The sequence below is a fragment of the Aeromonas genomosp. paramedia genome, from assembly GCF_023093515.1.
In the GTDB taxonomy this organism is placed as follows: domain Bacteria; phylum Pseudomonadota; class Gammaproteobacteria; order Enterobacterales; family Aeromonadaceae; genus Aeromonas.
This window is the reverse complement of record NZ_JAAROG010000020.1, coordinates 196,820-253,615: the sequence shown is the minus strand read 5'-3', so window position 1 is coordinate 253,615 and position 56,796 is coordinate 196,820. Positions and strand designations below refer to the sequence as shown.

Here is a 56,796-nt window from a genome sequence, read left to right as displayed (position 1 = left end):
CCACGTATCCAGGGATTGTCGATGATTTCCAGCAGCACGCAGCCCTGGCCCTGCTGGCGCAGATCCACCCCGAACAGGCCGTTGCCGAGCTGGTGCACGGCGCGGCGGGCGGTCTGCAACACCCGCTCCGGCACCTCGGTGAGCGGCAGCGCCTCGATCCGGCTCATGTCGAGGGGGTGCTTGCGGCGGCGGATGCGGTTGCCGGGCTCCGGCCGGTAGCGGCGGCAGGCGAACAGCGGCGAGCCGTCGAGAAAGCCGATGCGCCAGTCGAACTCGGCGGGGATCCGGCTCTGCACCAGCAGCAGGGCGGAGCGGCCCAGCCCCTCGTCCAGCAGGCGGGCGAGCTGGGTCTCGTCGCTCGCCATAGCGAGATCCCGCCCCTGGGCACCGTCGGGCACCTTCACCATCAGCGGCAGGCCGAGGCGCTGCACCAGCTCGTCCACCTGGTGGCGGCCGCGGCGGGTCACCACCATGGTGGGGGGCATGGGCACGCCGCTGCGCACCATCAGCTCGTAGAGGTAGAGCTTGTTGCTGCAGGCGAGGATGGCGCGGGAGCTGTCGATCACCGGCATCTTGAGCTGCTCGGCGCGGCGGGCGAACTCGAAGGTGTAGTGGCCGACCGCGGTCTCGGCCCGCAGCCAGAGGGTGTCGAACTCCGGCAGCCGCTCGATGGCGGAGGGGGCCAGTATCTCGGCCTGGATCCCCTGGGCGGCGGCAGCCTGGATGAAGCGCTCTATCGCCAGGGCATCGCTGCTGGCCCGGCCATCGTTCTGATCCATCAGGATGGCGAGCTGATAGAGGGGCGCCGTCTGCTCCTCGCCCCCGGTGCCCACCAGCGCCTGGGCGTGCTGCACCATCAGCGTCTTCTCGCTCGGGCTCAACACCAGGGGGGAGAGGCTCTGCTGCTGGCGCACCGACCAGCCGTGACGGCCCCGTTTCAGGGTCAGCTCCTGCAGCGGCAGCTGGCTCAGGCCGTAGTAGTAGCGGGCCAGCCCCGCCAGCTCGCTCTGTTCGCACTGGCCGAAGATGGCGCGCACCCGGATCCTGTCCTCGCTCTGGCGGGTCAGCCAGCCCTGCAGCTTGCGCCACAGCTTGGCCGGTGGCTGCTGGGGTTGCAGCCGGCTGATGGCCTGCAGCCCCGGCAGGCAGTGGTGGCTGCGGGCCTGGGCCAGCAATGAGCAGTAATAGCCCGCGCTCAGGTGCTCCAGACTGCGGCAGAGGTTGATGATGCGGGGGCGGCCGCCGGTGGTGGGCACACCGTGTTGCAGGTAGGTGCGGGCGGTCAGCAGATAGTCGGCATGGCAGGGCCAGTCGCCCAGCTCGTCGACGATGACATAGGTACTCATATTTTCGGCTCCACAGAAAGGACTGCCCGAATAGGCAGGATCCCCAGTGGGCTTCGATGCACCGACAAGCACGACAATGGCGCGAGGGGAAACAAGAGGTTACAGTGCCTAATATTCTGCCTTGGTAACTTGTGATACAAGTCGCATTTCTGGTGCTGAGGATAAATAACCGAACAAGGACTCCCCGTGTTGACCGTGCGCGCGGCCCGAACCGATGATTTGGGCGCCATCGTTAAGCTGGAACGCTACTGTTTCCCCCCCGAGGTCGCCTTCGGCCGCAGCCGCTGGCACTACCTGCTCAGCCATGCCAGGGGGCGCACCCTGCTGCTGCTGGATGAGAAGGGGCAGTTGATGGGCTACCTCAGCGTGCTGGAGCACAGGGGCTGGGACAGGCTCATCATCCAGACCCTCGCCATTCGCTGGACGGTGCGCCGCCAGGGCTGGGCCCGGCGCCTGCTGGAGCAGGTGATCCGGGAAGGCCGCGAGGCGGGCTGGGGCGCCGTCCGGCTCGAAGTGGCCGATGCCAACCCCGAGGCCCAGACCCTCTACCACGGGCTGGGGTTTCGCCCAAGGCTCAGGCTGCCGGATTACTACGGCCCGGGCCAGCATGCCCACCGGCTGGTGCTGGCGCTGCGCCCCGCCGGGCGGGATGCGTCGTGAATCGCCCCCTGACATCGAGGGGCAGCCATGAGCTGTGACGACTGTTTGGCCACCGCCATCAAGGCCAAACTCGGGCGCTGCCCGATCTGCGCCATCCAGACCTTCGTCATCGGGGCCGTGGGCTGGCTGGTCTGGTGGTGGTGTGGCGCCGACACCTCGGTCAACGCCCTCACCGGCCTGCTGTTTGCTCTGGGGGGCAGCGGCCTGCTGTTGCTGCACCTGTCGGTCTTCCTCTGGCGCAAGGTGACGGGGCGCGAGCTGGATAATGAGTGAATTCTTTTTGTTTCAACCAGATAAATAACAATGGAGGTTCAAATGATCGCAATGGTAACGGGCGCCTCGTCCGGGTTTGGTGAGGCCATCAGCCGTCTGCTGGTGCAGGCTGGTTACAGGGTGATAGGCACCGGTCGCCGCGCCGAGCGGCTGGCCGCCCTGGCCGACGAGCTGGGTGCACAGTTCCTGCCGCTGGCGTTCGACGTGCAGGACAAGGCCGCCACCCGCGCCGCCATCGCCGGGCTGCCGGCCGAGTGGAGCGAGGTGGACCTGCTGGTCAACAACGCCGGGCTGGCGCTCGGGCTCGAGCCCGCCCACAAGGCGGATCTGGAAGACTGGGAGCAGATGATCGCCACCAACATCAGCGGCCTGACCCTGCTCACCCGCCTGCTGCTGCCGGGCATGGTGGCGCGCAATCGCGGCCACGTGGTCAATATCGGCTCCATCGCTGGCACCTATCCCTATCCGGGCGGCAACGTCTACGGCGCCACCAAGGCGTTCGTGAAGCAGTTCAGCCTGAACCTGCGGGCCGATCTGGCGGGCACCGCCCTCCGCGTCACCAACCTGGAGCCCGGCCTCTGTGGCGGCACCGAGTTCTCCAACGTGCGCTTCCACGGTGACGACGCCAAGGCGGCCACCGTCTATCAGGGGGTGCAGGCCATTCAGCCGGAGGACATCGCCAATACCGTGCTCTGGGTCAGCCAGCAGCCCGCCCACGTCAACATCAACAGCATAGAGATCATGCCGGTGGCCCAGACCTTCGGTCCGCTGCAGATCAGCCGTCGCTGAACCCCGTCTCACCGGGATGAGAAGAGGCACCCCCGGGTACCTCTTCTCGCTCTGTTTTCTATCCTGCCTGCCCGCCGCCCCCGTCTGGCGCCATCCACCCTCTATCCCAGATAGCTGCCAGCTGGTGGTCAAGTTGGCCTGCAACTTGCTGAGTCATGGTGATTGGCGGGGAGTGTCTCCCCGGACGCCGGTTTGGCCGGCAGCAGCTTGGAGCCTTCATGGACATCAAACCCTATGGTCAGCAACTCGCCCAGAGTGCGTCCCACAGCCGTGCCCTGGCCACCCTCAGTGGCGATGACAGCCAGCAGGGGAGCTGGGATCAGCAGGTCAGCCTCTCCAGCCAGGTGCTGACCGGCAAGGCGCAGCAGGTACTGACTTACGAGCATCTGGCCAGAAGCGGCAAGAGCGCCTCCCTGGCCGGGAGTGCCAACAATACGGTGGTGCAGCAGCTGGTGGACAAGGCACTCGGCTTCGATCGCAAAAAATTTGACGATCTCGAGAGCCAGATCAAGGGGGTGGCCGACAACAAGACGCTCTCGGCCGAAGAGCGGGAGACCCAGACCCGAGCCCTGACCGAGCAGCGTGATGCCATGCTCAAGGCGGCCATGGACAGGCTCACCGGCAAGTCGTCGAGCGGGCAGAGCACCCAGGCCTGATAACACCGACTCGAACGGCAATCTTTGGTGTCGGATGGGCAAGATGTTGCCCCGGATGCCGGGGAAGGATGAAGCAGGGAGCGCCAGCGCCCTCCCTGCCGCAGACGGTGTGCCTCAGGGCTGTTTGGGCACGATTCCTATGGCGATGGCCGTGGTCTGGACGGCCTTGATCTGATCCCCTTTGGCGATCAGGGCGAACTGGGCCGGATCCCTCACCTTGAGGGTGAGGGTATTGTCCACCCCCTTGACCCTGATGGTCTGCTGCGCCTTGTCGACGTCGATGACGTCGGCATAGATGGTGACCTGCATACCAGCCCCGGCGCCCGGTTGCTGGCCGGCGGCCGCCTTGCTCCCCTCTACCTCCACCACCCGCTTTCTCACGCCGGCCGTGCCCTTGAGCAGCTCGAGATCCAGCAGTTGCAGGTAGCGCAGCGCCACCACGTCCCCCACCTTGAGGTTCTGGAGGTTGGTCACCTCTTCCCCGGCGACCAGATCGAAGGTCTCGCCTTCGGCATTCTTCAGGCTGATCTTGCGGGTCGCGAGATCGAGGGCGGTGACGGTCGCCTCGGCCTTCACCTCTTCTGCCAGACTGGCCTGGCCCGGAGTGACGGCCACATTGGCGGTCACCTCGGCGGCCTGTATCAGGGGATTGACACAGAGAGTGAGCACTCCTGCGATCCATGCGTGCTTCAGTTTCATGATTAGACCCTATGGCTGGAAAACAGAACCCCGTGAGAGGCGTCAGGATGACGACATGGCGCGGCGCCATGACGGAGCAGGGGAGTGAGCCCCCTGCTCCAGTGACACCATAGCAAAGTCACACCTGAGTACCATCATGCCAAAGAGAGCGCATCACCATTTTGATGGCTCGCTCCCGTTTTTGACCTGATGGGATGACGGCATGGCGCGGCGCCATGGGGGAGCAGGGGACTGCGCCAGTGACACCATGGAAAGTCATGCCTGAGTACCATGATCCCAAAGGGGGCGTATCACCATGTTGATGGCTCGCTCCCGTTTTTGACCTGATGGGATGACGGCATGGCGCGGCGCCATGAGGGAGCAGGGGACTGCGCCAGTGACACCATGGAAAGTCATGCCTGAGTACCATGATCCCAAAGGGGGGGCATCACCTTGTTGATGGCTCGCTCCCGTTTTTTGACCTGATGGTATGGCTGGCGCACAATCCCCCTGCATGCATTCAACCGAGGGCTCTGCCGTGTACAACTTCCAATATGCCAATCCCACCCGCGTCTGTTTCGGGGAGGGCCAGATAGCCACGCTGCCGGAGCTGATCCCGGCGGGCAGCCGCCTGCTGGTGCTCTACGGCGGCGGCAGCATCAAGCAGAACGGCGTCTATGAGCAGTTGACCCAGGCGCTGGCGGGCAGGGAGTGGCTGGAGTTTCCCGGCATAGGTGCCAACCCCCAGTACGATCAGCTGATGGAGGCGGTGGCCCTGGTCAAGCGCGAGCGCATCGACTTCCTGCTGGCGGTCGGCGGCGGATCCGTGGTGGATGGCACCAAGTTCGTGGCCGCCGCAGCCTGCTTCGAGGGGGAGGATCCCTGGGACATCCTGCTGGAGAAGGCGCCGGTCAAGGGGGCGCTGCCGCTCGGCTGCGTGCTGACCCTGCCTGCCACCGGCTCCGAGAGCAATCCCGCCGCCGTGGTGAGCCGGGGAGAGGCCAAGCTCTCCTTCTACAATCCGCTGGTGCTGCCCCGGTTTGCGGTGCTGGATCCCACCACCACCTACAGCCTGCCGGTACGCCAGGTGGGCAACGGCGTGGTGGATGCCTTCGTCCATATCCTGGAGCAGTACCTTACCTTCCCGGTGGGCGGGGATGTGCAGGACCGGCTGGCGGAGGGCCTGCTGCAGGTGCTGGTGGACAACGGCCCGCGGGCGCTGACGGAGCCCACCAACTACCAGGTGCGGGCCAACCTGATGTGGGCCGCCAGCCTGGCCCTCAACGGCCTCATCGGGCGCGGCGTGCCCCAGGACTGGTCCACCCATGCCATAGGTCACCAGCTCACCGCCCTGCATGGGCTGGATCATGCCCAGAGCCTGGCGGTGGTGCTGCCCTCCTTGCTGCGGGAGCAGGCGGCCCAGAAGCAGGAGAAGCTGGCCCAGTTCGCCGAGCGGGTCTGGCACTCCCGCCGGGAGGACAAGGCGCTGCGCATCGAGGAGGCCATCATCCGCACCGAGCAGTTCTTCCAGCAGATGGGAGTGGGCACCCGACTCGCCGACTACGGCCTGAACGAAAGCTGCATCCCCGCCATCTGTTCCAACCTCAAGCGCTTCGGGCTGACCGCCCTGGGTGAGCAGCAAGATATCGATCCCGACAAGGTGGCGCGGATCCTCTCCCACGCGCTCTAGGCCTCGATTTCCGAGCTGAAAAGAAAACGCCCCGAGTCCGGGGCGTTTTGCATGCTGTGGTGAGGTGCCGGGGCTCAGGCCCCCTGATCCAGCTCGCGCTCCAGGGCTGCCGCCTTCTGGCGGGCCGGATGGGTATTGAGCCGCTGCCAGTAGGCCTCAAGGTGCGGGAACCGGGCCAGCTGGCCGCCCTGGGCCAGCAGATCCACCAGGAAGGAGTTCATGATGTCGGCGCCGGAGAGGCGATCCCCCACCAGATAGCGGCGGCTTGCCAGCACCTCGTTGAGATAGCCCAGCACCTTGGCGCACTCCGCCTGGGCGTAGCCCGGCAGGAAGCGCATCGGGCTGCCATCCTTGCGCACGAACATGTCCAGCAGCAGCGGCAATATGCCGGAGCTCTCGGCGAAGTGGATCCATTGCAGGTACTTGGGGTAGTCGGGGCTGTCGGTGGCTGGGGCCAGCCGCTCGGGGGCGTGGCGGGCTATCAGGTACTCGGTGATGGCGCCGGATTCTGCCAGCACCCGGCCGTCGAACTCGATGACCGGCGACTTGCCGAGGGGGTGGATGGCCTTGAGTTCGGGCGGTGCCAAAAAGGTGGTGGCGTCGCGCTGGTAGGCCTTGATCTCGTAGGGCAGGCCCAGCTCCTCGAGCAGCCAGATGATGCGCTGGGAGCGGGACTTGTTCAGGTGGTGCAGGACTATCATGGGAACCTCGATTCGGTGGCGGGATTGGGTGTACGAAGGGGCGAGGCAAGTGGTTCACCGATGGACAAAAAAGAGCGGGCAGATGCCCGCTCCGTGCCGACTCAGGCTTCCAGCGCCTGATCCAGATCCGCCAGTATGTCTTCGATCGCCTCGATTCCGACCGACAGCCGGATCATCTCCGGCTTGACCCCGGCCTTGGCCTGCTCGTCTTCGCTCAGCTGGCGATGGGTGGTGGAGGCGGGGTGGCAGGCCAGGGACTTGGCATCCCCTATGTTGACCAGCCGCTTGAAGATCTTCAGCGCATCGTAGAAGCGCACCCCCGCCTCATACCCTTCCTTCAGACCGAAGGAGAGGATGGCCGAGGGGCGGCCGCCCATGTACTTCTCCGCCAGCGGATAGTGGGGGTGACCCGGCAGACCGGCGTAGCTGACCCAGGCCACCTTGGGGTGGTGCCTGAGGTGGTGGGCCACCCGCAGGGCGTTGTCCACGTGGCGCTCCATGCGCAGGCTCAGGGTCTCCAGCCCCTGCAGCAGCAGGAAGGCGTTCATCGGCGCCAGGGCCGCCCCCGTGTTGCGCAGGGGCACGGTGCGCACCCGGCCGATGAAGGCGGCCGGGCCAAAGGCGTCCGTATAGACCACCCCGTGATATGAAGGTTCGGGTTGGGTCAGCTGGGGGAAGCGCTCGGCGTGATCCGCCCAGGGGAACTTGCCCGAGTCGACGATGACGCCGCCCAGGGAGTTGCCGTGACCACCGACATATTTGGTGAGGCTGTGCACCACTATGTCGGCGCCATGCTCTATGGGTTTGCACAGCACAGGGGTGGCGACCGTGTTATCGACGATGAGGGGCACGCCGCGGGCGTGGGCCACCCTGGCGAAGGCCGCCAGATCGACGATGTTGCCCGCCGGGTTGCCGATGCTCTCGCAGTAGACCGCCTTGGTCCTGTCGTCGATGAGGGCGGCGATGGCCTCGGCGCTGTCGTCCTTGGCGAAGCGCACCTCGACCCCGAAGCTCGGCAGCATGTGGGCGAACAGGGTGTAGGTGCCGCCATAGAGCTGGGGGGTGGAGACGATGTTGTCACCGGCGGCGGTCAGCGCCTGGATGGCGTAGGTGATGGCAGCGGAACCCGCCGAGACCACCAGCCCGGCGATGCCCCCCTCCAGGGCGGCCATCCGCTGTTCCAGCACGTCGTTGGTGGGGTTCATGATGCGGGTGTAGATGTTGCCGGGCACCGCCAGGTTGAACAGATCCGCCCCGTGCTGGGCGCTGTCGAACTCGTAGGCCACCGTCTGGTAGATGGGCACGGCCACCGCCTTGGTGGTGGGGTCGCTGGAAAAGCCGTGGTGCAGGGCCAGGGTCGCATCTTTCATCACACACTCCTTGTTGGACGTCGTCGCCATTATGGATGGATAGACGTCCAATCTAGCAGGCCCTGTGCCGATGTAAACCACCCAATCCGGCAAAGCATTGTCAGGGGCTTGCAGTGATCCTGCCGCGCCCTTTCCCGTCCGGAGTCCTGGCCCGATCAGAGGCGGCGACGATACTCCCTGTCGTCTATCTGCTGCATGTCCCACTGCATCAGGCGGTTGAGCTGCTGCATGGGATCCTCGATCAGGGTCAGAGGGCGGGGCTGGATCCGGCGGAAGTAGCGGCGCATTCCTTGCTGGATCCGGTTCGGTGCATGGGGGTTGGTCTGGCTCATGATGGTGCTCCTGTGCTGTGGTGCTCACGTTCGCCAACAGTATTGAGCTAAAATGAGGAAGTAAAAACTGACGACTTCATTGACAAGGATTTCCTCTTTTATGCCCAGCCGCCGCCTCTACCAGCAATTTCAACGGCTCGCCCAGCAGCTTGGCTGCGATGAGCGGGAGACCAGCCTCGCCGAGGTGGCGGATCTGCTCTGCTGCACCCCGCGCAACGCCCGTCTGCTGCTGCGGCGCATGCAGGATCAGGGCTGGCTCAGCTGGTCGGCGGAGGCGGGACGGGGGCGGCGCTCCCGGCTCATCTTGCTGGACAATCAGGAGAGCCTGACTCGCCGCCGCCTGCGGGATCTGCTGAGCCAGGGCCAGCTCGCCCAGGCGGTGCGGCTGGCGGAGGGGCGGCTGGACTTGCTCACCCCGCTGCTCATCGAGCAGCTCGGTCAGGCCACCCGGGAGGGGCGCCAGATCCTGCGGGTGCCCTACTACCGGCCACTGCCCCACCTGCTGCCCACGGATCCCCTGCGCCGCTCCGAGGTGCACCTCAGCCGCCAGATCTTCAACGGCCTCACCCGGCGAAATGAGGAAAATGGGGAAATCGAGGGGGACCTGGCCCACCACTGGGAGTGTCTCGGCCCCTGTCACTGGCGCTTCTACCTGCGCCCGGCGGTGCGCTTTCACCACGGCCGCGAGCTGGCGGTGGAAGATGTGATGGAGAGCCTGCTCGGCCTGCGGGATCGCCCGCTGTTTGCCCACCTCGCCCGGCTGGAGAGTAGCTGGCCGCGCACCCTGGATCTGCACCTCGACAGCCCGGATCCCCTGCTGCTGCAACTGCTGGCGGAGCCGGTGGCGGCCATCCTGCCCCGCGAGCTCAAGGGGGAGGCGGGCTTTGCCCTGCACCCGGTCGGCACGGGCCCCTACAGGGTCACCGCCAACGATCCCCTGCAGCTGTGCCTTGCGGCCTTCGACGACTACTTCGGGCTGCGGGCCCTGCTCGACGAGATCGACATCTGGATGCTGCCGGAGCTGGCGGAGCGGCTGGAGAGCCACCTGCAGCTGGGGCGCGACAGCCCCGAGCTTGGCACCATGCGCGGCGAGTCGGAGCTGGAATCGGGCTGCTACTTCCTGCTGCAGGACGACAGATCCCTCCCGCTGCAGGATCCCGCCCTGCGCCAGTGGCTGACCCGGCTGCTCAACCCCATCGCCCTGATGGGACGGGTCGCCCCCGAGCTGCAACGGGGCTGGACCAGTGCCCTCGGCCTGCTGCCCCACTGGCGCGAAGCCCTGCCCGCCGAGGAGCCTCAACCTGCGCTGTTGCCGACCCGGCTGGTGCTGGCCTGTTTCAACCAGCATCTGGAGTTCAACGAGTGTGCCAATGTCATGGCCAACCTGCTGGCAGAGCAGGGGATCCGGCTCGAGGTGCGCACCCTGGATTACGGCCGCTGGGTGAGCGGGGAGGATCAAGACGTGGATCTCTGGCTCGGCACCCTGAACCTGGAGCACGAACACGCCTTCGCCCCCTACGCCTGGCTCCAGGGCACCCCCTTGCTGCGCCGGGTATGGGGCGGCCAGCAGGCCCTGTGGCAGGGATTGACGCAGTGGCGCGCCAGCGGCGCCGAGCCAGGCCCGCGGGCCTTGCTGGCCGAGGTGCAGCGCCAGGGCTGGTTCGTGCCGCTGTTTCACCACTGGCTGGAGCTCGAGAGCCGGGTCGGCGTGCACGGGGTGCGGATGACGGCTCTCGGCTGGTTCGATTTTCGCAGCGCCTGGCTCAGACCCGAACAGGGGATGGCGGCGCCGGAAACCGGAGGCGGCTCCCACCCGGATGCCGGGACGCTTGAGTCATAAGGGTTGGCGCGCTAGCCTGTGCGCGGTCCCACGACAAGGAGTCGATATCCATGCTGGAAATGCAGATCCAACCCCGTTTTCAAGAGACGGACGCCCTCGGCCACATCAACAATACGGTGCCGGCGGTCTGGTTTGAATCGGCCCGTGATCCCCTGTTCCGCCTCTTCTCTCCCGAGCTGGATGTGCACGACTGGCATCTGATCATCGCGGGCTATGCGGTGCAGTTCAAACGGGAGCTGTTCTATGGCCAGCAGGTATTGATCAAGACGGGGGTGCGGCGCATCGGCACCAGCTCCTTCACCCTCTGGCAGGAGGCCTGGCAGGGGGGCGAGCTGGCGGTGACCGCCGAGACGACCCTGATCCATTTTGACTACCAGACCCGTCAGTCCCTCCCCCTGAGTGACGCGCACCGGGAGGGGCTGAGGGCCTGGCTGGTAGAGAGTTAACCTGGCCTTTTGGCCATCACAGGACACTTATGCGCAAGACAGCGATCGCCCTGAGCCTCGGCTTGGGACTGGGACTCTGCTCCCTGCCTTCTCTGGCCACCACCCTGGCCGAGCAGTTCACCCTGATGGAGAAGGGGGCCGACTATGGTCTCGACACCCGGCTGTTCAGCCATGACGGTGTGGACATCAAGGCCTGGATCGACGGGGTTCCCGTCATCATAGCCGTGCCCATACTGAACGAGCAGGGCAAGCAGGAGGGGGAGAGCCGCTACTACTTCAAGGGGGGCAAGCTGTTCGGGGTGAAGGAGCCCGCCGCCCAGTTCGCCTTCGATGACGGCGGCAAGTTGACTCAGTGGCTGGATGAGAAGGGGCAGCCCGCCGAGTTCGTCAGCAAGATGAGCATGCAGCAGCGGGAGGCCTGGCTCACCAAACGGGCGGCCGAGCTGAGCGCGCTGTTCGTGCCGAGTCAGGCGGAGCAGCAGGCTGGCGAAGGCGGCGTCAAGCTGAAGGGGGCCGAGCTGACCCGGTGGCTCTGCAACGGCAAGCTGATGGCGCTGGCCAAGGGCGACAAGGTGACCTTCGAGCAGGCCAGGCTCAAGGCGGGCGCTGAGGGCATGAAGGGGGAGGTCTCCCTGCGCCAGGAGAAGGGGTGGCAGGACCTCTGCCTCACCTGCGAGGTACAGGGCACCCAGGTGACCCGCCTCACCTGGCAGCCGCTGCCGGGTGCCAACAAGCCGCAATGAGTGCGATAACAGCATGAAGCGAGGGGGCCGTCGGGGCCCCCTCGCCATTTATGGCCGCTCCCCGAGCCTCTGCCGGGTCAGCGCCTCCACCCGCCGCCACTGCCCAGGCTCGAACCAGCGCGCCAGGATCGCCTGCTGCTGCCCGGCCCTGTCCAGGGGGAGCAGGGGCTCGAGTTCCGCCAGATAGCCCGCCAGCTGCCGCTCGAACCCTTGCTGGCTCTGCGCCAGCTGGCGCAGCCGATCCACCGCCTCAGGCCCCAGCTGTTCCAGCAGCACGGCGTCCCGTTCGGCGGGGGAGAGCCGCTCCAGGCGCTGCAGATCGCCGAGCAGGCGGCCGTTGGCCTCCGCCTCCCTGAACCACTGGGGCTGTTCCGCCAGCCAGAGCGCCAGCTCTTCCCCCAGCATCACCCTGTCGGCGGCGTCGGCCTCTGCCAGCGCCTTGCGCCTCAGGGTCCACTGCTCCATCAGCCTCTCTTCGGCAAACAGCGACGCCTGCTCGGCGGGGCTGAAGTGTTGCCGGCGCAGCCGTTCACGCTCGTCAAACAGCAGCTGCAGGCTGGCGAGGCCGGGATCCGTCGGCACCGTCAGGCTCCCTTCCGCCCGCAGAAACTGCCGATAGCGGGCCAGCATGGCGTCCTCTTCGTCCGTCTCGCCCTGCTCCAGCCGCTGGGCCAGCTGGTGGCGCAGGGCTCCCCGCTCGGGGGCTGCCGCCAGATCAGGGGCAGGCTCGGGCCAGAGCAGGAGTGTGCCCAGCAGGGCCGCGCCCAGGGAGAGGGCGACCAGCAGGAGCCGTCTCATAGCCCCAGCCTCTGCAAGCGGTTGGCATGCTGGCGATAGAGGGTGACGGGATCCGTGTCGAACAGGTGGTGGATGCCGAACGACTGGTTCACCTCGTCCAGGTGGTTCATCCGGTAAGCCGTGCCTATCACCTTGCCGAGGTGGCTGCTGCAGACCCCGACCAGGCCGTCATTGGGCTCGTGAAAGAAGGTGCCGGTCAGTGCCAGCGCCGGATCCACCGGATCCAGAATGTTGGTCATGTTGCCGCGCCCGCTCCAGGAGAAGTAGTAGACGCCGTTGTCGGCCAGCAGGGGCCCCTCGCCGCAGTGCTGGCTGGGCAGTCCTTCCGGATAGCGCTGGTTGAAGCGCTGGGCACCGGCGCTGGTCAAGGCATCGAGGGAGGCGAGGGGATCCTGGGGCAGGTCACTGCCGCCGGAGAGCAGCGAGATGACCCCGGAGAGCGCCGAGGCGGCGGCCACCGTCAGCTGCTCGGCCACCGAGCCCGGCGCCACCCTGGCGCGCACCAGGTCGGCGATCTCGGAGCCCTGGTTGACGCCCCCCACGCTGGTGGCGGAGGCGACCAGCTCGGGGGCGACCGAGGCCACATAGCGAATGGTGGGGCCGCCGTGGGAGTGACCTATGAGGTTCACCTTGTCGGCCCCCGTGACGGCGAGCACCTGCTGTACCTGCCTGAGCAGCTGTTCGCCGCGCAGCTCCGAACTCTGGGTGGCGGAGACCTGTGCCACGTAGACGCGGGCACCGTCCCGGGTCAGGGCCTGGGGAATGCCGTAGAAATAGTCGACCCCGAGCAGCTTGTCGAAGCCGAACAGCCCGTGCACCAGCACTATGGGGTAGCGGGTCTGGGTATAGCCGGCCCCCTGGCCCAGCATGGGCAGGGCGCACAGGAGCACCAATAGCCATCTTTTCATCTTCACCATCCTTGTGAAAACCGGCTGCGCTCCGGCAGCCACCGGCCTCATGCCGGTAGCAGCAGCATGGTAGCTGAACTCAAATGTATCTGTGGATGGGATCACTAAACCGGGGATTGCAGAAAAACCCTACCCATATGGGCAAAAAGAGGCTGCGCCAACTATTCCTTGTGTCCGCTCATCAAATAAGTTAAATAATAATTATTATCATTTGAGTGTCTGAGTCATGACGGTAACCTGGGTGAAGGGATGGGTCGGTGCCACCGACGGGGAGAGCAGCATGGCGCACTGGAAGGCGCAGACCCTGAGTGGCAATCGCCACTTCGATGCGGGAGAGCACGCCAGGGCGCTCGACTATTACCAGCAGGCCCTGTGGCTGGCCCGTCAGCAGTTCGCCTGCTGGCCAGATGCGGACGAAGCCGTGGCCGCCCTGGTAGTGGCCCACCACAACCTGGCGGATCTGCTGGTGGCCATGACGCTGCCGGACAGGGCCGCCGACATGTTGTGCCATGTCCACGACTGCCTGCTCGCCACCAGCCAGTCTCCCGCAAGCCCGGATCCCCTGCGGGCGGCGGCCCTGCGCCATAGCCGCAGCACCCGCACCGAGCTGCTCGCCTTCGTGCAGAAACACGGTCATCACGACGGCATTTTGCGCTGCCTCGGTCAATGTCAGTGCCAGACCGAGCCCGCCCATCGATTGCATTGAGCCCAACAAGAGAGAGAACGAACATGAGCCATACCCTGCCTGCCCTCGCCTATGCCTATGACGCGCTGGAGCCTCACATAGACGCGCTGACCATGGAGATCCACCACAGCCGTCACCACCAGACCTATATCACCAACCTCAATGCCGCCCTGGCCGAGCTCCCCGAGCTGGCGGCCCTGCCGGTGGACGAACTGCTCGCCCGTTTCGACAGCCTGCCGGTGAGCGTGCAGGGGGCGGTGCGCAATCACGGTGGCGGCCATGCCAACCACAGCCTGTTCTGGCAGGTGATGAGCCCGCAAGGGGGCGGTGAGCCGGGCGGTGAGCTGGCCGAGGCGATCAATCGGGATCTGGGGGGACTGGATGCCTTCAAGCAGGCCTTCACCCAGGCGGCCCTGAGTCGCTTCGGCAGCGGCTGGGCCTGGCTGGTGGTGGACAAGGCGGGCAAGCTGCAGGTGGTGAGCAGCGCCAACCAGGACAGCCCCCTGATGGAGGGGCTGGTGCCCGTCCTGGGGCTGGACGTGTGGGAGCACGCCTACTACCTCAAGTACCAGAACAAGCGTCCGGACTATATCGCCGCCTTCTATAACGTGGTCAACTGGCCGGAAGTGGCGCGTCGCTACCAGCAGGCGCTGGCATAAAGAGCGGCATTTACTGCCATAGATGAAAAAAGAGACCCGCCGGTTGGCGGGTCTCTCTTTGGGGTTTCGTCACCGAGCTCAGTCGGTTGCCTTGTCTGCATCAGTCGCTACCGCCGCACTGGTCACCTCGGCAGCACTCGATGTGGCGGGGGCACTGCTGGCTGCCGTGGCTAAGGCCGAACTTGTCGCGGTCGCTACCGCCGCGCTGGGCACGGGTTGTGATGGCTTCGCGGGCTTGGCCGGCGTCTTGGCCGCGGGGATCGGCAGGCAGGGCTGGCTGGCCCCTATGGTGCTCAGGGGCTGACAGGGGATGGGACCACCGATGACGATGGGCTCGCCGAGGAACTTGGGCCCCTTGTCCAGCACGTAGAGGTCGAGCAGCCCCATCAGCCGGGCGAACACCTCGCGCACCCGGGTCTTGATGCCCTGATAGGCGCTGGGATCCAGGGCGTTGAAGCCGACCGCCTCGATGCCGAAGTGACGGGCGATGAAGATGGCGCGCTCGTTGTGGAAGGCCTGGGAGACCACGGTGAAGCGGGCCTGACCGAACACCTCCTTGGCCCGCACTATGGAGTCCAGGGTGCGAAAGCCCGCGTAGTCGCTGTAGATGGCGCTGGCGGGGATGCCCGCCTGGATCAGGGCCCGCCGCATCTGGCGCGGCTCGTTGTACTGGACGGTGGCGTTGTCGCCGGAGACCAGGATGTAGTCCACCTTGCCGTTGTTGTAGAGCTCGGCGGCGGCCTTGATCCTGTACTTGAAGTAGTGGTTCGGGCTGCCCCCGATCAGATACTTGGAGGTGCCGAGCACCAGGGCGACCCGATTGTAGGGCACCGCCTCGACGTCGTCGTAGGTGTAGTGACGGGCGTCGGAGACGGTCCACTCGCTGTAGCCCAGCAGCGCGGCGACTGAGGCCAGCAGCAGGCAGAGGCAGGCGAGCAGGATCTTGGCAAACTTCTTCATGCGCGGTGCGGTTCGGGTCTGAAGTAAGAGATGACAGGGGGCCATTCTATTACAAGTTGCCGTGGCGCGTCAGGTTTGATGCGCCCCCATGGCGTCACTCGGGCACAGGCTGTCGCAGAGCGCGGCGCTATCTTGAGCCCATCAAGGGGCGCCATAAACAAGGGCGGCCATGGCCGCCCTTCCTCATTCATGGCTCACCCTCAATGGGCCGAGTCGTTCGCCTTGCACTCCTCAGATTCCTTGTTGGCGTCCCACCAGGGCAGCAGATCCCGGACGAGCCAGGCCTGATAGGCCTCGCTGTCGTTTGCGATCAGGGCGTCCAGCTCGGCCTCGAAGTCGCTCATCGCCTGCTGTTGATCCGGGCCTCGCAGGGCCCGGGCCATGGCCAGCCAGCTGGCGCCACGGCCGGTCTCGCTCAGGAAGCGATGCACAGTGTAGGACCAGGAGTAGACCATCTCGCCCCCCTTGTCGTAATCCAGGTGCAGTATGTCGGCCAGGGCAGGTCGTTCGGCCGCCGGGCGGCCGGCTACGTTGTCCAGGCCGCGGGCGAAGCACTGGCCGTGGGCGATGAACTCCGCCAGGCCTTCCGACCACCAGGTGGTGCGGTTGAGCGGGTAGTGGCCGAAGCTGCCGTACTGGTTGAAGCGACCGTCCAGGTAGTGGACGTACTCGTGGCGCAGGTTCCACACCTGGAAGGCGGGGCGTTTCCACTCTGCTTCATAGGCGAAGAAGCGGGCCTGATTGCCGGGACGGGCCGGATCCCCCTCGATGTAGATGCCGCCGTTGTCGGTGGAGACGCCGCCAAACAGGGCGCTGCCGTAGCGTTTCCAGTCGGCGGAGGAGTCGAAGATCACCAGCTCAAGCGCCTCGTTGAGATCGTCCGCCACCGGCTGACCGCCGGTCTCCATCTGGCGGTGGAACTGCTGCTCCTCGGCCCCCAGCTCACGGCAGATCCCCTCGGCCTGATCCATGGTCAGATCCTGGGCCCGCAGGCGCAGGGTCGGCGAGCAGGTGTGCTCGAACGGCAGCACGTCCTCCACCCGGACAGGGGTGCAGAGTCCGGTGAAGTCGCCGCTGATGCAGGCCTCGCCGGTGCGATCCGTGTAGGTCAGGTAGTAGGTGGAGAGGGTCAGCGACATGTCGTCCAGCAGATCCTGGCTCTGCTGGCCGCCCGGGATCAGGTCGTGGTGGCGAACGAGGGCGATGACGGAGTCATCCAGCAGCCTGCGGTAGCCATCGAGCTCGTCCGGGCGGGTGTAGCGGGCGACCCGGTAGAGGCGGGTGTAGGCATCCAGCACGTTGTTGAGCAGGAACAGATCCGCGCCGTCCCGTCCCTTCCACAACGCGAGCTCGCTCATGCCGAGGGCGTGCAGCTGCTGGCGCAGCTCGCCATCCTGCTGGCGGAAGTCGGCGGCGAAGGCGTCGCTATGGTCGCTGGCGAAGTCGAGGAAGTTGAGCAGATCGAACAGGCCGGTGGCCCAGGGGTACTGGCCGTTGATCTCGCTGGCATGGCGGGTGGCGTAGGCCAGCATCTGGTTGAACTGGCCGAGCAGGGTGCCAAAGCGGCTCTGCACCGCCGGGCTCCTGAACTGGCCGTGCAGGGCGATACTCCAGGCCCCCATGACGGCACCCACCTCGTCGCTGGCCTGCTCCGGGTAGAGCAGCGGATGGGCGCCGAGTGCGGTCAGTGCCTCGGCCAGCGCCTCGGCGGCGGCCGGGCCGTCCTCCTTGTGCTTGCCGTAGTTGTGGTAGTTGTGGGCACGCACGTATTCCAGCAGCAGCTTCATGGCCGGATGGGCCGGCTGATTGGCCGCCAGCAGGCTCTGGATGCCGCGGGACACCGCCAGCAGCTTGCGGTCATCGTGGCCATAGTTCTCCTGCCAGACCGGGGCGGGCTGGCCACTGGCGTCCTGTACTATCCTGGCGGCGTCGGCGTCCAGCAGATCGGTATCGGGCAGATCCGGTTCGGAACAGGCGCGGCCGTCGGCGCGGCGGCAGTCGAGCTGCTCCTCCTTGCTGGCCAGCACCAGGGGGCGATTGAGCACCCGGCTCTCCTGCCACTCGGTTGTTTCCGGCAGGGTCTGCCATTCGCTGCCGCCGACCGGGTATTGATAGCCGGTGTCCTTCAAGACCACCTGCACCTCGCTGCCGGCGGGCAGGGTCTGGCGGCACACCCGGTAGCTGATGGTCTTGTCCCCTTCCTGGCGGGTCTGGGGTTCATCGCACTCCTGCTGTGCCCTGGTCTCGTCCAGTTGCCAGCTGTATTGGCGCCAGACGTGGATCTCGCTCACCTGGCGGGCGGCCTGGCTGCCCGCCACCGGTTGCAGGCGGAAGAAGATCTGCTCGAGGCGGCCATCCCGCTCGTTGGGGGTCTCTTCCAGCACTTTCAATTGCTGCCAGTCTCGGGGCTGGTACTGCCATGCCTGCTCGGCGCAGCGCCCCTCGGCGTTGAGTTCGCAGCGATCCAGCTCCTGCTCGCTGTGACCCAGGACGATGCGCTCGGGGAGCGGCAGGTTGTCCTGACGGGGTGCGGTCGGGGTGCCCGCCAGCGGCTCCCAGCGGCCCTGCTTCATGCCGTAGCCAAAGTCATGGCTGCGGGCCGGGACGGCCTTGCCGGCCGGCACCACCTCTTCGCAGCTGAGGTAGCGGATCTGCCAGCCCTGCTCGACCCTGAGCTGCGGCTCGCCGCACTGCTGCTCGGCCAGGGCCGCCAGGTTGGCGTCGCGCCAGTCGAAGCGGCGATACACCCTCAGCTGCTGATAGGGGGCGTCGCCGCTGCGGGCGCTCAGCTCATAGGTCACTTCGGTGAGGCTGTCCCCCAGCTGACGGCTGGATTCACCTGTGAGTTGATACTGTTGCCAGTCGGGGGAGTAGCTGGCCAGCGCCGAGGTGGCGAGCAGGCCGGGGGCTGCCAGGAGCAGCAGCCGGGTAGAGAGGTGATTCATCATGATCCCTTTGGTGGATGGAGTGACGTGGGGACCAGACAGGGTATTGGGCTCCAAAAGAATATCAACGAACCAGATGGCACCGAGAAATCATGTATTCGGGAGCAAACAACATAAAAACAGCCCCAAAGGGAGCTGTGTTGATAGCAAGGACTCAGCCCCATATGGGGGGCGGCGTCACTCCTCTTGCCGCAGGCTACGGGCGAGCAGGGTGCGGGAGGGTTTCAGGCTGCCGCCGAGATCCGGCCAGGGCAGCCAGCGATCCGGCACCATAAAGCCGGGCAGGGTGGCTCTGATCCAGGCGGCCAGCTCGGCGTGGGGCACGGGCTCTGCCAGCCAGTCGATAAAGGCGGCGGGTCGCTGCCCCCACTGCGCGCTGGGGATGGGCACCACCAGGGCCTGGGCCACGGCGCCGTGATCCACCAGCCGCTGCTCTATGATCTCGGGCTGGATGTTCTCCCCTCCCGAGATGAAGAGGTTGTCGAGCCGCCCCTCCACCACCAGCTCGCCGTCCGGGGTGAAATAACCCTTGTCCCGGGTGTGGAACCAGCCCTCTTCATCCAGCGGCAGCACCAGCGCTCCGGCCTGGAAATAGCCGGCAAACAGGGTGTCGCCGCGCACGCAGATCTCCCCCTGGCGGATGCAGACCTCCCGCCCGGGCAGGGGCCTGCCCACCACCCCGGCACCGGCAGGCTGGCCGGTGCAGACCTGGCTGCCCATCTCGGAGAGGCCATAGCTCGACTTGGGGGTGAACCCCAGGGCCTTGAGCTGGTTGACCAGGGGCTCAGGGATGGCGGCCCCCCCGAGCAGCAGCTCGCGCAGGCGGGTGCGAGCGGGGTCGAAGCCTTGCGCCAGCAGGCGCCAGAGCTGGGTCGGCACCAGCGAGAGGTGGGTGATGGGCTGATCCTCGAGCCGCTCCTTGAGGGGCTGGGTGCGATCGTCCAGCACCAGGCTGGCCCCCGCCAGGAAGACCCGGAACAGGATGGCGTAGCCGCCCACGTGAAACAGCGGCAGGGAGAGCAGCCAGCCGCTGTCGCCATCGAGCGGGATCAGGCTGGCCGAACCCCGGGCCGAGGCCAGGTGGTTGGCGAGGCGGTGCACCACCGCCTTGGGGCTGCCGCTGGATCCCGAGGTGAGGATCATGTTGCTCTGTTGGGCCGGTTCAAGCGGCCAGGCTTCCTCACTGGCCGGCAGTTCGCCCGTGAAGTCGAGCCGCAACGGCAATCCGCTCCCCACCGGAGTCTCGCCCGCGGACCAGAAGGCGCAGGCGTCCAGCTGTGCGGCCAGCTCGGCCTGTCTGGGGAGGGGGAAGGCGGGATTGAGCGGGCAGAAGACGAGGCCGCTGCGCACACAGGCCCAGGCCAGCAGCACGTCCTCCAGGGCGCCGCGCACCACGGCGGCCAGCCGATCGCCGGCCTTTAAACCCGCCAGCTCGAGCTGGTCGCACAGGCCGTTGAGCCGCGCATCCAGCTGCCGGTAGCTGAGGGAGGTGTCGCCGTGGATGGCGGTGCGCTCGGGCGCCGCCTGTGCCCAGTGGCGCACCGGGCAGGCTGTCAGCGAGGCGTCAGCTGCACGGACGGGCTGCATGGAGGCCCCTTCAGTCACGGTGAAACAGGGGAGTCATCAGGCTTGGGTCGGGTTGACCCTGCTTGTCCAGCAGGTCCCTGGCCAGCCAGCGCCTGGTATCGAGGCCGGGGGCCTGATCCGGGGCCCACTCCCCCGCGAGGCGGGCGAGCTGACCGAGGCCGACGCCGGACTCGAAACAGGAGGAGACGATCACCTTCAGCTTCAGCTCGCGGGCGCGGGCCACCAGGGCCTCGCTGTTGGCCAGGGAGCCGAGCAGGGTCGGCTTGAGCACCAGGGCCTTCAGCTGGGGTATGGGTTCCCAGGGCTTGCCCTGGGCCAGCAACTCGTCGAGGGCCACCGGCATGCCGGTGCGGTTGGCGACGAAGGCGATGTCGGTAAAGTCGGCGCACAGATCTTCCAGGTATTCGATACGGTTCGGATCCAGGTGACCGCAGAAGGCCCAGGCCTCCTCGCGGGTCCAGCCCTGGTTGGCATCCAGCACCAGCTTGAGATTGGGACGCCGATCGAGCAACAGGCGGATCAGCGCCAGCTCGTCCCGCATGGGGTAGCGGGCCACCTTCAGCTTGGCCTTGAGCGGGGTCTCGTGCAGCCACTGCTTCCAGTTCTTGAGCAGCTCCTGGGGGGAGCCCTGAATGAGGGGATAGGGTTCGGGCAGGCTGGCGTCCTGCTGTGGCCAGTGACGGCGGGCACAGTCGAGCCCGAATTGCACCGAAGGCAGCCGGGGGGCCGGGGTCTGTCCCCGGGCCAGCTGCGCCAGGCAGGCCAGGCTCTCGGCCTGCGCCTCGGCCAGGCTCTCCCTGGAGAAACCGGGCAGGGGGGCTATCTCCCCCCAGCCGTCGTTGATGCGCACCAGCAGGCCCTCTCGCGCCACCTCCACCTTGCCGTGAAAGGTCAGGGGCTGGGTAAAGGGCAGTTGGTAGCGATAGAGGGCGAGTGTCATCAGGGGTTCCGCTTGTATTTGGAGAAGTCGGGGCGGCGCTTCTCGTTGAAGGCGTTGCGCCCTTCCTGACCCTCTTCGGTCATGTAGAAGAGCATGGTGGCATTGCCCGCCAGCTCCTGCAAGCCGGCCTGGCCGTCGCAGTCGGCGTTCAGGGCGGCCTTCAGGCAGCGCAGCGCCATGGGGCTGTTTTGCAGCATCTCCCGGCACCAGCGCACGGTTTCCCGCTCCAGCTCGGCCAACGGCACCACTGTGTTGACCAGCCCCATGTCGAGGGCTTGGCTGGCGTCGTACATGCGGCACAGGAACCAGATCTCGCGAGCCTTCTTCTGGCCGACGATGCGGGCCATGTAGGAGGCGCCCCAGCCGCCGTCGAAGGAGCCCACTTTCGGGCCTGTCTGGCCGAACTGGGCGTTGTCGGCGGCTATGGTCAGGTCGCACATCATATGCAGCACGTGGCCGCCACCGACCGCGTAACCGGCCACCATGGCCACCACGGGTTTGGGGCAGGTGCGGATGTCGCGCTGGAAGTCGAGCACGTTGAGGTGGTGAGTCCCCTCGTCGTCCTGGTAGCCACCGTAGTCGCCCCGGATCTTCTGGTCACCGCCGGCGCAGAAGGCCTTCTCGCCAAAGCCGGTCAGTATGATGGTGCCCACCTTGTCGTCGTAACGGGCATCGGCCAGGGCCTGCAGCATCTCTTTCACTGTGCGGGGGCGGAAGGCGTTGCGCACCTGGGGACGGTTGATGGTGATCTTGGCAATGCCATCCAGGGACTTGTGATAGAGGATGTCCTCGTAACCGGCGGAGCAATCCTGCCACTCAATGGGAGCGTACAGTTCCGCTTCCGTCATTGCCTCAATCATGGTTTTTTCCTTCTGGTGTGGTAATGGTCAGCCGGGCAATCCTGTCAGGGGCGACGGTGGCATAGGGTTGCGCTTCCGTCATTGCGTCAGTCATGACTCTTCTCTTCTGGTTGCTTGACCCAGTCTTGCAGGAGCCGGGCAAAGGTGTCGGGCTGGCTGGCGTGCAGGTTGTGCCCGCCATCCAGAGCCAAGTGATTGATATTGCAGCCTTGCTTGACCAGCTGGCAAGCCAGGCGATGGAATTTGTGATCCCGGCTGCCGGAGATCCAGCGCACCGGCAACCGGGTTTGGCCCAGCCAGGGGGCGAGATCCGGCTGCTTGCCAAGGGAGGTGGCACGCAGCATGGTCGCCACGGCGGAACCCTCGTTGCCAAGGCGTTTCGCCATTTGGCGGCCACGGGCCTCCTCGTCCAGATCGGCGAACACCCCCTGCCGGTACCAGTCGGCGAGCACCAGGGCCAGGGGCTCGCACTCGAAGCGCCGGGCCCAGCCCTCGTCGTGGGCGAGGCGGGCGGCACGCTCGGCCTTTGGCAGACCCGGATGGCAGTTCTCCAGCAGGAGCGCCTGCAACCCGGCGGGGGACTGGCTGGCGTGATAGAGGGCGAGCCGCCCCCCCAGGGAATAGCCCGCCAGCCGATAGCGCGCGATATCCCGCGCGGCCAGCTCGCCGCAGAGCCAGCGATGGGCCTTGTCAAAGCCGCTCACCCTCAGCCCCTTGTTGCTGCCGTGGCCCGGCAGATCCAGGGCCAGGCACTCGATGCCGGGCAGGGCCTGGATGACAGGCCGCCAGTCGTCGGCATTGCCGAGCAGGCCGTGCAGCAGCACCAGTGTTGGCTGGGTTCTGTTAGTGGCCACGGATAGCCGCTCCCAATGCCTTGAGATCCTCGGCTGCCTCATGGTCACGCAGGACCTTGATGTCATATGCCACGGATAAGGGTTCCCAATGCCTTGAGATCCTCGGCCACCTCGTTGTCACGCAGGACCTTGATGTCATATGCCACGGATAAGGGATCCCAGTGCCTTGAGATCCTCGGCCACCTCGTTGCTCGGCACCTTGATTTCAATCAGGGTTACCCCTTTTTCCAGGGCGGTTACGTAATCTTGCTCGAACTCGGCCAGGGTGGTCGGCGCCCTGTAGTGCAGGCCGAACATGGCGGCGGCGTGCTCGAAGTGCAGGCCGTGGGGCAGGCAGTAGTAGGTCTCCAGCAGCTGATCCCGGGTCGGCACCGGCAGCATGCGGAAGATGCTGCCACCGTCGTTGTTGAGCAGGATCACCACCAGGGGGCGGCTCGATTTGCCGAGCAGGGCCAGGCTGTTGAGATCGTGCAGGGCACTGAGATCCCCGAGCAGCAGTGTGGTCGGCTCGTCGCTGGACAGGGAGAAACCGAAGGCCGTGGCGATCAGGCCGTCGATGCCGGAGGCGCCGCGGTTGGTCATCAGCCGGCTGGGGCCCTTGCCGGTTTCGCCGAGCATGTCCATCAACCGGGCCGGCATGCTGTTGCCGACGAATAGCTGGCCCTGGATGAGCTGGGTCAGCCGGTGGCAGACCCCGAGCTCGGAGAAGCGATCGCAGGCGCGGCGAATGTGACTGCTGATGCCCTGCTGGCGCTCCGCCAGCCGGTGCCAGGGCAGGTGGCGATGGTCCACCGGATGGGCCGCGGCGAAGGCGCCGGGCGTGCACACCAGGCGGCGACGCAGCCGGTAGTCCGGATCCAGCCTGGCCGGTTGCGGGTCCACCAGCCAGTAATCCTGCCAGGGGTGCTGCTTGATGAACTGGCCGAGCCGCTTGGAGATGAGGCGGGCACCGAACTGCAGCAGCACCTCGGCCCGGGCCAGCTCGGTCACGAAGCAGCTGTTTTGCAGGGCAAGATCCATGTGGATGAGGTTGCGGCTGTCGAAGCGGATCTGGCTCTGCAAGTCCGCCAGCAGCGGCCAGCCGAGGCGCTCCGCCAGCTGGGCCACCCGCTGCGCCTCGGCCGGATCCTGAATGCGGCCCGCGACTATGACGCCGCGCTTGCCCTGCAAGGCGGCCCAGTCGGGCTGGTGGGGGCAGTGCTGCTCGCCCTGCTGCCAGGGGCTCCAGGGCTCCCTTGAATGGAGCCAGTCGCCGAGCGGGGCCAGGTAGTCGGAGAAGTCCAGGTACGCCTCGCCGGGATAGAGGGGCTCGGGGTACATGCAGTTGAAGTGAACCGGCCCCGGGGTCAGTGCCTGCTTGGCCAGGGCCTGATCCACCGAGCTCAGCACGAAGGCCGCCGGTATGGTCGGGGTGGGACTCGGCAGGTTCTGCTGATAGACGGGGTAGCGACCGAAGATCCCCTGCTGATCGATGGCCTGGTTGGCGCCGTTGTCGATGAGCTCGGGCGGTCGATCGGCCGAGAGAATAATCAGCGACACGCCTGTGAGCTGGGCCTCGGCCACCGCGGGCCAGAGGTTGGCTACCGCGGTGCCCGAGGTCATGATCACCGCCACCGGGCGGCCGCTCCCCTTGGCCAGCCCCAGCGCCATGAAACCCAGGCCCCGCTCGTCGAAGTGGAGATGGCGGCGAAAGCCGGCATGGGCGGCGGCGGCCATGGTGAGCGGTGCCGAGCGGGAGCCGGAGGCCAGCGCTATGTCCCGCACCCCGAGGCGATAGAGCTCTTCCAGCAAGAGGGAAGACCAGACGTGGTTGAAGGTGGCATGCTGGCTGGCAAACGCTCGGTGCTCAGGCAATTGGCTGGCGGGCATAAGGCTCTCGCAGTGGGTCGATGAAAAACGCTATCCCAGCAGGGAGAGCACGTTGGCGATCTTGTTGTCGAGCTCGGCCCACTCGGCGGCGGGCTCGGATCCGGCCACTATGCCGGCACCGGCAAACAGGCTGATGCCCCGGGCCGTGATGCGGGCGCTGCGAATGGCGACCGAGAACTCCGAGGTCTCCCGGCTCAGCATGCCGCAGGCACCGGCGTACCAGCCGCGCTCATGGGGCTCGAACTCGCGGATAAAGGCGAGCGCCGCCTCGCGGGGGGCTCCGCCCACCGCCGGGGTCGGGTGCAGGGCGGCCAGCAGTTGCCAGTCGCACACGCCGGGTTTGAGCTCGGCCTCGATGTCGCACTTGAGGTGTTGCAGCAGCCGCAGTTTCAGGATGCGCGGCTCGGTCAGGGTGGCGTCCGTGGTGAGCGGGGCCAGCCGGCTCAGGATGTCGGCGTGCACCAGCCGGTTCTCCAGCCGGTTCTTGCTGTCGGCCAGCAGCTCGGCGGCCAGGGCCGCGTCGGCCGCCTCGTCACCGGAGCGGCGTATGGTCCCCGCCAGCGCCTCGGTGAAGAGGTGGCTCCCCTCCCGGCGATAGAGGCGCTCGGGGGAGCAAGAGATAAAGCTCTGCTCGGGGGAAAACTGGAAGCCGAAGTGGAAGCACTCCTGGGCGTGACTTGCCCACTGGGTGAGCAGGGACCAGGGGCAGAGGGGATCATCCCCATGCTGGCGGGTCAGCACACTCTCCCGGGAGAGCACCACCTTGGGGGTGTGGGCCTGAAAGGCGGGGCTGGTTACCCGCTCTACCAGGGTTTGCCACTGGGCCTGACCCGGGACATCCCGGCGCTGCCAGGGCCGTTTTTGCAGGGCGGGCAGGGGGGCTTCCGGCTGAAGGGCGTCGAGGGCGGCCTCGGCCGCCTGCAGTTCGGCATCCAGATTGCCGTCGGTCAGCCAGAGGTTGAGGCAGAGGCTGACACACTCCCCCCGGCGCACCAGCTCGATGCGCGGCAGCACGAAGCGGCAGGGGCCGAACCCCTGCCAGCCTGGCTGGGCCGGGTCGAACGCCAGGCCGCCGTAGTAGCGGGGGCTGTCTTCACTCGTTGAGTTGGCGAGATCGCAGACCCGCTGGATATCCGCTGGCCGGGTCAGCTCGTGGATGGCGCCGAGGGCCACGTATTCAGGGCTCCTGGGGCCGCGGGCCTGCCAATAGATGCGGGGATACAGGGTCTGCGCCGCCAGCCATCCCGGGAAGAGGTCGACGTTGGCCGCCACGCGCAACCGCACGAAGCCGCTGACATTGCTGTGACGCAGGGCGTCCAGTTGTTGCTTGAGATGGGTCTGAGCCAACATGGATGTCTTGTCTGAGCCGGATAGTCGCAATCGCTCTGGGGAGGATGGCGCAGGTTGATGCCAAAGGGCGATGATTTCCTATATATTATCTGCCCATTCTTCCATGTAAATTGCCCGAGGGAGCCCAGCCCCCACGGAGCCAAGTATACCTAAATCCGGTTCGATAACCCTTAACACGATCAATATCTGATTGTTTGGCCATCACAATATGACAAATACCTTCTCTGTTTGGTTGCTGGCGGCGCGTTTGCGAACACTGCCCCTGGCGTGCTCCTCCATTTTGCTGGGCTCGGGGCTCGCAGCCAGCCGGGGGGCCTTCGACGGCGCCATCATGGGCCTCTCCCTGCTGACCGCCATCCTGCTGCAGATCCTCTCCAACCTGGCCAACGACTATGGTGATGCGGTCTCCGGTGCCGACAACGGCGAGCGGATCGGGCCCCAGCGTGCCGTGGTATCCGGCCTCATCACTCGCCACCAGATGTGCATCGCCATGGGGTTGACCGCCTTGGCGGCCGTGGTGAGCGGCCTCTCCCTGCTGGTCTGTGCCTTCGGGGAGGCGTGGCAGCAGATCCTGACGTTCATCCTGCTGGGGGGCGCCGCCATAGTCGCGGCCATCACCTACACGGTGGGCAAGACCCCTTACGGCTATCGCGGCTTCGGGGACATCTCGGTATTCCTGTTCTTCGGCCTGCTGGGGGTGCTCGGCTCCTACTACCTGTTCACCCATACCCTGGAATGGGATCTGCTGCTGCCCGCCACCGCCTGCGGCCTGCTGGCGACCGCCGTGCTCAACATCAACAACGTGCGGGACATAGAGAGCGATGCCGCCAGCGGCAAGATCACCCTGGCGGTGCGGCTCGGCCGCAACCGCGCCATCGCCTACCACTGGGTGCTGCTGGGGGCGGCGCTGCTGGCCACCATCGCCTTCCTGCTGACCCAGCCCATGAGTATCTGGCCCTGGATCTTCCTGCCCGCCATCAAGCCCCTCACCGATGCCGCCCGCACCCTGCGCGAGAGCTTCGACGGCGAGGTGTTGACCGGCGCCCTCAAGAAGACCGCCATCAGCGCCTTCCTGTTCAGCCTGCTGCTCTCGGTCGGGCTGGCGCTCTCCTGATCGCTGTTCAGCCATGAACTGGTACGCCAGGCGAACAAGGGCCCCGTGAAGGGGCCCTTCCTGTTGCTGTTCCTTGCCGTTTTCTTCAAGTATTTCAGCGCTTTCCTCCTGCTCTTCAGGCCCGATGGCCGTGATCCGGCCGGCAATATTGATAAATTCTCGGAACGGGTCGCCGACTTGTGACGGGCCTCGATTGTGGCACGGCTTCGATTGCTATAGAGATGTAAGCGTATGGGGTTCCATATGTAAAAAACCAATGGCAGGGACAGGCTTATGGACAGGTTAGGGAAACATCTCGGATGGGGGCTGCTGGCACTGCTGGGCGCCAGCTCCCTCGGTTACATCGCCCTCAACAGGGGCGAGCAGATCAATGCGCTCTGGATAGTGGTCGCGGCTGTGTGCGTCTATCTTATCGCCTACCGCTACTACGGGCTCTTCATCGCCAAGCGGGTGCTGGCGGTCGACAGCAGCCGCATGACGCCTGCGGTGCGCCACAACGACGGTCTGGACTATGTGCCGACCGACAAGAAGGTGCTGTTTGGCCACCACTTCGCCGCCATCGCCGGCGCCGGCCCCCTGGTCGGCCCCGTGCTGGCGGCCCAGATGGGCTATCTGCCCGGCATGCTCTGGCTGCTGGCCGGGGTGGTGCTGGCGGGGGCGGTGCAGGACTTCATGGTGCTGTTCGTCTCAACCCGTCGCGATGGTCGCTCCCTCGGCGAGCTGATCAAGTCGGAGATGGGCCCGGTCGCCGGGGTCATCGCCCTGGTCGCCACCTTCATGATCATGGTGATCATCCTGGCGGTGCTGGCGATGATAGTGGTCAAGGCGCTCACCCACAGTCCCTGGGGCACCTACACGGTCGCCTTCACCATACCGCTGGCCATCTTCATGGGGATCTACACCCGCTACCTGAGGCCAGGCCGCATCGGCGAGGTCTCCATCATAGGTCTGGTGTGCCTCATCTTCGCCATCGTCTCCGGTGGCTGGGTGGCCGAGAGCCAGACCTGGGCGCCCTATTTCGACTTCGACGGGGTGCAGCTGACCTGGATGCTGGTGGGCTATGGCTTCGTCGCCTCTGTGCTGCCGGTCTGGCTGCTGCTGGCACCGCGGGACTATCTCTCCACCTTCCTCAAGATAGGCACCATCATAGGCCTGGCCATCGGCATACTGGTGACCCAGCCGACCCTGCAGATGCCGGCGCTGACCCAGTTCGTGGATGGGACAGGCCCGGTCTGGGCCGGGGATCTCTTCCCCTTCCTGTTCATCACCATCGCCTGCGGCGCCGTCTCCGGCTTCCATGCGCTCATCTCCTCCGGCACCACCCCCAAGATGCTGGCCAACGAGAACCAGGCCTGCTTCATCGGCTACGGCGGCATGCTGATGGAGTCCTTCGTCGCCATCATGGCCCTGGTCTCCGCCTGCGTCATCGATCCGGGCGTCTACTTCGCCATGAACAGCCCCCTGGCGGTGCTGGCACCGGCGGGCACCGCCGACGTGGTGGTCTCCGCCGCCGCCGTGGTGAGCAGCTGGGGCTTCCAGATCACCCCTGAGACCCTGACCCGCATCGCCAGCGAGGTGGGTGAGCAGAGCATCATCTCCCGTGCCGGCGGTGCCCCGACCCTGGCGGTCGGCATGGCCTACATACTGCACGGTGCCCTCGGCGGCCTGATGAACGTCGCCTTCTGGTACCACTTCGCCATCCTGTTCGAGGCGCTCTTCATCCTCACCGCGGTGGATGCCGGCACCCGGGCCGCGCGCTTCATGCTGCAGGATCTGATGGGAGTCATCTCCCCCTCCCTCAAGCGGACCGACTCCCTGCCGGCCAACCTGCTGGCCACCGCCCTCTGCGTGCTGGCCTGGGGTTACTTCCTCCATCAGGGGGTGGTGGACCCGCTCGGCGGCATCAACACCCTGTGGCCGCTGTTCGGCATCGCCAACCAGATGCTGGCGGGCATGGCGCTGATGCTGTGCGCCGTGGTGCTGGTGAAGATGAAGCGCCAGGCCTACGCCTGGGTGGCCCTGTTGCCCACCAGCTGGCTGCTCATCTGCACCCTGTCGGCGGGCTGGGAGAAGACCTTCAGCGACAATCCCAAGCTCGGCTTCCTGGCCATCGCGAACAAGTTCCAGGCCATGATCGACAGCGGCGCCATCCCGGCCCAGTACACAGAGTCACAGCTGACCCAGCTGGTGTTCAACAACCGGCTGGATGCGGGGCTGACGCTGTTCTTCATGGGGGTGGTGGTGATCCTCGCCTTCTTCTCCCTGAAGACGGCCATGAAGGCGCTTAAGAACCCGCAGCCGACCGCCAGGGAGACGCCCTACCAGCCGATGCCGGCGCAGCAAGGTGCCCCGCGGCCCGAGTCTGATGACGACGGCGATCTGGCCCCCAGCCTCAAGTAAGTCGGCAGGCCGGCACCCCGGGGTGCCGGCCTCTCCTCGACGGCGAACAAGGAGCAAGCATGTTTGATACCCTGGCCAAGGCGGGCAAGTATCTGGGACAGACCGCCAGGCTGATGGTGGGTGTGCCCGACTACGACAACTATGTGCAGCACATGCGGCTGACCCACCCGGAGCAGACCCCCATGAGCCACGACGAGTTCTTTCGCGAACGCCAGGATGCCCGCTACGGCGGCAAGAATGGCGGGCGTTGCTGCTGACTCCCTGCGACTTCCCATCACAGGACTCCCAATATGACGCAAGCTGTGGCGATCACCCTTTATTGAACGTTTTTCTCGGCTTATACGATCCCCATATCACAGGATTTCCAACATGACACAGGCTGTAGCGGTTACCCTGCTGACCGGTTTTCTCGGCGCCGGCAAGACCACCTTGCTCAACCACTTCCTGCGCCATCACGCCGATGCCTCCGTGGCCATTCTCGAGAACGAGTTCGGCGCCGCCAATATCGACGGCTCCCTGCTGCAGGGGTGTGACAGGGTCAGCGTGGTGGAGCTCAGCAACGGCTGCGTCTGCTGCAGCGTGCGGGGGGAATTTCGGGCCGCCTTGAGCGATCTGCTGGCCCGACGGGCGGCGGGGGAGTTGCAGTTCGAGCGGCTGATCGTCGAGACCACGGGGCTTGCCGATCCGGCCCCCATCATCCAGACCTTCTTCGTGGAAGAGGCGCTGCGGGATGCCCTGCGCCTCGATGCCGTCATCACCCTGGCCGACTGTGAACACCTAGGTCGTCAGCTGGATGAACATCCGGTGGCGGCGGCCCAGCTCGGCTTTGCCGACCGCATCCTGCTCACCAAGACGGACAGGGTGGACGGAGCGACCCGGGAGGCGGCCATAGCGCGAGTCCAGGGCATCAACCCCAAGGCGCAGATCATCGACATAGTGCGGGGGGAGTGCCCGGCCGGGCTCTGGCTCGATCTGGATGCCTTCTCCCTGAGCGACGAGCTGAGCCTGAGCCCAGGCATCAAGATAGTGCGTGGGGGCGGTCAGGGCGTCGAGGCGTTTGCCCCCCTCTCGTCCCGGCCCCGCTCCTGGCAGGATGTCATCTCGGCCTACCTGTTCGAGGGGGGCGAGCTGGACTTGAAGAAGATAGGGGCCTTCATGGAGCAGTGCATAGAGCAGCATGGCAACGACATGTTGCGCTACAAGGGGGTGCTGGCCATCGCCGGGGAGCCGCGCCGCCTGATAGTGCAGGGGGTGCACAGGGTAGCGGGGTTCGATTACGGTTCCCCCTGGGGGGATGAGGTGCCCTGCTCGCGGCTGGTGGTGATCGGTCGCTACCTGCCCCTTGAGGCGCTGGAAGAGGGGTTCGCCCTGACCCGGGCATGAGGAAAAATAACAGATGCGTGAATCACTTAAACAGAAAATCATCCAGGTCTGCCAGCAGAAGATTGGTCAGAAGGGGGAGGGGGTGGGCGTCTCCTTCTATGCCTTCTTCGCCAACAGGAACGACGACCCCGAGCTGCTGATGGAGGCGGCGACCTGGTGGATCCAGACCCAGAGACTCGACCACTTCGAGAAGGCACGCAAGATCCTCGCGCTGGTCGAGGCCATGAAATAGGGCGAGATGAAACAAGAAGGGCTCCTGATGAGGAGCCCTTCTTGTCTATGGTCTGCGGCTATCGTTGCCGAGTGGCCTCAGCTGGCGGGCGCTACGGCCGTCCGGCGGGAGAAGAAGAGGCAGTCCAGCAGCCAGATGGCCAGCATGGAGGCGCCCACCAGGGGGAAGCAGATCCCGAGCAGCACCAGCACCGCGATGGCGCCGCCCATGGGGGGCAACTTGGCGGGCAGGGGCGGGGCGGCGAGCCGGCCCTGGGGGCGGCGGCTCCACCAGATCCAGAGCCCGCTCACCGAGCTTGCCAGCACCATCAGGCAGATGATCAGCATGACGAGCTGGTGGGGCCAGCCGTAGATCTTGCCCATGTGCAGCATGACGCCGGTTTCCACCGTCTTGGCGACCGGGCCGTAATCCTGCCAGCGCACGTCGGCCAGCACCTTGCCGCTGTACTGATCGATGTGCAGGGTGGCGTCGTTGCGCGGATCATCGGCGAACAGGGCTATGGTATAGACGCCTGTGTCACCGACCGGCGGCGTGATGCTGTAACCCGGGTGAACCCCGCGCTCAGTGGCGATCTCCACTACCCGTTGCAGAGGGATGCGGTGGCTGGCCATGACCATGCCGTCGTGTTCCCCGCCATGGTTCATGGCGCTGTGATCATGGCTTTCCGGTGCCGGTTGCGAGCTCGGCATGGGGGTGTTCTCGACCGCCCAGGGCACAGTCTGTTCATGGGCATGGTTGAGGGTGCGGGCGAGAGGAGCGGATTTCGGCACCTCGTTCCACATGGCGGCCGGGAAACGGTTCCAGACGTTGGCGAACTGATCGCCCCAGAAGCCGGTCCAGGTCATGCCGCTGAGCAGCAGCAGCAGCAGGAAACCCGCCCCCCAGAAGCCGACCACGGCGTGCAGGTCGCGCCACCAGAGGCGTCCGCGCTGGTTCATTCTGGGCCAGAGGATACCCCCTACGCCGGGTCCCTTGCGCGGCCACCACAGGTAGAGTCCGCTGACGAGCAGTACGATTCCCCAGCCGGCGGCCAGCTCGATCAGGCGATCCCCTGTGGTGCCGAGCAGCAGCTCCGCATGCAGGGCACGGGCCACCGCCTGCAGGTTCCACTTGTTGTCCATGGTGCCGAGCAGGGCGCCGCTGGCGGGATCCATGAAGAGGGTCAGCTCGCGCTCGCCCTGATTGACGATGATCTGGGCGCTCGCATCCGTGGCCACGGGGGGCAGGTATTTGCGCAGGCTGGCATCGGGCATGGCGATCTTCGCCTTGGCCAGCAGTTGGTCGGCACTCAGGGTCTGGGTGGCGGGGGCCACCTTCATCAGCTCGGGGTAGAGCAGGTTGTCGAGCTGGGGCTTGTACAGGTACACGATGCCCGTGAGGGAGAGCAGGATCAGAAAGGGGGCGACGAAGAGACCGGCATAGAAATGCCAGCGCCAGATCCTTTGGTAATAACTCGCGTCTTGATTCTTCATCTTTGATCCTTGCGCCAAGGCTAAAGGTTGCAGTTGGTGGAATGTTTGGTTGGCGCGGATGATAGCAGCAACGTTTTATTAACTGCAACAGAACATGCTGGCTCCGCCTTCACTTCGCTGCGCGCCTTAATTGTGCCATCTGGCGTCGATGCCTGTCGGTGAGGGCCGGTGCTCCATGGACTTTTTGCATATAAATCCTTACCTTGTTGCAACATCAGGCAGCGTCGGCGCGACGAAAAAATCAGGGGAGGAGGGGGACGTGCACTTGCAGCCACACGGCCATTTCGAGATGCAGCGACAGGGGCAGGTGCTGATTTGCCGCCCGAGCGGCCCCTTCAATCTGGCGGGCGCCATGGCCTATGAGGCTGCGTTCAGCCAGCAGATCGCAGGATTGCGCGATACTCCCTGGGGGATCGTCGAGGTGGCGACCGAGTTCGAGGCCGCCGGTCCCGAGGTGCTGGCGCGTTTTCGTCGTCAGTTTGGCTGGTGCGCCGCCAATGGCTGCGATTTTCTTGCGGTGGTGGTGGTGGGCGGGTTCAAGCGCTATCTGGCGGATCAGGTCTTCAGCGATCTGCCGTTCAGGGCGGTGTGTTACTTCGAGCAGGAGGCGGCGGCCATCCACTGGCTGGGGGAGCGGCTCGGCGGCGACGTCACACCGGTGAGCTGACCCGGTAGCCCGGGGCCGTTCTGTCTGCCAGCCTTATTCCAGCTTGATAAACCACTTGTCCCGCTCGTCGACACAGTCGGGTTCCCCCATCTCGAACTCGCGGCAGATGAGGGGTCGCACCTCATAGATGCGGCACATCATGGTGTTGCGGTCGAGGGCGGCGCACCAGCCATCGTCCAGCCGGCGCATCACGGGGATCTCTCCTTCCCGATCGAGCACATAGCGATCCGGCACGCCTGTGTCGGTAAAGAGCATCACTTCGAGGCGGCAGCAGCAGGCTTCGCAGTTCTGGCAGCTCACGTCGGTTTGGATTGCTTGGGTCATGGTGCCTGTCTTGCCGCATGGCGGCATCGAAATATATGAAACAGGCGCCTGTCAGGCGCCTGTGGTCTGGCCAACGGCTTGTGAAGAACCTTAGCCCAGTTTGCGGGCGCGGTAGCTGCGCCCCTTGATCTTGCCTTCCTGCAGCCGCTTGAGGGCGGCGCTCGCCACCTGACGCTTGACCGCCACGTAGGAGTACTGCTCGGAGATCTGGATCTTGCCCACGTCGCTGCCGGCAATGCCACCTTCGCCGGTCAGGGCCCCCAGGATGTCACCGGCCCGCACCTTGGTCTTGCGGCCCGCATCGATGGAGAGGGTCACCATCTGCGGCGCTATCGGCTTGATGTCGCGGCCCAGGGTATCGAGATCCCCCAGCGGCATGGGGGCCTGCTGGTACTCCTCGATCAGGTTGACGCGCTGGGCTTCGTTGGGCTGATACAGGCTCAGGGCCAGGCCCTGCTGGCCGGCACGACCGGTACGGCCGATGCGGTGCACATGCACTTCAGGGTCGTAGGTCAGCTCGTAGTTGATGACGGCGCCCAGCTCCTTGATGTCGAGACCCCGGGCCGCCACGTCGGTCGCGACCAGTATGGTGGCACTGCCGTTGGCGAAGCGTACCAGCACCTGATCCCGCTCCCGCTGCTCCAGATCGCCGTTCAGCGCCAGGGCCGAGAAGCCCTTGGCGGCCAGGTGATCGGCCACGTCGTTGCAGGCGCGCTTGGTGTTGCAGAACACCACGCAGGAGCTCGGCTGATGGTGGCTCAGCAGCCAGGTGAGGGCGTCGAGGCGCTGACCGGCCGGCACTTCATACAGCTTCTGTTCGATGGCGCTGCCCTCGTGCAGGGACTCCACGCTCACCTCGACCGGGTTGCGCTGCACGCCGCGGCTCATCTGGGCTATCCCCTCCGGATAGGTGGCGGAGAACAGCAGGGTCTGACGGCGCTCGGGGGCATGGCGGATCACCTTGTTGATGTCTTCGCCAAAGCCCATGTCCAGCATGCGATCCGCTTCGTCCAGCACCAGGGTCTCCAGGCTGGAGAGCTCCAGGGTGCCCTGCTCCAGGTGCTTGAGAATGCGACCCGGGGTGCCGACGGCGATGTGGGCACCGAAGCTCAGGGTGGCGGACTGGGGGGCGGTCGGGGTGCCGCCACACAGGGTCACCAGCTTGACGTTCGGCAGGGCGCGGGCCAGACGACGGATCTCCTGAGCCACCTGATCCGCCAGCTCGCGGGTCGGACAGAGCACCAGGGCCTGTACGTCGACACGGTTGACGTTGAGGCGTGAGAGCAGGCCGAGGGCGAAGGCGGCTGTCTTGCCGCTGCCGGTTTTTGCCTTGGCAATCAGGTCTTTGCCCTCGAGTACCAGGGGCAGGCTCTGGGCCTGGATCGGGGTCATCTGCAGGTAACCCAGGCTGGTGAGGTTCTCTTGCAGGGCGGGGGAGAGATTGAGGCTGCTAAATTCGCTGTTGTTCACAAAAGGACTCTATTTCGGAGAAAACGGGGATGCGTCGTGCGCAAGGGCGCGCATTGTATCAGAAAGCGCTGCCGGGTGTGGCGGATTTTTGAACGCTTAAGCCCGTGCGACCTCGGGGCGGCTTCATCCGTCCCCATGGCGACAGAGAGGCACAACCGGGATGGCACCAGGTGAAGGTTTGCGGTCGTTTGCTAATTATTTATCGGAGGTAAACGTTTTTCGTCCCGACTGATTAAATATTCTTGGCTGAAATATGTGCCGCGCAGAGGAGTGAATGTTGCGAGAATGATGCTGAAATATCCATCGGTGTTGTCAGTGCAACTTCCATATTTCCATTCATATGTTTTATAAGGATATTTTTACTTTTCTCTGAGCGATTAATATACCGTTAATGGTTAATTAATTTAAAAACGTTTGTATTATCTCGCATACATATTATTGAGCCAGATTGTGATGGCTATCTGATTTTTAAATATACGATTCTTTATGATGGCGCCGGTCAAAAATAACAATTCACTGGGTGCTACTGGTATGGAATACGTTCACTTTGTGCTTGGACTCGTGATGGTCCTCGCGCTGGCGTTGCTGGCAAACCGCCGCAACTGGAAACAGATCAAGCTGCGCTATATCGGGCAGCTGTTGGTGGTGGAACTGGCGCTGGCCTGGTTCATGCTCAACTCCGAAGTGGGCCTGGCGGTCGTGGGTGGCTTCGCCGCCGGCTTCACCAAGCTGATGGAGTTTGCCAAGCAGGGGACCGACTTCGTGTTCGGTGGCCTGGTCAACGAAGGGGCCTTCTCCTTCTTCCTGATGGTGCTGATGCCCATCGTCTTCATCTCTGTGCTGATCGGTATCTTGCAGTACATCCGTCTGCTGCCCATCGTCATTCGTGGCATCGGCACCGTGCTGGCCAAGATCAACGGCATGGGCAAGCTGGAGTCCTTCAACGCCATCAGCTCCATGATCGTCGGCCAGTCCGAGAACTTCATCGCGCTCAAGAACACCTTGCCGCACCTGAACGAGAAGCAGATGTACACTCTGGCGGCGACGGCCATGTCCACCGTCTCCATGTCCATCGTCGGTGCCTACATGCAGCTGATCGAGCCCCGTTACGTGGTGGCCGCGCTGGTGCTCAACATGTTCAGCACCTTCATCGTGCTGTCGCTCATCAACCCGTACGAGCCTGACAATACCGTGACCGACGCCAAGGCGCTGGCCGAGGGGGACGAGCACCATACCCCGAAGAAGGAGAACTTCTTCGAGATGCTGGGGGAGTACATCATGGCCGGTTTCTCCGTTGCCGTGATAGTGGCTGCCATGCTGGTGGGCTTCATCGCCCTGATCGCCCTGGTCAACTACCTGTTCGAGATGGCGTTTGGCGTCAACTTCCAGCACGTCATGGGCTACATCTTCTACCCCATCGCCTGGATCCTCGGCATCCCGGGTGGCGAGGCGCTGCAAGCCGGCTCCATCATGGCGACCAAGCTGGTGACCAACGAGTTCGTGGCCATGATGGATCTGGGCAAGATTGCCGCCGATCTCTCGCCCCGCACCGTCGGCATCCTCTCCATCTTCATGGTGTCGTTTGCCAACTTCAGCTCCATCGGCATCATCGCCGGTGCGGTGAAGGCGCTGAACGAAGAGAAGGGCAACATGGTCTCCCGCTTCGGTCTGAAGCTGGTGTACGGCTCCACCCTGGTGAGCCTGCTCTCCGCCGTGATCGCCGGTGTGATGATCTAATCGCACCTCGCCATCACCTTGACAAACCCCTGCCTCGGCAGGGGTTTGTTTTTCTGGGTGAGTCAGCCGAAAGGTGGTTCTGCTCATCATGACTTGCCACATGTTGAGAAGATAAGAAGAGGCCGCCAATGCTGGCGGCCTCTCTGTCTGGTGGCTCAATGCCCGGTATCAAGGGCAGGTGATGGTGTTGCTGGTCACGCCATTGAGAGTGGCCTGGTAAGTCACCGACTGGGTCAACAGCAATATATCGGTGTTGTTCAGGGTTACCCCGATGACGATGCCATTTTTGCTCCAGATGACGCTGTTGCTGACATCCAGCGTGCTGGCGTCGGAGAAGGTGGCGACGGCCTTGCGGGTCACTATGTTGGCGATCGGCAGGCCGAGTGCTCCCAGCTGGACCTGTGTGGTGCAACTGGCTGTCAGGTTGCCGAGGGTTGCCGCCGTGATGGTGATTGGCTTGCTGTCTGTCCCGGTCAGGAAGCTGGCGGTGATATTGGCTGTTCCTGCGGTCACCCCTTGGGCCAAGCCTGTGCCGGAGACGGTCACGACTCCTGTGTTGTCACTCTGCCAGTTGACCAGGGCACTCACATCCTGGCTGGTCAGGTTGCTGAAACTGGCCGTCGCCTTGAGTTGCGCCTGATTCCCGCTCGCCAGATTGGGAATGGGGTCTATGGTGAGCCCGGTCAGGGTCGCCGCCGTCGCTACGATATTGATGGTGGCGCTAGTTCCTCCCAGACTGCCACTGATGACGGCAGAACCCACCGCCAGCGCCTTGATCTGGCCATTGGCATCCACGCTGACCAGAGTCGGGGCGCTGCTGCTCCAGCTGATCTGGCTGGTGACATCAACCAGGGTATCGTCAGAGTAGGTTGCGAGAGCCTTCAACTGGCCATTGGTCCCCAATGCCAGTGAGGTAAGGGGAGTGCTGATTTGGATGGCGCTCACAGTCGCAGCCGTGACTGTGACGGTCAAGTTGCTGACTTGCCCGCCGAAGCTGCCGGTGATGACGGCCGTCCCCGGGGACACTGCAGTGACTTCACCACTGGTGCTGACGGTGGCGACGTCGCTGTTACTGCTGCTCCAGGAGACCAGGGGGGTAATGTTCTGGCTGCTGCCATCGGAGTAGCTGGCAACGGCGGTCAATTGAGCCTTGGTGCCGGCTGCCAGGGTTGATGCCGTTGCCGACAAATCGATCTGATTCACGCTGGCATTGGTCACGCTCAAACTGACGCTGTTACTGGTGACCGCGCCCACACTGCCGGTCAAGGTTGCACTGCCGTTGCTGACAGCACTGACTTCGCCGGACAGGTTGACGGTGGCCACCCCTATGTTCGAACTGTTCCAGACCACCTGGTTCGAAATATCCTGGGTACTGTTATCGCTATAGGTGGCGATCGCCGTTAACTTGCCCTTGGTCCCCTTGGCCAGGGTGAGACTGGGCGGGGTGATCTGGATCTGGCTGACGGTGGCATTGGTGACGGTCAGCACAGTCCCGGCACTGGTGACACCGTTCAGGCTGGCACTGATAGTGCTGGTACCCACGGCAACCCCGGTAGCCAGGCCCTGGGCATTGATGGTGACCTTGGTTTGATCGCTGCTGAACCAGGCGGCCTGGCTGGAGACATCCAGGGTGCTGCCATCGCTCAGCACGGCCTGGGCCTTGAACTGAACCGAGCTGCCCTTGGCCAGGTTGCCACTGCCACCATTCAGGACGACCTGGATGCTGTTGACGGTGGCATTGGTAACCACCAGCAGCACAGTATTGCTGGTGACGCCCAAGAAGTTGGCCGAGATACTCGATCCCCCTTCGCTGAACGCGGTGGCTTCACCGTTCAGATCTATGGTCGCGACGCTGATATCCGAGCTGTTCCAATTGACTTGGCTGGTTACGTCCTGCGATGAGTTGTCGCTGAAGGTGGCGATGGCCTGGAACTGCAGCTTGGTCCCCTTGGGCAGGGAGGCCGTCGGCGGTATGACTTGCAGCGCAGTGGCGATGGCATTGGTGACAGTCAGGGTCGCACTGCGGCTGATGGCGCCAAGGGTGGCGGTGACGGTCGCCTGACCAATGCCGCTCCCCGTGACCAGTCCCAGGCTATCGACACTGGCGATGAAGGGGTCGTTGCTGCTCCACTGGACCTGTGATGACACATCCTGAGTCGAACCGTCGCCAAAGGTGGCGATGGCCTGCAACTGGCTCTTGGTGCCAAGGGCTATGGCCGTGACGGCAGGAATGACCTGCAGAGCGCTGACACTGGTGTTGTTGACCTGGATGCTGGTGCTGGCAGTGACCCCCAGCAGGCTGGCTGACAGGGTAGTGGATCCCGCCGCAACGCCGGTCACCAGACCCGTGCTATCTACGGTGGCGACGGCGGTGTTGCTGCTCAACCAACCCACCTGGGAGGAGACATTCTGAGTGCTCTGATCGGCGAAGGTCGCGATGGCCGTCAGCTTGGTCGTGGTACCTATGGCCAGTTGTACTGTGGCCGGGATGATCTGGATCTGGCTGACGGTCAGATCGACTGCCGAGACAGTGGTCTGGCCTGTGACCCCCTGTACCGTGGCCGTGATAGTGGCATCACCGGCTTCGATGGCGGTAGCTTTTCCCTTGTCATCGACACTCAACACGGTCGGGTTGCTGCTCTGCCAGCTGGCCTGGGTCGACACATCCCTGGTCGTATCATCGGAGAGGGTGGCAATGGCCTGCAGTTGCAGGGTCAGCCCCTTTGCCAACCTGGTTGTGGGGGGAATGATGGAGACCTTGGTGGCAATAGCATCCGTGATGGTGAGGGTGGAAATATTGCTGGTAACCCCCTGATAGCTGGCACTGATACCGGTGCTGCTGACCTTGAGTGTTTTGACCAGGCCCTTCTCATCTATGGTGGCAATGGTGCTATCCGCGCTGCTCCAGCTTGCCTGCTCCGTGATGTCGGCCGTGCTGTTGTCGCTGTAGGTCGCGATGGCAAGATATTGAGTGCTGATCCCGAGCGGGGTGCTGGGGTTGGCGTCGGCTCGGGCCTTGTTGCCAGCGGTGTCGGCTGATATGTCGATCCGGGTCAGTGATTTGGTGACGGGCGCCGGATTGGTCGGATTATCCTCTCCTCCGCCACCCCCACCGCCGCAACTAAATAAGAAAAGAGTGAAAAACAGTGAAAGAAATACATTCATTGACTTGCTCATTGATATTCCCCTTCAATTCCTGTGCTTAATATGAAGTGAAGATCATCCCGGTACTCCTGTATGGGAACAGCGAATCCTGCAGCCATGGCCGCCTCAATATTGAACGAATAATGAAATCATAAAAGGTGTTGTTATGATTGGGTTTTACTTTTATTGGTCAGACATACTCAATATTTGGTAGGTATTTTAGGCATCCTTTAGGCATGGTGGTAATTGGTCAAACCAATACTGATTAAATTATTATTTGTGGTGTTTTAATATGTCTAGGATAGCGACATTGATAATTCAATCGATACCGATAGAATTAAAAATATTAGTTTGTGACTAAATTGACACCAAAAGTTATATCAGAAATAAATCTTATTGGCGGGACTGGCACGGGGAGTGGGTGGGGCGTCGTCTGTGGGTCAAGCGTGGCGCCAGGTGAGGGGGAGGATGGGTCGGCAAACGATAAGCCCCTGCCATCTGTGGCAGGGGCTCATCGTCAGCCAGGCCATGATGCCTTGTTGCGATGACTCAGGTCAGCTTGCCCTTGAGCAGCCATCTGTCGAGGGCATTGGCAAAGCGCTGCTTGTCGGCGGCGTTGAAGGGGGCCGGGCCGCCGGTCTGCACCCCGGCCGAGCGCAGCTCCTCCATGAAATTACGCATGCCGAGCCGGGCCTGGATGGTCTCGCGGGTGTAGATCTCGCCACGGGGATTGAGCGCCTCGCCGCCGGCATCTATCACCCAGGAGGCGAGGGGGATGTCGCCGGTGATCACCAGATCGCCGGGCTGAACCTGCTGGGCAATGACATGATCCGCCACATCGAAACCCTTCTCCACCTGCTGGGTCTTGATGAAGGGAGAGGGGGGAACCCGCAGCCCCTGATTGGCCACCAGGGTGGTGACAACCTGGGCGCGGTGGGCGGCGCGGTAGAGGATCTCCTTGACCGGAATGGGGCAGGCATCGGCATCGACCCAGATGGACATGGCATGGCTTCCTGTAGTTGAAACGGGCATGAAACGAGAGCAGGCATGGTAGCACAGGCGCCCCCTTCCCGGTGCGGGGCTGAGTCGGCCCCCGCTTTCGTGTAAGCTGGGGCCTGAGCATGAACGAGAAGGAGACGAGATGGATCGGGTGCCCAGTGACGTAATTTATGGCCTGACCCTGGATGGCAAGGGGGGCATGACCCCGCTGGCCACAGGCAGCGAGATCCCGGCAGCCCAGCCCAGCTGGGTGCATCTGGATTACGGCAATCCGGAGGCGGCCCGCTGGCTGTTGCAGACCCCCTTGCTCAATGACGCCGCGCGCGAATCCCTGCTCGGTCAGAGCAACAGGCCCAAGCTGGTGCGGATGGGGGAGACAGTGCTGCTGATCCTGCGTGGCATCAACCACAACCAGGATCACCGCCCCGAGGAGATGGTGGCGCTGCGCATCTACATCACGCCGGATCTCATCATCAGCAGTCGCCGCCGTCCTCTGTTGTCGGAAAAGGACGTCTTCGAGCAGCTGAAACTGGGAGGGGGCGCGGACTCCCCTGCCGACTGGCTGGTGGAAGTCTGCGATGCCCTGACCGAGCGGGCGGGGGAGTTTGTCGAGGAGCTGCACGATCAGATCCTGGAACTGGAGGAGAGGGTGCTGACCCGCGACTTGCCCGCCAATGGCCGGTTGGCCTTGATCCGCAAGCAGCTCATCATGATCCGCCGCTATCTCTCCCCCCAGCGGGATCTGGTGGCGCGCCTCGCCAACGAGAAGATCAGCTGGCTGGACGAGGACGATCGCCGCCGCCTGCTCGACATCGCCGATCGGCTGCGGCGCTGGCTGGACGATCTCGATGCCGGGGTGGCCCGCACCGCCGTGCTGGCGGACGAGATCAACAACCTGATGGCGGAGGCGACCAACCGCCGCGCCTACCAGATGTCGGTGATGGCACTGCTGTTCCTGCCTGCTACCTTCCTGACCGGCCTGTTTGGCATCAACCTGGGGGGCATACCGGGGGCCGAGAGTCCTGCCGCCTTCTGGGTCTTCAGTGGCTCCCTGCTGACGCTGGCGACCGGGCTGGCGGTCTGGCTCAAATATCGGCGCTGGTGGTAAGGAGCGCACATGACGACATGGGAATCCTTTGGTGTGACCCTGCTGTTGCTGCTGGGGCATACCCTGATCCGCGGCCTCATTCACAAGAGCCTGATGGCGCTCGGCCAGAGCCGGCAGGTGAGTGAGAACCGGGTGCTCTACGTGGAGCATGTGTTCCACTTCCTGCTCGGTTGCGCCACCCTGCTGATCCTGGCGGGGGTGTGGGGGCTCGACTTCTCCCGGCTGGTGGTGCTCGCCTCCTCCTTCTTCGCCGTGCTCGGGGTCGCCATGGTGGCTCAGTGGTCGATCCTCTCCAACATCACCGCCAGCATCACCATCTTCTTCGCCTTCCCCTACAAGATCGGCGACCGGATCCGCATTCTCGACAAGGATGACTCAGTCACCGGCGTCATCACCGAGATAGGCCTGTTCTACCTGCGGGTGCGGGATGACAACGGCGATCTGGTGACCTACCCGGCCAACCTGATCCTGCAAAAGCCGGTCAGACGGCTGGAGAGCAAGGAAGCCGAGCCGCTGCAGCCGGAATGAAAAAAGGCTCCCTAGGGAGCCTTTTTGCTGGCATCAGTCTCAACGCTCGAAGAAGCGATAGAGGTGCTCGACCTGGATGGGGCAATCGGCCACCAGGTGGATATGGTCGCGAGCCTCCTCGGTGGAAGAGAAGCTCATCGGGCACCCCAGGGTGTCCGTCATCACGTAGAGGTGGCCGTCCTGCCCCCGAAACTCCACTATCCAGCCGGGGGAGATGATGTCGTGCATGATCTCCGCCTCCTTGAACCTGTGCTGCTGGTGAAGCGCACGCAATTCGCTGACTGTCATGACACCCTCCTGTGACTCATGGCGCCACCCTCAAGTCTAGTCGCCCGCGGCGGACGCAGGCGCAGGGAGCCGGATCGTCGGCGCATTAAGCCGCCTGGGGCTCCCGTGGCGGCTGCAGGGCGATCAGCAGCTCACCGGCCAGCGGTGACACCGGGCCTGTGACGACCCGGGGTTTTCCCCTCGTATCGACGATGAACAGGGGAATGGCGCCTGGATTGGCCTCCTGATACTGGGTCCAGTCAAAGGCGTCGCTCAGGCGGGTCGCCTTGATCTGGCCGCCCCGGCTCAGCAGGCCGCTCAGGCGGGCGAAATTCATCTCTGGCCCGAACAGATCCTGGCGTGCGCGGAAGGTGGCGCTCTCCCGGTTCGCCTTGCCGTGCTGCTCGCTGGAGCGCAGGGAGTGGACTTTTTCCTCCCCGTACAGGTGGGCAAAGTGCAGCACCCCGAGGGCGTTGTTGTGACGGTTGGGGGAAAGCGCCAGCACCGTATGGATGCTGGTGAGGGGCAGGTGCAGCTCGGCGTGTTCCGATTGCGGATTGCCAAAATAGCAGGGCAGGCCGCTCATGCGGGCCAGCTTGCAATGTTCCCAGGCCGGATCGGAAAGATGGACGGGGATGCCCTGATCCGCCAGCGCCCGACCGATGGCGCGGGCCACCGAATTGGCGCCGATCAGCAGCCAGGTGTCGGGAGCGGGCTGGCGCATGCCGAGCAGCCTGGCCAGCGGGGTCGCCGTCAGGCTCTGCAGCACCACGGTGAAGATGATCACGGCAAACACCAGGGGCACCAGCTTGTCTGCATCTTCAATGCCGGCCTCGTGCATGCTGATGGCGAAGGAGGCGCTGACCGCCGCCGCCACTATGCCTCGGGGGGCTATCCAGGCGAGCAGGGCGCGGGCGCGCCAGGGGAGATCCGAGCCCAGGGTCGAGACCAGGATGCAGAGCGGGCGGGCCACGAACTGCACCACGCAGAGCAGCACCAGCACCATGGGGCCGAGTTGCCAGAGCTGCGCCAGATCGAGGCGGGCCGCCAGCAGGATGAAGAGGGAAGAGATGAGGATGACCGCGAGATCCTCCTTGAAGGCCAGCACCTCCTCCAGATCCAGCCCCTCCTGGTTGGCGAGCCAGATGCCGAACACGGTTACCGCCAGCAGGCCGGACTCGTGGCTGAGCCAGTCCGACAGGGTGAAGGTGACCAGCACCAGGGCCAGCACCCCGAACTTGTGCAGGCTGACCGGCAACCAGTCCTTGCGCATGATCAGGGTGGTGATCCAGCCAGCCGCCATCCCGATGAGGGAGCCGACCCCCACCGTCTTGGCCAGGGCCAGCAGGGTGTGATCGATGAGATCCCCCTGGCTGCCGAGGCGTACCGCCTCGAACACCAGTACCGCAAACAGGGCACCGATGGGATCGATGACTATCCCTTCCCAGCGCAGGATCTTGTCCACCTCCCGTACCGGCCGAATGACGCTGAGCATGGGGGCGACCACGGTCGGCCCGGTGACCACCAGCACGGCACCGAGCACCATGGCGACCCGCCAGTCCAGCCCCAGCAGCCAGTAGCTGGCGGCGCCTATGACCGCGAAGCTGGCCAGCATGCCGGTGGAGCAGAGGTTGCGTACCACCTTGCCTATCCCCTTGAGTTCGGTCAGGTGCAGGGTCAGGGCCCCTTCAAACAGGATGATGGCGACCGAGAGCGACACCAGCGGAAACAGCAGCTCCCCCAGCAACTGGTCCGGGTCGAGTACGCCCGTCACCGGGCCGAGCAAGAGGCCACTGAGCAGCAGGAACAGGATGGCGGGGACGCGCACGGACCAGGCGAGCCACTGGGCGAGCAGGGAGATCAGGGCGATCCCGGCGAGAGAGAGTGCAATCATGCCAACCTCGGGTGGGTAATGGGGTTGGGAGTAGTGTAGCGGGGAAGGAGGGCAAATTGACACCCGGTAGAGGCGGCCTCGGGGAGGCCGGGATCCCGGGAGTAGCCTCAGCGGGCTGGCCTGATCAGATGGGGCTCTCTTTGTGGAGTTCGGTGACGCAGTCGGTCACCGCCAGCACCAGTGCGGAGCGCACCATCTGATCGAGCCGGTTGAGCTGCATCTGATAGAGGGGCCAGTCCTCCTCGTTGGCCGGGGGATCCTGCGGCATCATGCTGGTCTGATGGATGGCATGCAGGCGGCTTAGCAGGTCGCGGATCGGCTTGTCGCTGAAGCGATAATCCTTGGGGTCGCGCACCAGAAAATCGCGGATCTTCAGGTAGGCCTCGAGATCCTGGTAGTGCTCGAGGGAGATGAGGCCGAGGGCGAAGATGAGCTTGAGGCGCACCTCCAGCTGGCCGAGGGGGCCGCTCTGGTTGAGCAGGGGTTCGATGGCGTATTTGACGGCATACTCCTCCTGGCGAAAGGCTCGCCGCATCAGGGAGTCGACCGCCTCTTCCAGGATGGTCACGACCTCGAGAAAGAAGCCGCGGGGGCCATCCTGCTCGTTCAGTCGCTCCAGTACATCATCTTCCTGGTGTGTGGTCATAGGTGCTCAGGGTCCGGCTGACTGGGAGAGAGAGTGCCTCTCTCCCGGTTTCTATCATATGGGGAGCACGCGCTCGGGCTGCCGGCGAGTGCGCCCCATGGGGTCACTTCAAGTTGTTGTAACGGGCGACTATGGTGCGCACCACATCGCTGTTCTCATCCAGGCCGGTGACGCGGGCCAGGGTCCCGGCCGGGCCGAACTCTGCCAGCAGGGCCTGCAGCTCCACCGCCTGGGGATCGTCGTCGTTGTGATAGTGCAATGCCGCGGCTATGCCCTCCTGCAGGTGATCGCTCGGCAGGCCGTACTCCAGGGTACCGAGCAGCGGCTTCACCAGCCTGTCCCCCGCCGCCAGCTTGCGCAGCGGCTGGCGACCTACCCGGTCGATTTCATCCACCAGATAGGGGTTGGCGAAGCGGGACAGGATCTTCTCGATGTAGGCGGCATGCAGGCGCGGGTCGAAGCCGTAGCGTTTCACCAGCACGGCCCCGCTCTCCTCCATGGCGCGGCGCACCTTGCTGCGGATCAGCGGATCCTCGATCGCCTCGCGCACTGTGCGATAGCCCCTCAGCTTGCCGAGGTAGGCGATGACGATGTGGCCGGTGTTGAGGGTGAACAGCTTGCGCTCGACGAAGGCCATCAGGTTGTCGGTGGGCTCCATGCCCGCCACCTGGGGCAGTTCCCCCTTGAACTGGGTCTGGTCGACGATCCACTCGCTGAAGCTCTCCACCGTCACCTCCAGGGGATCGTCGTTCGCCGCGGCCGGGGGCACTATGCGATCCACCGCCGAGTCGACGAAGCCGACGCAGTTGTCGAGGGTGGCATGATACGCGACCGGCAGGTACTTGAGTACCTCCTGCTTGAGGTGGCTGGTGCCGCGTACCATGTTCTCGCAGGCGATGACGTTGAGGGGGGTCAGGTTGCCGGCATCGAAGCGGGCCTGCAGCCCCTTGGCCAGGGTGCTGGCGATCTTGTCCAGTATGTTGGGGCCCACCGCCGTGGTCACCAGATCGGCGGTGATGATGCGGGCTATCACCTCGTGTCCGGCGGAGCTGACGGCGGCGACGTTGCGCACCACGTCGAGCTTCTGATCCGTGCCTACCACGTGCACCTTGTACTCCTGGCGGTGGTTGAGCTGATCGATCAGGGTCTCGTTGACGTCGGCGAAGGTGACCTGATGGCTGGCGTCCGCCAGCAGTTTTCCGATGAAGCCACGGCCTATGTTGCCGGCACCAAAATGCAATGTTTTCATGATATTAACCTCTACAACCAAAGACGATGAAGGACGATTAGGCAGCCTGTTCGGCCCCCAGCAGATCCAGGAACTCCTGGGGATCCTGGGTGCTGGCCAGCCGGTCGATGAGACCGGGTTCATCCAGTGCATTGGTCAGGCGGGTTATGACCTGAATGTGTTCGTCATTGCGGGCGGCGATGCCGATCACCAGGCGGGCCACCTCGTCGGCCGCTTCGCCGAAGGCGACCCCGGCCGGGTACTGGCAGATGACGATGCCGGTACGCTTCACGTGCTCCTTGGCGGCTATGGTGCCGTGGGGCACGGCGATGGACTCGCCGAGGTAGGTGGAGACCAGCTGCTCGCGCTCCAGCATGGCGTCGACATAGTCGGGCGCCACATAGCCCCGCTCCGCCAGCAGCTTGCCGGCAGCCCGGATGGCGGCCTCCTTGCTCTCGGCCTTGAGGCCCAGATGCACGTCCTGAAGGCTCAGGGTGAAGACCTCGGCGGCCTGCGGCTCGTAGCTGTCGTCGTTGGCCGCCACCAGCAGTTGCGGGTTGGCCACGTCGTCGTTGGCCGCATTGGCCAGGCTGAGGTTTTGCACCAGCTCCTGATAGAGGGCGTTGTCGAGGAAGTTGGAGAGGGAGATGTGCCGGGCGTGGGGCGCATGACGGCGGGCACGGTCGGTCAGATCCTTGTGGGTGATGACCAGATCTACCTGATCGTCCAGGTTGTTGATGGCACGGTTGGTGACGCTGATGTCGAGACCGGCGGCCTGCACCCGCTTGCGCAGCATGCCGGCGCCCATGGCGCTGGAGCCCATGCCCGCATCGCAGGCGACCACGATATTGCGCACTGCGGTCAGCTCGGCACCCGGCTTCTTGGCCGCTGTGGTCTCGGGTTTGGCACCCTTCATGGCCTTCATCTTGCGGGTGGCTTCACCCAGGGCATCGGCCTCGTCGGCTTCCGGCTGCTGGGCGCGAACAAACACGGCGGCGACCAGGAAGGAGACGGTGGCGGAGGCGATGATGGAGAGCAGCACCCCGATCAGGGAGGCTTTCGGCGTCATCAGCAGCACGGCGAAGATGGAGCCCGGGGAGGCGGGGGAGACCAGACCGGCGTTGAACAGGGTCAGGGTGAAGACCCCGGTCATGCCACCAGCGATCACCGCCAGGATGAGGCGCGGGTTCATCAGCACATAGGGGAAGTAGATCTCGTGGATGCCACCGAAGAAGTGAATGATGGAGGCACCGGCGGCGGACTGCTTGGCGGCGCCACGGCCGAACACCATGTAGGCCAGCAGCACCCCCAGACCCGGACCCGGGTTCGCTTCGATCAGGAAGAAGATGGAACGACCCTGCTCGGTGGCCTGCTGGATCCCGAGCGGCGAGAAGATGCCGTGGTTGATGGCGTTGTTCAGGAAGAGGATCTTGGCCGGTTCGACGAAGATGGAGGTCAGCGGCAGCAGGCTGTGGGCGACCAGGAAGTCGACACCGCCGGCCAGGGCGCCGGAGAGCACCTTGACGAAGGGACCGATCACGAAGAAGGCGAGGATGGCGCACAACATGCCGATGATGCCGGCGGAGAAGTTGTTGACCAGCATCTCGAAGCCGCTCTTGACCCGGCCCTCCATCGCCTTGTCGAAGCGCTTGATGGCCCAGCCACCCAGCGGGCCGACCATCATGGCGCCCATGAACATGGGGATGTCGGTCCCCACGATGACGCCCATGGTGGTGATGGCACCGACCACGGCACCCCGCTCACCCCCGATCAGCTTGCCGCCGGTATAGCCAATCAGCAGGGGCAGCAGATAGGTGATCATGGGGCCGACCAGCTTGGCCAAGGTTTCGTTTGGCAGCCAGCCGGTGGGGATGAAGAGGGCGGTAATGAAACCCCAGGCGATGAAGGCGCCTATGTTGGGCATGACCATATTGGACAGGAAGCGTCCAAAATTCTGTATCTTGACTTTGGTATCCGGTGATAACATGTCGGGACCCCGTTTTAAGCCTGTGTGATTAAAAGTGGTAGTCGGGATGACGGGTTTTGCCGAACCCCCATCCCTGTCGTCTAAGCAACTTCAATCTACCAGCTTGTGATCAAATTAGGCTGAAAACGGGGTGTCTTGTGACTCAGCTCTCAAATACCCCGACCTACCCCCTCCCAACACAGTGACGCCGATCACATTCGGGCGCTGTAGTTTGGCTACATTTCGATCTTTCCCATCGTGAACGGCATTTTAATGTGATGCACCTCACCTTTTGTCGTTTGCGCAAACCCTGTGTCAATGTGATTCCTGTCACAAAGCCATCATTTGTAGCCAATTGGAGCACATCTGGTGGCGCCAGATCAGAGGGTAACGACGATGGATCTCGCGCCATCATCAACTACTAATCAATGAATCAGTGGTTTTGTAACCCACTTTCAGTTTTGCTCCCCGCACTTTCGGCCATTCGGGCTCTGTCCCGCCTCCTTTGGCAGGCCCTGATTGGCCTCCCTGGCGACGCCTGCCAATGCCCGCAGCGGCAAGATGAGAGTGTCGGCAGCAGTGTCGGCACAGATGCAAGCAGAGGCCGACCCCGCCCATTCACCTTCCTGATGTTTCTGCCGGGTTGCCGCGCCCATAAAAAAAGCCCGCAGTATTGCGGGCTCTTGGCATGCAGGGGGGCGGGGCTTATTCCGCCTTGGGGGCCGCGTCGGCCGCCGCCTCGCTGCTCTCGCTCGCTGGGCTCTCGGCAGCCGGTGCTTCCGGGGCCGGACCCGGCACCAGGGCCACCGCCGGCTTGGCGATGAGGGAGCGGGTCTCTTCCACCGCCTCGCTCAGCTTCACCTCGATGATCTGGCCAAGCTCATAGACCACTTCGGTCTTGTCCAGGTAGACGCGACCGTTGTCCCAGTTGCACTCCAGCCTGTCCTTGTTGTCCAGGATATGGCGGGCAGGCATGAAGACCACGGCGCCGTTCTCCTGAAGGCGCAGCTTGAGGCCGGCGCGCATCACGTCGATGATCTCGGCGTTGAACACCTGATCGGTACCGGCTGCGGCCTGGAGGTAACGGACATAGAGCCAGTCGCCGATGTCGCGCTCCACCCTGCGGTGCAGACGGCGGCACTCGGTCAGGTGTTCGGTGAGCTCCTGGCTCGGACGCTCACCCGGGGCCTTGCCGGCGATGACGGCCTTGAGCAGGCGATGGTTGACCATATCGCCGTATTTACGGATCGGGGACGTCCAGGTGGCGTAGGCATCCAGGCCCAGGCCGTAGTGGGCACCCGGCTCGGCGGACATCAGGGCATAGCTCTGGAAGCGGCGGATCTTGCCGTCCAGCCAGCGGGTGTCCAGGCTGTCGATCCAGCGGCGCAGGGCGCAGAAGCCGGACAGGCTGGCGATCTCTTCCTTCTCGAACGGCGCCTCGGCGCTCTTGAGCAGATCGATGGCGCCGTCGAGAGACTCCTCGTCAAAGCCGGTGTGGACGTTGAAGATGCCGTAACCGACGCTCTTGCCCAATACGCGACCGGCGCAGATGTTGGCGGCGATCATCGACTCCTCGATCATCCGGTTGGCGATGCGGCGAGGCTCCACGTGGATCGCCAGCACGGCGCCGTTCTCCCCCAGCTCGAAGTCGTAGTCGGGACGGTCCGGGAACACCAGGGCGTGCTCGGTGCGCCACTTGATCCGCGCCTCCGTCATCGCCTTCATCAGCGGCAGCTGGGCCAGGACGCCGGCATCTATGGTCAGCTCCTTGCCGTGTTCGGCCCAGTCGGAGACGTCGTCATAGTTCAGACGGGCATGGGAGACGATGCGGGCGGCGAAGAACTCGGTCTCTTCCAGCAGCAGGCCATCCTCGGCGATCAGCAGGCGGGCGCACAGGGTGTTGCGCTCCTCGCCCTCTTTCAGGGAGCAGAGCTCGTCGGAGAGGGTGCGCGGTATCATGGGCACATTGCGGCCCGGCATGTAGACGGTGAAGGCGCGCTTGGCGGCTTCCTGGTCCAGCTCGCTGCCTTCCGCCACATAGGCGGTCGGGTCGGCGATGGCCACCAGCAGCTCCCAGCCGTTGTCCAGTTTGCGGATGGACAGGGCATCGTCCATGTCCTTGGTCTTGGCGCCGTCGACGGTGAAGAAGGGCACCTGGGTCAGATCGCGACGGGGCAGCTCTTCCTCTTCGATGACGTTCCACTCGGGCAGGTCCGCCGGCTCGATCTGGGCCAGGTTGTGGCGCGCCAGCACCACCCACCAGGGCACGTTGTGATCATCCTTGTCGGCGATGAGCTGGGTGATCTCGGCGGAGAAGTTGCCATCCACCAGGGCGTGGCGCTTGAGGGTCGCCACTACCCAGTCCCCTTCCTTGAAGGACTTCTCGTCCAGACCCTTCTTGGCGCGGGCCTTGATGGCGTCCTTGATGAGGGGGTGATCAGGCACCACGTTGAGGCGGTCGCGGAACATCTTGACGCGGCCGACGAAGCGGGTCACCGCCTGCTCCAGCAGGGCATCCGGCTCCGCCACTTCCTTCTCTTTCTCGGTGCGGATCAGGGCGCTCACCCGGTCACCGTGCATCACCTTCTTCATGTAGGGAGGCGGCACGAAATAGCTGGTCTTCTCATCGACCTCCAGGAAGCCGAAGCCCCGATCGGAGGCGCGGATCACACCCTCTTTCTTGGGGATGTTTTCGCGGATTTGTTGCTTGAGCTGGGCCAGCAGCGGATTGTCTTGGAACATAAGTGAGGAACCTGAAGTGGAAAACCTGGGTGGAGACCTGATGACGGATCGCCCAGCACTATACGTTTTTACCCCTCCAAAGCCAAGGTGAATGGCCCGCTCAGCGGGGTTGCAGTGCCCGGCGACCCTGCTCGATCAGGCGCAAGGAGATCTGCTTGTGGAGCCCCCGCTCCAGCACCCAGCGGTGCCAGTAGAGGCGCTCGACCAGGTGGAGATCCGGGCTGAGATCGAGCAGCAGCCCCTGTGCGAGCTGCTGGCGGATCTGCAACTCTGGGATGAGACAGCAGGCCAGCCCCTGCTCGGCCATGGCGACGAAGGCCTCGGACGAGCGCACCGTGTGGCAGGGGTAGCCGCCGGGGGCCAGGGCGAAGTGGCGGGCCATGAAGCTGACGTGCATGTCGTCGCGCTGATCGAAGGCGACCGCCGGTGCCTTGGCCAGTGCCGCCGGGGTGAGCCCCTGGGGGAAGTGGCGGGCGACGAAGGCGGGGCTGGCGGTCAGCAGGTAGCGCATCTCGCCGAGCTCGTCGACGCAGCAGCCTGCCAGCGGCTGGGGTTGCAGGCTGACGGCGCCGAACGCCTGGCCCTCGCGCACCCGATCCAGGGTGCGGCTCTCGTCATCCACCAGCAGGTTCAGCTCTATGGGGTGCTGCTCCAGCAGTGGCGCCAGGGCGGGCAGGAACCAGGTGGCCAGGCTGTCGGCGTTGACGGCTATGCTGACCCGGATCGGCGCCTGGGGCTCGCTGGGGGAGAGTTCCCCCGCCAGCTCCAGCTCCAGCTGGCGTACCTGACGGTAGTGGGCCAGCAGCTTCTGGCCGAGGGGGGTGGCCTGCAGGGGCTGGCTGCGGATGATCAGCGGCTCGGCAAACTGCTGCTCCAGCTGCTTGATGCGCTGGGAGATGGCGGACTGGGTGAGGTGCAGGCGCTGGGCGGCGCGCTCGAAGTTCTGTTCCTGCATCACGGCATCCAGCGCCAGCAGCAGCTTGTAGTCCAGCGTCTTCATCAGCGCTCCTTATCAGAGAAGGGGATTGAACAAGGATGCTACTGGAGCGGGGGCGGGAGAACAACCGGGCCATACGACGGGCACTGCGTGGGGGCATCCCGGGGCTGCCACTGTGAGATGTGACAGTAGCGACAGAGTGAGATTCATAAGATACTCATTCGGTCCGTTTTTGCATGGGGTGGAAACGGGCCATAGCGAGAGTTTTGGTCCCGGGTGTCAGCCCGGGACTTTTTTATGGGGTCAGCTCATGCCGAGCAGTTCCCCGGCCGTAGCGTACTGCCCCCGCAGGGGACGGCTGACGGCGCGCTCGAAGCGCTCGTCCAGATGGAAGCGGATCCCGACCCCGCGCACGGCCCCCAGATCCACCGCCTGACGGTGACCGAGCCGTTCGATGGGCAGGCCGAGGCGGCGGAAGATGCGCTCCACCGGCAGGCTGACCACGGCCACCAGCTCCCGGATCCCCTGCTCCCTGGCGAAGGCATGGACCTCGCGGAAGATGACGCAGGTCAGCTCGCTGATGCCGTTGTCGAGCGCGGGGGCGCGGCCGGCATCGATGGCGAGCCGGGTCAGCTCCCAGACATCGGCGCCGCGCGGGGGCCGCTCGCCGGCGAGGGCACCGGGAAAGATGCTGGGCAGCATGTAGTCCTGGGCGCAGCTGAGCAGCCTGATGCAGCCGCACAGACCCTCTTCATCTTCAATCAGCACCCAGTGGGTATCGGGTTTGTCGAAGCTGTCCCGCTCCAGACCCCGGTGGGATTCCACGTCCCAGCCGAGCCGATCGGAGAAGACGCGCTTGCGAAAGCGATAAAGCTCGTTTTCGACCTCCCATCTGGGGTGTTCTTTCAATTTTCCTTTGAAAACAAGCATTCATGTCTCTCCATTTCATGGTTAGGCGCTATAATCCAAGGCCTTGGCCAGGGGAGGCTAGCCTATGACACGCGACCAACTGCTTGAGTATCTGGAACATTTCACGCTGGTAACGGATGGAAACCGGCTGGCCGAGCTGATCGGCCGCTTCACCCTGGGAATGGGCTACGACTACTATCGATTCGCGCTCATCCTGCCCATGTCGATGCAAAGGCCCAAGGTGGTGTTGTTCAACCAGTGCCCCGACTCCTGGGTGCAGGCCTACACGGTGAACAACATGCTGGCCTGCGATCCCATCATCCAGCTCGCCCGCACGCAGACCCTGCCCATCTACTGGAACCGGCTGGACGAGAAGGCGCGCTTCCTGCAAGAGGGGAGCATGGATGTGATGGGGCTGGCGGCGGAGTTCGGGCTGCGCAACGGCATCTCGTTTCCGCTGCACGGGGCGGCGGGGGAGAACGGCATACTGTCGTTCATCACCCGGGAGCGGGCGTCCAGCGACCTGCTGCTGGAGTCCTCGCCCATCCTCTCCTGGATGTCCAACTACATCTTCGAGGCGGCGATCCGGATAGTGCGCCAAAGCATGAGGGAGGATGATCCCCAGGAGGCCCTGACGGAAAGAGAGACCGAGTGTCTGTTCTGGGCCAGCGACGGGAAGACATCGGGGGAGATCGCCTGCATCCTCGGGATCACCGAGCGCACCGTGAACTACCACCTCAACCAGGTCACCCGCAAGACGGGGTCGATGAATCGCTACCAGGCCATCGCCAAGGGGGTCAGCAGCGGCATACTGCTGCCGAATCTGGAGCAGGTCGTGGTCACCAACTTCCCCAGACTGTTGCAGTGAATGCCGGCCGGGTGACGCTGACCTGTCGCCCGGTCTCTCCTCTGTCGCCATCACCCACTGCCCCAAGCCGATCTTGTCACTCCGGCGATTCTCGGGGCGGGCTCCCGGGGCCACAATTGTCAGATCCTGCAATTGACAGCCTGCCAGATGTCGTTTTTTGCCCCGTCTTATCAGTTTTTTGAATGCATCAGAAAATGAATGAATTTCTCTGATTTTACGCCTCCCCTTATAGTGCCCCCAGATCTCCCACACAAAGGTTTGTCCATGTTCGCGACCACACTGCAAGGCTTTACCCTCGGCCTTGCCATGATCATCCCCATAGGTGCCCAGAACGCCTTCGTGCTGAGCCGGGGCATTCACCGCAACCACCATCTGCTGGCGGCGACCCTCTGCTGCCTGTGCGATCTCGTGCTGATCGGCATAGGGGTGTTTGGCGGAGCCAACCTGCTGGCGGCCAGCCCCATCGGCCTGGCGCTGCTGACCTGGGGCGGCGTGCTGTTTCTCGGCTGGTTCGGGGTGCGATCCCTTGGCAGTGCCTGGCGCGGGCAGGGGGCTGCCCTGGCGGACTCTCCCCAGCTGATGGGGGTCAAGAGCGTGCTGGCCATGACGCTGGGGGTGACCCTGCTCAACCCCCACGTCTATCTGGATACCCTGATGCTGCTCGGCTCCTTCGGCAGCCAGTTTGCCGAGGATCTGCGGCCCGCCTTCGCCGCAGGGGCCATGCTGGCCTCCCTGGTGTGGTTCTACGGGCTGGCGGTCGGGGCGGCGGCGCTTTCTCCCTGGCTTGCCCGGAGCAGGGTGCAGCAAGTCATTGATATGGTTGTTGGTATCATAATGCTGGTGCTGGCGGTCAAGCTGGCCAGCGGGGCTCTGCTGGCCTCATAAGGCTATTTTTGTGCCGGGCTTCATAAAAATGAGTCCCGGAGTCATCTGCTGACATATTCGTCTGTTAAATTCCCGCCGCTGGTAAAGCGTTACTCATAATAAAAGGGAAAAGACAGTGAATAACTCCATGAAGCTGGGGGCAATCGCCGCCATCGTGCTGCTGACTGCCTGCAGCAATGAAAATGACAGCAAGGCGCAGCCGGGGACAGTCTCCCTGCGCCTGATCCAGACCTCCGACATCCACTCCAACGTGCTGGGGTATGACTACTACCAGAACAAGGAGGATCGCAAGTTCGGCCTCTCCCGTACCGCCCTGTTGATCCGCGCCGCCCGCGCCGAGAACCCCAACAACCTGCTGCTCGACAACGGTGACCTGATCCAGGGCACGCCGCTGGCGGACTACATCTTCGAACAGTCCGGTGCCGGCTACCTCGAGAAGCAGGCCCACCCGGTGTTCAAGGCGATGAACGAGCTGGGTTATGACGCGGGCAACCTCGGCAACCACGAGTTCAACTACGGCCTGGATTACCTCGGCAAGGTGCTGGCGGGGGCCGAGTTCCCCTATGTGAACGCCAACGTGTTCGAGGCGGGCGCCTTCAAGCGCGACGCCAAGGGGCAAATCGACTGGAGCGGCAACAAGTTCACCCCCTATCTGCTGCTGGAGCGTCAGGTAACGGATGACAAGGGCCAGTCACAGACCGTCAGGGTCGGCATCCTGGGTCTGACGCCGCCCCAGGTGCTGCAGTGGGACAAGCGCCATCTGGAAGGCAAGGTGGTGGTGGCCGACATGGTCGAGACCGCCAACCACTATGTGCCCGAGCTGCGCGCCAAGGGGGCCGATCTGGTGGTGGTGGTGGCCCACACCGGCATCAATGCCAACAGCTACGAGGCCATGATGGAGAACTCCGCCTGGCACCTGGCCAAGGTGAAGGGGATAGATGCCCTGATGCTGGGCCATGCCCACAAGAACTTCCCCGGCGACTTCCCTGACCTGCCCGAGGTGGACAACCAGGCCGGTACCCTGAGCGGTATTCCGACCGTGATGCCCGGCTACTGGGGCAATCACCTCGGCATCATAGACCTCAAGCTGGAACAGGTGGACGGCAAGTGGCAGGTGAAGCAGAGCCAGGCCAGCCTGCGCAAGATCGACTCCAGCGAGGGCAGCGCCGTGGATCAGCGGGTGGTGGACCTGGTGCAGGCGGATCACGACGCCACCAACCAGTGGCTGGACGAGCCCCTTGGCAAGATCACCTCCCCCATCCACAGCTTCTTCGCCCTGGTGCAGGACGACCCCTCGGTGCAACTGGTGAGCGATGCCCAGCGTCAGCACGCCGAGCAACTGCAAAAAGACGGTCTGCTCAAGGAGCCCTACCCCATCCTGTCGGTGGCGGCCCCCTTCCGTGGCGGTCGCAACGGCATCAATGACTTCACCTATGTGGCTCAGGGGGACATCTCCCTGCGCAACGTCTCCGACCTCTACATCTATCCGAACACCCTGCAGGTGGTCGAGGTGAACGGGGCCACCGTCAAGGAGTGGCTGGAGATGAGTGCCGGCCAGTTCAACCGCATAGACACAGGCAAGACAGAGGTGCAGTGGCTGGTGAACGAGAGCTTCCCCACCTACAACTTCGACGTGATCGACGGGGTGAGCTACGAGGTGGACATCACCCAGCCGGCCCGTTACAGCAAGGAGGGGCTCAAGGTCAGCGACGGTCAGCGCATCAGCGGCCTCACCTTCAACGGCCAGCCCATGGATCCGGCCCAGAAGTTCTACGTGGTGACCAACAACTACCGCGCCAGCGGCGGCGGTCACTTCCCGGGCATCGACGGCAGCAACATTGTGCACGAAGATCCCTTCGAGACGCGGGAGATCATCGCCCAGTACCTCAAGTCCCAGTCTGCTGCCAATCCGGCGGGCTTCAGCCCGGCGGCCAACA

49 protein-coding genes and 1 pseudogene (2 of these 50 only partly in view) are annotated in these 56,796 nt (G+C 64.3%); 22 read left to right on the top strand and 28 right to left on the bottom strand.

All coding sequences use genetic code 11. From position 1 onward, the window contains the following. Positions 1-1,346 carry the 5' portion of a RimK family protein gene (locus HB860_RS16760; protein ID WP_247627353.1) on the bottom strand. 97 nt of this gene lie to the left of the window's left edge, so 1,346 of the gene's 1,443 nt are visible here — the first part of the coding sequence; the start codon lies at positions 1,344-1,346; its stop codon lies off the left edge, out of view. 186 nt (positions 1,347-1,532) lie between these two features. Here HB860_RS16760 and HB860_RS16755 point away from each other — a divergent pair, with 186 nt between their 5' ends. The 4 genes from HB860_RS16755 (at position 1,533) to HB860_RS16740 (ending at position 3,724) form a co-directional block, all read left to right on the top strand. After that, on the top strand, positions 1,533-2,006 hold the full coding sequence (locus tag HB860_RS16755) for a GNAT family N-acetyltransferase (protein ID WP_247627352.1): 474 nt from the start codon (positions 1,533-1,535) through the stop codon (positions 2,004-2,006). A gap of 27 nt (positions 2,007-2,033) precedes the next feature. Next, positions 2,034-2,279, top strand: a complete 246-nt coding sequence (locus HB860_RS16750) for a DUF3624 family protein (RefSeq protein ID WP_247627351.1) — start codon at positions 2,034-2,036, stop codon at positions 2,277-2,279. A gap of 42 nt (positions 2,280-2,321) precedes the next feature. Then, positions 2,322-3,068 carry an SDR family oxidoreductase gene (locus tag HB860_RS16745; RefSeq protein ID WP_247627350.1) on the top strand — a complete coding sequence of 249 codons (747 nt, stop codon included), beginning with the start codon at positions 2,322-2,324 and terminating at the stop codon, positions 3,066-3,068. Between the two features lie 218 nt (positions 3,069-3,286). Further along, positions 3,287-3,724, top strand: a complete 438-nt coding sequence (locus HB860_RS16740; RefSeq protein WP_202047523.1) for a hypothetical protein — start codon at positions 3,287-3,289, stop codon at positions 3,722-3,724. Between the two features lie 114 nt (positions 3,725-3,838). Here HB860_RS16740 and HB860_RS16735 read toward each other — a convergent pair whose 3' ends face one another. Then, a complete protein-coding gene (locus HB860_RS16735; RefSeq protein ID WP_247627349.1) occupies positions 3,839-4,423 on the bottom strand; it encodes a hypothetical protein in 585 nt (194 codons plus the stop codon). A 493-nt stretch (positions 4,424-4,916) separates the two neighbouring features. On the opposite strand from HB860_RS16735, the gene HB860_RS16730 reads away from it, so the two are divergent. Further along, complete coding sequence (locus HB860_RS16730) at positions 4,917-6,092, top strand: iron-containing alcohol dehydrogenase (protein WP_247627348.1); 1,176 nt, start codon at positions 4,917-4,919, stop codon at positions 6,090-6,092. Between the two features lie 74 nt (positions 6,093-6,166). On the opposite strand, the gene HB860_RS16725 is transcribed toward HB860_RS16730, so the two are convergent. The 3 genes from HB860_RS16725 to HB860_RS16715 form a co-directional block, all read right to left on the bottom strand. Next, positions 6,167-6,793 carry a glutathione S-transferase family protein gene (locus HB860_RS16725; protein ID WP_247627347.1) on the bottom strand — a complete coding sequence of 209 codons (627 nt, stop codon included), beginning with the start codon at positions 6,791-6,793 and terminating at the stop codon, positions 6,167-6,169. A gap of 101 nt (positions 6,794-6,894) precedes the next feature. Beyond that, on the bottom strand, positions 6,895-8,163 hold the full coding sequence (locus HB860_RS16720; RefSeq protein WP_247627346.1) for an O-acetylhomoserine aminocarboxypropyltransferase/cysteine synthase family protein: 1,269 nt from the start codon (positions 8,161-8,163) through the stop codon (positions 6,895-6,897). Between the two features lie 155 nt (positions 8,164-8,318). After that, positions 8,319-8,495, bottom strand: coding sequence for a hypothetical protein (locus HB860_RS16715; protein ID WP_139439171.1), 177 nt, complete (start codon positions 8,493-8,495; stop codon positions 8,319-8,321). A gap of 100 nt (positions 8,496-8,595) precedes the next feature. Between HB860_RS16715 and sgrR the strand changes: the two genes are divergently transcribed. From sgrR to HB860_RS16700, 3 genes are read left to right on the top strand one after another with little or no spacing between them, the layout of a single operon-like run. Further along, a complete protein-coding gene (gene sgrR, locus HB860_RS16710; protein WP_247627345.1) occupies positions 8,596-10,335 on the top strand; it encodes an HTH-type transcriptional regulator SgrR in 1,740 nt (579 codons plus the stop codon). A gap of 50 nt (positions 10,336-10,385) precedes the next feature. Next, on the top strand, positions 10,386-10,781 hold the full coding sequence (locus HB860_RS16705) for an acyl-CoA thioesterase (RefSeq protein ID WP_247627344.1): 396 nt from the start codon (positions 10,386-10,388) through the stop codon (positions 10,779-10,781). A gap of 29 nt (positions 10,782-10,810) precedes the next feature. Then, complete coding sequence (locus tag HB860_RS16700; RefSeq protein WP_247627343.1) at positions 10,811-11,524, top strand: hypothetical protein; 714 nt, start codon at positions 10,811-10,813, stop codon at positions 11,522-11,524. 48 nt (positions 11,525-11,572) lie between these two features. Here HB860_RS16700 and HB860_RS16695 read toward each other — a convergent pair whose 3' ends face one another. Both HB860_RS16695 and HB860_RS16690 read right to left on the bottom strand, forming a co-directional pair. Next, complete coding sequence (locus tag HB860_RS16695) at positions 11,573-12,322, bottom strand: lipase secretion chaperone (protein ID WP_247627342.1); 750 nt, start codon at positions 12,320-12,322, stop codon at positions 11,573-11,575. Further along, a complete protein-coding gene (locus HB860_RS16690) occupies positions 12,319-13,230 on the bottom strand; it encodes a lipase family alpha/beta hydrolase (RefSeq protein WP_247627341.1) in 912 nt (303 codons plus the stop codon). The genes HB860_RS16695 and HB860_RS16690 overlap by 4 nt, the downstream gene beginning before the upstream one ends. A gap of 280 nt (positions 13,231-13,510) precedes the next feature. Here HB860_RS16690 and HB860_RS16685 point away from each other — a divergent pair, with 280 nt between their 5' ends. Together HB860_RS16685 and HB860_RS16680 are read left to right on the top strand one after the other, a co-directional pair. After that, on the top strand, positions 13,511-13,936 hold the full coding sequence (locus tag HB860_RS16685) for a hypothetical protein (protein ID WP_139439193.1): 426 nt from the start codon (positions 13,511-13,513) through the stop codon (positions 13,934-13,936). A gap of 23 nt (positions 13,937-13,959) precedes the next feature. Then, entirely contained in the window at positions 13,960-14,574 is a 615-nt protein-coding gene (locus HB860_RS16680) for a superoxide dismutase (protein WP_247627340.1), read from the top strand. Between the two features lie 78 nt (positions 14,575-14,652). On the opposite strand, the gene HB860_RS16675 is transcribed toward HB860_RS16680, so the two are convergent. From HB860_RS16675 to HB860_RS16640, 8 genes are all read right to left on the bottom strand, one after another. Then, positions 14,653-15,579, bottom strand: a complete 927-nt coding sequence (locus HB860_RS16675) for a SanA/YdcF family protein (RefSeq protein ID WP_139439156.1) — start codon at positions 15,577-15,579, stop codon at positions 14,653-14,655. 155 nt (positions 15,580-15,734) lie between these two features. Then, on the bottom strand, positions 15,735-18,479 hold the full coding sequence (locus HB860_RS16670) for a collagenase (RefSeq protein WP_247627339.1): 2,745 nt from the start codon (positions 18,477-18,479) through the stop codon (positions 15,735-15,737). A gap of 177 nt (positions 18,480-18,656) precedes the next feature. Continuing rightward, positions 18,657-20,066, bottom strand: a complete 1,410-nt coding sequence (locus tag HB860_RS16665) for an AMP-binding protein (protein WP_247627338.1) — start codon at positions 20,064-20,066, stop codon at positions 18,657-18,659. A gap of 10 nt (positions 20,067-20,076) precedes the next feature. Then, on the bottom strand, positions 20,077-21,006 hold the full coding sequence (gene menC, locus HB860_RS16660; RefSeq protein WP_247627337.1) for an o-succinylbenzoate synthase: 930 nt from the start codon (positions 21,004-21,006) through the stop codon (positions 20,077-20,079). Continuing rightward, positions 21,006-21,866, bottom strand: coding sequence for a 1,4-dihydroxy-2-naphthoyl-CoA synthase (menB, locus tag HB860_RS16655; RefSeq protein WP_139439149.1), 861 nt, complete (start codon positions 21,864-21,866; stop codon positions 21,006-21,008). Before menB ends, menC begins: the two co-directional genes overlap by 1 nt. A gap of 86 nt (positions 21,867-21,952) precedes the next feature. Next, on the bottom strand, positions 21,953-22,762 hold the full coding sequence (gene menH / locus HB860_RS16650; RefSeq protein ID WP_282101244.1) for a 2-succinyl-6-hydroxy-2,4-cyclohexadiene-1-carboxylate synthase: 810 nt from the start codon (positions 22,760-22,762) through the stop codon (positions 21,953-21,955). 93 nt (positions 22,763-22,855) lie between these two features. Beyond that, positions 22,856-24,589 (bottom strand): 2-succinyl-5-enolpyruvyl-6-hydroxy-3-cyclohexene-1-carboxylic-acid synthase, encoded by a 1,734-nt coding sequence (gene menD / locus HB860_RS16645; protein ID WP_247627335.1) that lies wholly within the window; start codon positions 24,587-24,589, stop codon positions 22,856-22,858. Positions 24,590-24,619: 30 nt separating this feature from the next. Beyond that, the gene (locus HB860_RS16640; protein ID WP_247627334.1) at positions 24,620-25,939 is read right to left on the bottom strand and encodes an isochorismate synthase; all 1,320 of its coding nucleotides are present in this window, start codon (positions 25,937-25,939) and stop codon (positions 24,620-24,622) included. Positions 25,940-26,147: 208 nt separating this feature from the next. Here HB860_RS16640 and HB860_RS16635 point away from each other — a divergent pair, with 208 nt between their 5' ends. The 5 genes from HB860_RS16635 (at position 26,148) to HB860_RS16615 (ending at position 31,068) form a co-directional block, all read left to right on the top strand. Then, the gene (locus tag HB860_RS16635) at positions 26,148-27,053 is read left to right on the top strand and encodes a 1,4-dihydroxy-2-naphthoate polyprenyltransferase (protein ID WP_162519292.1); all 906 of its coding nucleotides are present in this window, start codon (positions 26,148-26,150) and stop codon (positions 27,051-27,053) included. Between the two features lie 273 nt (positions 27,054-27,326). Further along, positions 27,327-29,453 (top strand): pyruvate/proton symporter CstA, encoded by a 2,127-nt coding sequence (gene cstA / locus HB860_RS16630; RefSeq protein WP_139439139.1) that lies wholly within the window; start codon positions 27,327-27,329, stop codon positions 29,451-29,453. Between the two features lie 59 nt (positions 29,454-29,512). After that, a complete protein-coding gene (locus HB860_RS16625; RefSeq protein ID WP_025325546.1) occupies positions 29,513-29,710 on the top strand; it encodes a YbdD/YjiX family protein in 198 nt (65 codons plus the stop codon). Positions 29,711-29,822: 112 nt separating this feature from the next. Continuing rightward, positions 29,823-30,836 carry a CobW family GTP-binding protein gene (locus HB860_RS16620; RefSeq protein ID WP_247627333.1) on the top strand — a complete coding sequence of 338 codons (1,014 nt, stop codon included), beginning with the start codon at positions 29,823-29,825 and terminating at the stop codon, positions 30,834-30,836. Positions 30,837-30,849: 13 nt separating this feature from the next. Continuing rightward, a complete protein-coding gene (locus HB860_RS16615; protein WP_247627332.1) occupies positions 30,850-31,068 on the top strand; it encodes a DUF6500 family protein in 219 nt (72 codons plus the stop codon). Positions 31,069-31,145: 77 nt separating this feature from the next. On the opposite strand, the gene HB860_RS16610 is transcribed toward HB860_RS16615, so the two are convergent. Beyond that, positions 31,146-32,540 (bottom strand): PepSY-associated TM helix domain-containing protein, encoded by a 1,395-nt coding sequence (locus HB860_RS16610; protein ID WP_247627331.1) that lies wholly within the window; start codon positions 32,538-32,540, stop codon positions 31,146-31,148. Between the two features lie 259 nt (positions 32,541-32,799). On the opposite strand from HB860_RS16610, the gene HB860_RS16605 reads away from it, so the two are divergent. Beyond that, positions 32,800-33,207, top strand: coding sequence for a hypothetical protein (locus HB860_RS16605; RefSeq protein ID WP_247627330.1), 408 nt, complete (start codon positions 32,800-32,802; stop codon positions 33,205-33,207). 33 nt (positions 33,208-33,240) lie between these two features. Here HB860_RS16605 and HB860_RS16600 read toward each other — a convergent pair whose 3' ends face one another. Further along, positions 33,241-33,531: a YkgJ family cysteine cluster protein gene (locus HB860_RS16600; protein ID WP_247627329.1), complete on the bottom strand. Its 291-nt coding sequence runs from the start codon at positions 33,529-33,531 to the stop codon at positions 33,241-33,243. A gap of 90 nt (positions 33,532-33,621) precedes the next feature. Beyond that, the gene (gene dbpA, locus HB860_RS16595) at positions 33,622-35,001 is read right to left on the bottom strand and encodes an ATP-dependent RNA helicase DbpA (RefSeq protein ID WP_247627328.1); all 1,380 of its coding nucleotides are present in this window, start codon (positions 34,999-35,001) and stop codon (positions 33,622-33,624) included. A 531-nt stretch (positions 35,002-35,532) separates the two neighbouring features. On the opposite strand from dbpA, the gene HB860_RS16590 reads away from it, so the two are divergent. Next, on the top strand, positions 35,533-36,738 hold the full coding sequence (locus HB860_RS16590) for a NupC/NupG family nucleoside CNT transporter (RefSeq protein WP_025325553.1): 1,206 nt from the start codon (positions 35,533-35,535) through the stop codon (positions 36,736-36,738). Positions 36,739-36,906: 168 nt separating this feature from the next. Here HB860_RS16590 and HB860_RS16585 read toward each other — a convergent pair whose 3' ends face one another. Next, on the bottom strand, positions 36,907-39,903 hold the full coding sequence (locus HB860_RS16585) for a beta strand repeat-containing protein (RefSeq protein WP_247627327.1): 2,997 nt from the start codon (positions 39,901-39,903) through the stop codon (positions 36,907-36,909). Positions 39,904-40,431: 528 nt separating this feature from the next. Then, positions 40,432-40,884: a YaiI/YqxD family protein gene (locus tag HB860_RS16580; protein ID WP_247627326.1), complete on the bottom strand. Its 453-nt coding sequence runs from the start codon at positions 40,882-40,884 to the stop codon at positions 40,432-40,434. Positions 40,885-41,023: 139 nt separating this feature from the next. Here HB860_RS16580 and zntB point away from each other — a divergent pair, with 139 nt between their 5' ends. After that, positions 41,024-41,989 carry a zinc transporter ZntB gene (gene zntB, locus HB860_RS16575; protein ID WP_139438829.1) on the top strand — a complete coding sequence of 322 codons (966 nt, stop codon included), beginning with the start codon at positions 41,024-41,026 and terminating at the stop codon, positions 41,987-41,989. A 9-nt stretch (positions 41,990-41,998) separates the two neighbouring features. Further along, the gene (locus HB860_RS16570) at positions 41,999-42,517 is read left to right on the top strand and encodes a mechanosensitive ion channel domain-containing protein (protein WP_139438827.1); all 519 of its coding nucleotides are present in this window, start codon (positions 41,999-42,001) and stop codon (positions 42,515-42,517) included. 39 nt (positions 42,518-42,556) lie between these two features. Here HB860_RS16570 and HB860_RS16565 read toward each other — a convergent pair whose 3' ends face one another. The 8 genes and pseudogenes from HB860_RS16565 to HB860_RS16530 all read right to left on the bottom strand — a co-directional run bounded on the left by HB860_RS16565 (position 42,557) and on the right by HB860_RS16530 (position 53,127). Further along, complete coding sequence (locus tag HB860_RS16565) at positions 42,557-42,805, bottom strand: hypothetical protein (protein ID WP_139438825.1); 249 nt, start codon at positions 42,803-42,805, stop codon at positions 42,557-42,559. A gap of 85 nt (positions 42,806-42,890) precedes the next feature. After that, positions 42,891-44,772: pseudogene (locus HB860_RS16560) on the bottom strand (cation:proton antiporter). A gap of 30 nt (positions 44,773-44,802) precedes the next feature. Beyond that, positions 44,803-45,324, bottom strand: coding sequence for an MltR family transcriptional regulator (locus HB860_RS16555; RefSeq protein WP_025325560.1), 522 nt, complete (start codon positions 45,322-45,324; stop codon positions 44,803-44,805). A 103-nt stretch (positions 45,325-45,427) separates the two neighbouring features. Then, the gene (locus HB860_RS16550; RefSeq protein ID WP_247627324.1) at positions 45,428-46,573 is read right to left on the bottom strand and encodes a mannitol-1-phosphate 5-dehydrogenase; all 1,146 of its coding nucleotides are present in this window, start codon (positions 46,571-46,573) and stop codon (positions 45,428-45,430) included. Between the two features lie 37 nt (positions 46,574-46,610). Further along, complete coding sequence (locus tag HB860_RS16545; protein ID WP_043140732.1) at positions 46,611-48,539, bottom strand: PTS mannitol transporter subunit IICBA; 1,929 nt, start codon at positions 48,537-48,539, stop codon at positions 46,611-46,613. Positions 48,540-49,223: 684 nt separating this feature from the next. Next, positions 49,224-51,260: an exoribonuclease II gene (locus HB860_RS16540; RefSeq protein ID WP_247627323.1), complete on the bottom strand. Its 2,037-nt coding sequence runs from the start codon at positions 51,258-51,260 to the stop codon at positions 49,224-49,226. A gap of 100 nt (positions 51,261-51,360) precedes the next feature. Next, positions 51,361-52,260, bottom strand: coding sequence for a LysR family transcriptional regulator ArgP (locus HB860_RS16535; protein WP_139438815.1), 900 nt, complete (start codon positions 52,258-52,260; stop codon positions 51,361-51,363). A 240-nt stretch (positions 52,261-52,500) separates the two neighbouring features. Continuing rightward, on the bottom strand, positions 52,501-53,127 hold the full coding sequence (locus tag HB860_RS16530) for an acyl-homoserine-lactone synthase (protein WP_247627322.1): 627 nt from the start codon (positions 53,125-53,127) through the stop codon (positions 52,501-52,503). A 64-nt stretch (positions 53,128-53,191) separates the two neighbouring features. On the opposite strand from HB860_RS16530, the gene HB860_RS16525 reads away from it, so the two are divergent. From HB860_RS16525 to HB860_RS16515, 3 genes are all read left to right on the top strand, one after another. Continuing rightward, a complete protein-coding gene (locus HB860_RS16525) occupies positions 53,192-53,974 on the top strand; it encodes a LuxR family transcriptional regulator (protein ID WP_005324972.1) in 783 nt (260 codons plus the stop codon). 264 nt (positions 53,975-54,238) lie between these two features. Continuing rightward, positions 54,239-54,859: an L-lysine exporter gene (gene lysE, locus HB860_RS16520; RefSeq protein WP_139438811.1), complete on the top strand. Its 621-nt coding sequence runs from the start codon at positions 54,239-54,241 to the stop codon at positions 54,857-54,859. A gap of 127 nt (positions 54,860-54,986) precedes the next feature. Then, positions 54,987-56,796, top strand: partial view of a bifunctional 2',3'-cyclic-nucleotide 2'-phosphodiesterase/3'-nucleotidase gene (locus HB860_RS16515; RefSeq protein WP_247627443.1) — the 5' portion only. 170 nt of this gene lie beyond the right edge of the window; 1,810 of the gene's 1,980 nt are visible here — the first part of the coding sequence; the start codon lies at positions 54,987-54,989; its stop codon lies off the right edge, out of view.

Coding starts and splice junctions, on each gene's coding strand:
- menC (WP_247627337.1), bottom strand. CDS start 21,006: ATGACACTCGCCCTCTATCGCTACCAACTGCCCTTTACCCAGCCCCTG.
- HB860_RS16620 (WP_247627333.1), top strand. CDS start 29,823: ATGACACAGGCTGTAGCGGTTACCCTGCTGACCGGTTTTCTCGGCGCC.
- HB860_RS16720 (WP_247627346.1), bottom strand. CDS start 8,163: ATGAAAGATGCGACCCTGGCCCTGCACCACGGCTTTTCCAGCGACCCC.
- zntB (WP_139438829.1), top strand. CDS start 41,024: ATGGATCGGGTGCCCAGTGACGTAATTTATGGCCTGACCCTGGATGGC.
- HB860_RS16640 (WP_247627334.1), bottom strand. CDS start 25,939: ATGTTGGCTCAGACCCATCTCAAGCAACAACTGGACGCCCTGCGTCAC.
- HB860_RS16590 (WP_025325553.1), top strand. CDS start 35,533: ATGGAATACGTTCACTTTGTGCTTGGACTCGTGATGGTCCTCGCGCTG.
- HB860_RS16730 (WP_247627348.1), top strand. CDS start 4,917: ATGCATTCAACCGAGGGCTCTGCCGTGTACAACTTCCAATATGCCAAT.
- lysE (WP_139438811.1), top strand. CDS start 54,239: ATGTTCGCGACCACACTGCAAGGCTTTACCCTCGGCCTTGCCATGATC.
- HB860_RS16615 (WP_247627332.1), top strand. CDS start 30,850: ATGCGTGAATCACTTAAACAGAAAATCATCCAGGTCTGCCAGCAGAAG.
- sgrR (WP_247627345.1), top strand. CDS start 8,596: ATGCCCAGCCGCCGCCTCTACCAGCAATTTCAACGGCTCGCCCAGCAG.
- HB860_RS16680 (WP_247627340.1), top strand. CDS start 13,960: ATGAGCCATACCCTGCCTGCCCTCGCCTATGCCTATGACGCGCTGGAG.
- HB860_RS16735 (WP_247627349.1), bottom strand. CDS start 4,423: ATGAAACTGAAGCACGCATGGATCGCAGGAGTGCTCACTCTCTGTGTC.
- HB860_RS16725 (WP_247627347.1), bottom strand. CDS start 6,793: ATGATAGTCCTGCACCACCTGAACAAGTCCCGCTCCCAGCGCATCATC.
- HB860_RS16745 (WP_247627350.1), top strand. CDS start 2,322: ATGATCGCAATGGTAACGGGCGCCTCGTCCGGGTTTGGTGAGGCCATC.
- HB860_RS16670 (WP_247627339.1), bottom strand. CDS start 18,479: ATGAATCACCTCTCTACCCGGCTGCTGCTCCTGGCAGCCCCCGGCCTG.
- menD (WP_247627335.1), bottom strand. CDS start 24,589: ATGCCCGCCAGCCAATTGCCTGAGCACCGAGCGTTTGCCAGCCAGCAT.
- HB860_RS16675 (WP_139439156.1), bottom strand. CDS start 15,579: ATGGCCCCCTGTCATCTCTTACTTCAGACCCGAACCGCACCGCGCATG.
- HB860_RS16580 (WP_247627326.1), bottom strand. CDS start 40,884: ATGTCCATCTGGGTCGATGCCGATGCCTGCCCCATTCCGGTCAAGGAG.
- HB860_RS16610 (WP_247627331.1), bottom strand. CDS start 32,540: ATGAAGAATCAAGACGCGAGTTATTACCAAAGGATCTGGCGCTGGCAT.
- HB860_RS16585 (WP_247627327.1), bottom strand. CDS start 39,903: ATGAATGTATTTCTTTCACTGTTTTTCACTCTTTTCTTATTTAGTTGC.
- HB860_RS16545 (WP_043140732.1), bottom strand. CDS start 48,539: ATGTTATCACCGGATACCAAAGTCAAGATACAGAATTTTGGACGCTTC.
- menH (WP_282101244.1), bottom strand. CDS start 22,762: ATGAGGCAGCCGAGGATCTCAAGGCATTGGGAGCGGCTATCCGTGGCC.
- HB860_RS16530 (WP_247627322.1), bottom strand. CDS start 53,127: ATGCTTGTTTTCAAAGGAAAATTGAAAGAACACCCCAGATGGGAGGTC.
- HB860_RS16695 (WP_247627342.1), bottom strand. CDS start 12,322: ATGAGACGGCTCCTGCTGGTCGCCCTCTCCCTGGGCGCGGCCCTGCTG.
- HB860_RS16705 (WP_247627344.1), top strand. CDS start 10,386: ATGCTGGAAATGCAGATCCAACCCCGTTTTCAAGAGACGGACGCCCTC.
- cstA (WP_139439139.1), top strand. CDS start 27,327: ATGGACAGGTTAGGGAAACATCTCGGATGGGGGCTGCTGGCACTGCTG.
- HB860_RS16540 (WP_247627323.1), bottom strand. CDS start 51,260: ATGTTCCAAGACAATCCGCTGCTGGCCCAGCTCAAGCAACAAATCCGC.
- HB860_RS16685 (WP_139439193.1), top strand. CDS start 13,511: ATGGCGCACTGGAAGGCGCAGACCCTGAGTGGCAATCGCCACTTCGAT.
- HB860_RS16565 (WP_139438825.1), bottom strand. CDS start 42,805: ATGACAGTCAGCGAATTGCGTGCGCTTCACCAGCAGCACAGGTTCAAG.
- menB (WP_139439149.1), bottom strand. CDS start 21,866: ATGATTGAGGCAATGACGGAAGCGGAACTGTACGCTCCCATTGAGTGG.
- HB860_RS16600 (WP_247627329.1), bottom strand. CDS start 33,531: ATGACCCAAGCAATCCAAACCGACGTGAGCTGCCAGAACTGCGAAGCC.
- HB860_RS16555 (WP_025325560.1), bottom strand. CDS start 45,324: ATGACCACACACCAGGAAGATGATGTACTGGAGCGACTGAACGAGCAG.
- HB860_RS16535 (WP_139438815.1), bottom strand. CDS start 52,260: ATGAAGACGCTGGACTACAAGCTGCTGCTGGCGCTGGATGCCGTGATG.
- HB860_RS16665 (WP_247627338.1), bottom strand. CDS start 20,066: ATGCAGCCCGTCCGTGCAGCTGACGCCTCGCTGACAGCCTGCCCGGTG.
- HB860_RS16525 (WP_005324972.1), top strand. CDS start 53,192: ATGACACGCGACCAACTGCTTGAGTATCTGGAACATTTCACGCTGGTA.
- HB860_RS16750 (WP_247627351.1), top strand. CDS start 2,034: ATGAGCTGTGACGACTGTTTGGCCACCGCCATCAAGGCCAAACTCGGG.
- HB860_RS16715 (WP_139439171.1), bottom strand. CDS start 8,495: ATGAGCCAGACCAACCCCCATGCACCGAACCGGATCCAGCAAGGAATG.
- HB860_RS16740 (WP_202047523.1), top strand. CDS start 3,287: ATGGACATCAAACCCTATGGTCAGCAACTCGCCCAGAGTGCGTCCCAC.
- HB860_RS16625 (WP_025325546.1), top strand. CDS start 29,513: ATGTTTGATACCCTGGCCAAGGCGGGCAAGTATCTGGGACAGACCGCC.
- HB860_RS16690 (WP_247627341.1), bottom strand. CDS start 13,230: ATGAAAAGATGGCTATTGGTGCTCCTGTGCGCCCTGCCCATGCTGGGC.
- HB860_RS16635 (WP_162519292.1), top strand. CDS start 26,148: ATGACAAATACCTTCTCTGTTTGGTTGCTGGCGGCGCGTTTGCGAACA.
- HB860_RS16700 (WP_247627343.1), top strand. CDS start 10,811: ATGCGCAAGACAGCGATCGCCCTGAGCCTCGGCTTGGGACTGGGACTC.
- HB860_RS16550 (WP_247627324.1), bottom strand. CDS start 46,573: ATGAAAACATTGCATTTTGGTGCCGGCAACATAGGCCGTGGCTTCATC.
- HB860_RS16570 (WP_139438827.1), top strand. CDS start 41,999: ATGACGACATGGGAATCCTTTGGTGTGACCCTGCTGTTGCTGCTGGGG.